Source organism: Mycobacterium sp. IS-2888, from assembly GCF_001954215.1.
Lineage (GTDB): Bacteria > Actinomycetota > Actinomycetes > Mycobacteriales > Mycobacteriaceae > Mycobacterium.
On the sequence record NZ_MBET01000010.1, the window covers coordinates 1 to 56,168 of the forward strand.

Sequence of the window (56,168 nt, forward strand, 5' to 3'; positions counted from 1 at the left end):
GCCGTCGGTCGGGTTGTCGGGCCGCGTCGTCATGAGGACACCTTTTCGAGCATCCCGCCGCCGTGCGGAGCAGCGTAACCGCCGTGCGGCGTGTAGTTACCGCCCCAGCCACCGCCGTGCGGCGTGTAGTTACCGCCCCAGCCACCGCCGTGCGGGGTGTAGTTACCGCCCCAGCCACCGCCACGCGGCGCCCCGTAGTTGTAGTTACCGCCCCAGCCGCCGCCACGGGGCGCGCCGTAATAACCTCCGTAGGCACCTCCCGTCGCAGGCGCCACCGCTGCCGGCGCAGCTGGGGCAACGCGTGTGGGCGCGGCAGGTACCCGACCAGGCGCAGCGGGAACCGTGCGGGCGGGTGCGGCCGGCCCAGCGGGCATACGTGCGGGCGCGACGCGGGCGGGGCCGGTCGGCACGCGTGCGGGCGTTGCGGGAACCATGCGTGCCGGCGCCCCGGTGACCGCATGGCCACCCGCGACCTGCATCGCGTTGATCGCGTCGGTGTCCGCGTACGCGTTGGCGCTGACTCCCAAGGTCTGGACGAACTGTTCGTGGATCACGCCGGCCTGCGCGCCGATTGCCTGATACATCTGGCCGTAACCGGCGAAGCGTGCCGCGGTCATCGCCGACACCGCGTCGGCTGCGGCGGGCACCACTCCGGTGGTCGGAAACGCCGCGGCCGCATTGGCCGCGCTGACGGCCGCGCCAATCGCCTGTAGCCGACCCGCGGCAGCGCTCAGCTGCTCCGGCAGTGTGATCACAAACGACATGGGGCTTTCTCCTTCTGGCGGGAACCGGTGGTGCGTTTTGTGGACGAACTGGGGACACTTTTTCATAAAACTGGAATAAATGTCTAGTTCTGGACTACAAATTCTTTTTTCCGGTCCCGACATCCCAGGTCAGGATCGTTTGACCGGCTTTCGGCATCTGGTTACGCTTGTCGGATGCCACGGACGAACGCTGACGGCTGGGAGTTGAGGCGCCTCCTCGAGGCGACGCTGAACCGCGACATCACGGTCGAGCAGTTGCGCGACGCCTGCGGCGTCACCAAGGGGCGGTGGTACGGCGAGGCGGGACGGGCAAACGCCGACGACTTCCCGGACGCCGAGGAGGCCAGGCGCGCGGCCCACGCGTTCGGACTGAGCGCCACCTGGCTACAGGTCGAACTCGGCCTCGTCACGCTGGAAGACGTGCGCGGGGCCTTAGCCGACCCGAGCTCCGTGGGCCCGTTTCAGGACACCACTCGACGCCGGGTGTTGCAGTTTCCGACGCCGGACGCTCCCCGCGAGTAGGTAACGAGCTCTAACCGCCCACGGGCGATTGCGCCATCACGGTCGGCTTGAATCCGTATCGGGGCGGCGCAAGGTGGGCCAGGCCCCGCCCTCCCCCGGCGCCCACCACGGGCAACCCGCCCAACGTGTTCGTGGCCGGTTCGGCGGCCGCGGCGGCTCCGAGGCCGTTGAGGCCTACCGTCACGGGGTTCGCCGCCGGGGCCGCACCGGCCCAGGACGCCGGAACCGACAGTCCCCCTATCGACGCAGCCTTGCCCACCGCTGCCGCAGCACCGCCCACGGCGCCCGAAACCGCACGCGGCAACGTCTCGACGGCCTTCGCGGCGCCCTCCGCCGCCTTCGCGGCCTGAGGCATCATGGCCTGGGCGAGGCCCTGGATGTCCTTGAACGCGGTGGTGAAAAGCCTTGTGGGAGAAATCAATCGGATAAACGTGTCGAACGGCGTGCTGGCATCCAGCGTCGCCGATCCGGTCAACCCCTCCAGCACATCGCCGAGCACGCCGCCGACGACGATCCCGTCGCCGTTGGGGGTTGGGGTGAACTCGACAAGCGACGTCGGTGAAAACCCGGCGAGGCCCCGCAGCGCGGTGGGGATCGCCTGGGCCCCGTCGGCGCCGGTGGCGCCCGCGACCGCTTGGGCGACCGCGGCGGCTTGGCTGGCCGGCCCGGCCGGGTTGGTCGTGGGCGCCGCGGGGTTGAACGGCGGCAACGTCGACGCCGCCGCCGACGCACCGGCATAGCCGTACATCGCGGCCGCATCCTGAGCCCACATCTCGGCGTAGTGCGCCTCGGTGGCCGCGATCGCCGCGGTGTTCTGGCCGAGGAAGTTGGTCGCGAGCAAGGCCATCAACAGCGCCCGGTTGGCCGCGATCACCGGTGGAGGCACCGTTTGGGCGAATGCCGCCTCGTAGGCGGCGGCCGCCATAACGGCCTGGGCCCCGGCCCGTTCCGCCCGTCCGGCGGTGCCGTGCAGCCACGCGACGTGGGGCGCGGCCGCGGCGGCCATGGACGCCGCTGCCGGACCGTGCCACGGTCCGTCGGTCAGGCCGGCGATCAGCGACCCGTAGGCGGACGCGGTGGCCTGCAGGTCGGTGGCGAGTCCGTCCCAGGCCGTCGCGGCCGCCAGCAGCGGCGTCGAGCCGGGCCCGGAATACATCAGCGCCGAATTGATCTCCGGCGGCAGCTGCGCGAAATCCAGCATGAGTCCCCCTCGGTCACGCCACCGTGGCGGTGTTGGCCGCCTCGGTCGCCGCATACGAACCGGCGCTGATGCCGAGCGTGCTGGCCAACTGCTCGCGCAGCGTCGCGGCCTGGGCGCTGATCTCCTGATAGAGCCGTCCGTGCGAGGCGAACTGCGCAGCGGTCAGCATCGACACCACATCGGCCGCGGCGGGAGACACCCCGATGGTCGGGGCTGCCGCGGCCGCGTTTCCGGCCCGCACCGCGGCATTGATCGTGTGCAGTTCCGCGGCGGCCGCGGCCATTACGTCGGAATGCGCGACGACAAAAGACATGCTTTCTCCTCAAAAACGCTTCGGTTCAACGGCTTTCAGGACGCTAAGTCATCCGCGCCCGGATACGACAGCTCCAGCGGTGCCAATTCATTGCGGAGTCGATGACTGTTCACTTAGCTGCGTGAATGTGCTGGAACATTGGCTTCTTATGTGAAAGATGTTGTGAACCAATATGATTGGAGTTACATATGAATTTCTACGCAGTTGCCGCGGTACAGGCTATCCTTTGCCCCGATCGCCTGCGCTAGTGTCCACACATGTCGATCGCAAGAAGCGCCCCGAGGTTTGTCCGCCGGTCCATCGCTGTGCTTGCCGCCGGATTGGCCGTCACCACTCTGTCGGCGTGCGACAAGCACAATTCGGCGCCCGCGCCGGGCGCAAATCCGCGTCAAGTAACCGTTTTGGGATCGGGGCAAGTTCAAGGCGTCCCGGACACCTTGACGGCCGACGTCGGCATCGAATTCACCGCGACCGACGTCACCGCCGCGATGAACCAGACCAACGACCGTCAGCAAGCGGTCATCAACGCGCTGGTAGGCGCCGGGCTCGACCGCAAGGACATCAGCACCACGACGGTGAACCTCGAGCCCCAATACGGCAGTGGCACCGCGACCATCACCGGCTACCGCGCCACCAACGCGATCCGGGTCAAGATCCACCCGACCGACGCCGCGTCCCGAATGCTCGCGTTGATCGTGAACACCGGCGGCGACGCGACGCGGATCAGCTCGGTGAGTTACTCCATCGCTGACGACTCGCAACTGGTAAAGGACGCTCGCGCACGGGCTTTCAACGACGCCAAGAACCGCGCCGACCAGTACGCGCAATTGTCGGGGCTGCGGCTGGGCAGGGTGCTGTCGATTTCGGAGGCGACGGGCGGCGCACCCACGCCGGGCGGACCGCCGGCGCCACCTCGCAGCATGGCCGCGGTCCCGCTAGAGCCCGGCCAGCAGACCGTCAGCTTCTCGGTGACCGCGGTGTGGGAGCTCGACTAAGGCGCTACTGGTAGACGCGGGGATCCAGCGTCCCGATATACGACAGGTCGCGGTAGCGCTCGTCGTAATCCAGGCCGTAGCCCACCACGAACTCGTTGGGAATGTCGAAGCCGACGTAGGCGATGTCGACGTTGGCGTGCATCGCGTCGGGCTTACGCAGCAGCGTGCACACCCGAAGCGAGCGCGGATGCCGGGTGGTGAGGTTCCGCGAGAGCCACGACAAGGTCAGACCGGAGTCGACGACGTCCTCCACGATCAGCACGTCGCGATCGTTGATGTCGCGGTCCAAGTCCTTGAGGATCCGCACGACCCCCGACGACGAAGTCGAGGAGCCGTAGGAGCTGACGGCCATGAATTCGAACTGCGTCGGCACCGGAATAGCGCGGGCCAAATCGGTGACGAAGATCACCGCGCCCTTGAGTACGGTGATCAACAGCAGATCCTGGCCGGTCTGCGCGGCGACGTCGCGGTAGTCGCTGCCGATTTGCTCGCCCAGTTCGCCGATGCGGGCCTGAATCTGCTCGGCGGTGAGCAGCACAGACTTGATATCCCCCGGATACAGGTCTACCGGCTGAGCGGGGGTGATCGCCGAGGAGATCTGGGCCACGCCCACAGCGTGCCACGCCGACGGGCGAACAACCAACGCCAGTGCCGATTTACACAGGCTCGCGTCGCAGCGTCAGGACGCCGTCGTGCCGTCCGGCGATCAACCGCTCACCGCGCAACGGCGACCCGACGGCCACCCCGCCCTGCCCCCGCCAGGCGGTGACCAGCGTGTCCACGCCCCTGATCTGCTTGTCCGTCAACCCCGTTGCTCCGCCACTCAGCAGCCAGCCGCGGATCACCCGCCGTCGAACCGGATCGGGCAGCGCGGCCAGGGCCGGGGCGTGCAACCCGGCGCCCGCCGTGACACCTGGCAACGCCTGCGCGGCAAGGGCATCGATCAACTCGGTGTCCGCGCGCAAAGCCGTCGCGGTGCGGGCCAGCGCCTCGGCCACCCCGCCGCCCAGCACCTCCTCCAGCAGTGGCAGCACCTCGAGGCGCAGCCGGGTTCGGGTGAAGCGGCGGTCGGTGTTGTGCGGGTCCTGCCACGCGGTCAGGCCCAGCTCCTGGCAGGCGGCGTGCGTCACGGCCCGCCGCACCCCCAGCAGCGGCCGGCCCCACGGCGGATCGTAGGCACGCATACCGGCGATCGAGCGCGGCCCGGAACCGCGACCCAGGCCCAGCAGCACCGTTTCGGCTTGATCGTCGAGCGTGTGCGCCAGTAGCACCGGCCCGTCGCGGTAGGCCGCCAACGCGGCGTAGCGGGCAGCGCGCGCGGCCGCCTCCGGACCGCCGTCGTTCCCCACCGTCACGCAAAGCACCTGTGCGTCAACACATCCCAGCGAAACCGCTTGCGCCCGTGCGGTTTCGGCGACGGCTGCCGACTCGGACTGCAGGCCGTGATCCACGATCAGCGCCGTCGTGGGTCGCAACTGGGCCGCCACGGCGGTGAGCGCCAGCGAGTCCGGACCGCCGGACAGCGCGACCCCCCATTGGGTGACCGGATGGGCCCTGACGAAATCCTCGACAGCCGCGCGCAGCTGCCCTACAGCACCCTGTCGATCCATCGCTGGGGATCTTCGATCTCGGCGGGCAACGGCAGCGTGTCGGCGCCCGACCAGATGGTGTTGAACCGCTCCATCCCGACCTTGCCCACCACATGGTCGACGAACGCCTTGCCGCGGGTGTATTGGCTGAGTTTGGCGTCGAGGCCCAGCAGGGCGCGCAGCAGCCGCTGCAACGGTGGTTGCTTGCGGTGGCGACGCTCGTCGAATCGACGGCGGATGGTTGCCACCGACGGCACCACCATCGGTCCGACGGCATCCATCACGTGGTCGGCGTGGCCTTCCAGCAGCGTGCCGAGGACCAGCAGTTGATCCAGGGCCTGGCGCTGGGGCTCGGACTGGACGGCGCGCACCAGCCCGAGGATCCCCGACGAGTTGGCGTCCGGTTCCGCGGCGCCGCGGTTGCGCACGAAGTCGGCGAGCCGATTGATCACCTGCCCGACGTCTTCGCCGGCGTCGCGGGTCAGCAACCCCAGCGCCTGCGACATGTATTCGGACAGCCAGGGATTGGCGGTGAACTGAACCCGGTGGGTCACCTCGTGCAGGCACACCCACAACCGGAAGTCGGTGGGCTCGACCCGCAGCTGACGCTCGACGGCGATGACGTTCGGATACACCAGCAGCAGGCAGCCCTCTTTGGCCCCGTTATTAGTGGCGAATGGGTCGTACTGGCCGAGGATCCCGGACGACACGAACGCCAGCACGGCTCCCGTCTGCGCCCCGGTGATCCGGCCGGTGAGGAATCCGCGCGGCTTTTCGCTCCCATTCGTCATCACGCGCATCGACTCTGCGGCCGCTCGAACCCACTCGGGCCGGTCGACGATCCGCGCCGCGGGCACCGCGCCGTTGGTCACCAGGCCGGTGACGTCGCGCACCGGCGGCTCGGCTTTCGCGGCCGCGACCGTGAGCTCGTCGATGGCCTGACGGCGGGTGTAGTCGCTGGACGGCGGACCCGGGCGGGCCAGCCGAACTCCGACGGTGGCCGCGAAGCGCCAATCGACGGCGGTGCCGAGGGTCAGATCGGACGGCGGGCTCATGTGCACCCGCATGTCCACAGCTTGCTCGCCAGCGCATCCATCACGTTGCGGCCGTTGGGGCCGGCGGCATTGGACAGAAACGCGAAAGTCAGTACCCGGCCGCTGCGGTCGGTGAGGACGCCGACCAACGCGTTGATGGCGGTCAACGAACCGGTCTTGGCCCGCAGCCAGCCGGCCGGCCCCTGGTTGGTGGCCGTGTCGAGGAAGCGGTCGGCCAACGTCCCGCTGCCGCCGGCGATCGGAAGCAAATCCAGCAGCGCCCGCAACGCCGGCTGATCCGGACCCGCGGCCGCCTGCACCGTGCCGTCGAGCGTCTTGGCCGTCAACCGGTCGTCGACCGATAGCCCGCTGGAATCCATCAGCGCTGCCCCGGTGGTGTCGATGTGCCCGGTGCTCAACCGGTTGGTGATCGCGTCGACCGCGCCGGCAAAGCTGCGCGGCCGGTTGATCGCGGCGGCCACCTCGCGGCCGATGCATTCGGCCAGCACGTTGTCGGAGTGGTCCATCATCTCCGACAGGCGCTGGACCAACGGCGCGGACTGCACCACGGCCAGCTGCCGCGCGCCGGACGGCGCCGTGCCGATCGTCACCGCGCCCGGATCCAGGCCGAGGGCCTTGGCCAGCTCCCGTCCGGCATCGAGCGCGGGGGTTCGCGACCGCCGCGAATTGACCGTGCTGGGCTGGATGCGCCCGGCGTCGATCATCACCGATTCGATCGGCGCGATGTCACCGTTGTCGACATCCGAGGGATCCCAGCCCTGCGCCATCGTCGGCCCGGTGAACGCCGAGGTGTCCACCTGCACGGCCGTCGGTGTCACCCCGCTGCGGCGGATCTGCTCGACCAGGTCGCTGAGGCGTGGCGAGCCCCGGTACCAGGTGGGGACGTCCGGCGGCGCCGCCGACAGCGTCGGATCCCCGGCACCGACGAGCACGATGGGCCCCTGGGCGTTCGGGCCGCCGGCGACCACCCGGGTGCTGATCCGGGCCTGCCGATCCAGCGTCAGCAACGCGGCGGCCGCGGTCAGCACCTTGTTCGTGGACGCCGGGACGAACGGCACGTCGTCGGCCACCTGCCATAGCTCTTTGCCGGTCATCGCGTCGGTGATGCGGCCGCCCAACCTGCCCAGGTTCGGATCGCCCGCCACCGGCGCCAGCGCGGCCGCCACCCCGGGGACGGTGGGTGTTTCGGCCGAGTCGCTGACCGGGACCATGCCCGGCTTGACGACGGGCGGCCGCGGCGGCGGTACCGCAACCCGCGCGCCGCTGCCGCCGTGCCCACCCGTGGTGAAGAACGTCGCCGCCGCCACCACCGCGGCGACAAACGCCAGCACGGCCAACCCGATTAACACAGGGGTGGATTTCCGCCAGCGAGTAGGACCCATCACTCTCCTGACTGTCTGGTCCCATTCTGCCGAATCGGCCGCATTCCGCTCGACTAGGGTAGATCCGCAACGCACTGACCTACCCAGACTCAAGGAGCCGAGACGGTGCAATTCGACGTGATCATCGAGATCCCGAAAGGCCAGCGGAACAAATACGAGGTCGATCACGAGACGGGACGGGTCCGTCTGGACCGCTACCTCTACACGTCGATGGTCTACCCGACCGACTACGGCTTCATCGAGGACACCCTCGGCGAGGACGGCGACCCGCTGGACGCGCTGGTGCTGCTGCCCGAGCCGCTGTTCCCAGGCGTGACGGTCGAGGCGCGGCCGGTCGGAATGTTCCAGATGACCGACGAGGCCGGCGGTGACGACAAGGTGCTGTGCGTTCCGGCCGGCGACCACCGGTGGGACCAGATCCAAGACATCGCGGACGTTCCGTCATTCGAACTGGACGTGATCAAGCACTTCTTCTCCCAATACAAGGCGCTGGAGCCGGGCAAATACGTCAAGACGGCCAACTGGGTCGGGCGGGCCGAGGCGGAAGCTGAGGTGCAGCGCTCGGTGGAGCGGTTCAAGGCCGAAGGGCACTAACGCTGCGGGCGTAACCGCGCACCGATTCTCGGTGGCATCCTGGCGATGTGACGCCCGTTCTGCATTTCGCCGCGAATTTCTGGTGGTTGGTCTTTCCACTGGGCGGCGCGATCGGTGGGGGCCTGCGAGCTCTCGCCGCCGCCAGCGAGCGCCGGGCCGATCGACGGCTGGAACGGTATCGGCTCAAGCAGCAGGCCAAGATCGCCGTGGCCCAGGCGTCCGGCCGCGCGCGGGACGACGGGGAAAGCGACCGCCGTGCGCTCGCGAAAGTCCTTGCGGCACATGACCGCACGGATGCCCGGTGGCTGGACTACGAGGTCGACATCGCCAAACTTCTCGACTTCCCGATGATGACCGACATGCGCGCGCCGCTGACCATCGCGTTTCACAAGGCCAAGCGGCACGCCGACCTGCTGCGGCCTGAGCGGCCCGACGACCTGCTCGGCGACCGCGACGCGCAACTGGAATACCGCAACGCCGTCCACGAATACATCAGCGCGTTCGAGATCGCCGAGGCCGAGGCGATTCGGCGACGGCGCAGCGACTTCTCCGAGGACGAACAGCAGCGGCTGGCGCGCGCCCAGCACCTGCTGGACCTGGCGCAGGACGAGGCGGCCACGCGTGAGGAACGGCAGAGCGCCTACGCGCGGGCGAGCAAGGAACTCGACGGCCTGATCGTGCTGCCGGCCCCGGCGCGCGCCGCCATCGAACGCCGCATCGCCGGGCAGATCGAGGCCTAAGCCGTCGCCGCGGCGGCCCTGGCGATCCGCCGATTGCGCAACACGCTCCAGCCCAACGCCGCCCCGATGAAGACGACGCCCACCGACGCGGTGATGACTTCGTGGATCTGGAAGCGCGGCTCGATGGAAAACAGCATGATCACCGCCAGCACACCGATCGCCCAATGCGCGCCGTGTTCCAGGTAGACGTAACGGTCCAGCGTTTCCTGGTGGACCAGGTAAATGGTGATCGACCGGACGAACATCGAGCCCACCAGCCCGAGGCCGAGCGCGATCACGATCGGGTCCGAGGTGATCGCGAACGCGCCGGTGACGCCGTCGAACGAGAACGCGGCGTCGAGCATCTCGAGATACAGGAACAGCATCAGTCCGGCCCTGCCGGTCGCGCCGGCCGCGTTGGCGTCCGTAGTCTCGACGCTCGACGGCCGAAACGCCCGGCTCAGGCCGTTGACGACCAGATACGTGACCAGGCCCAGCATCCCGGCCGTCAGCACCGTCGCACGCTCCTCGCCCGAGTGCGTCAACAGCGTGCCGGCGAGGACCAGCGCAACGCCGGCCACCACCACCGACACCTGCCCGAGCCGCCCGATGCGGGCGAACGGGATCTCAATCCACTTGAGCCACTTGATGTCCCGGTCGTGAAACACGAAATCGAGAAACAGCATCAACAGGAATATCCCGCCGAAAGCCGCGATCTGCGGGTGGGCCGAGATGATCAACTTTTCGTAGCTGGGCGAGCCGTCGGGAAATTCCAGCGCCCCGTGCGGCGGCGGATTGAGCGCCAGCTTCATCGCGCGCACCGGGTCGAGTCCGGCGGTCGCCCACACGATCAGCAACGGAAAGACCAGACGCATCCCGAAAACCGCGATCAAGATGCCGAGCGTCAGAAACATCTGGCGCCAAAACGAGCTCATCCGCTTCAGGATCCCGGCGTTGATGATGGCGTTGTCGAACGACAGCGACACCTCCAGTACGGCCAGGGCCAGCAACAGAAACAGGGCGTCAAGGCCGCCGTGCGCATACCCGAGCGCGAGGGCCGCCACGGTGAGTAACAGCGAGAAACCGAAGATGCGAAAGGCGGCCATGGGTCCTTCCTGACAGCCGCCCACACTAGCGAAGCCGATTGCCGCCGCCAGCCGCCGGCACCGGCGCACTTACTATTTTCAAATTGTGGCGATGCCCGAGGTCGGCGGTACCCAAGCCTCCACTGGAGCAGGGCCGATCGCGCGCGGCAGCATGGCCCGGGTCGGCACCGCAACCGCGCTCACCGCGCTGTGCGGCTATGCGGTGATCTACCTGGCCGCCCGCGACCTGGCGCCGAGCGGCTTCTCCGTTTTCGGGGTGTTCTGGGGGGCGTTCGGGCTGGTCTCCGGCGCCGCCAACGGCCTGCTGCAGGAAACCACCCGCGAAGTCCGCTCGACGCGCTACATCGACGTGCTGCCCGACCCGGGCGGAGCGCGCACCCATCCGCTCCGCGTCGCCGCGATGGTCGGCGTGGCCGCCGCCGTCGTGATCGCCGGGAGCTCGCTGCTGTGGAGCGGCCGGGTCTTCGTCGAGGCGCGCTGGCTGTCGGTCGTGCTGCTCAGCGTCGGCCTCGCCGGTTTTTGCCTGCACGCCACCCTGCTGGGCATGCTCGCCGGCACCGACCAGTGGACCCACTACGGGGCGCTGATGGTGACCGACGCGGTCATCCGCGTCACGGTCGCGGCGGCGACGTTCGTCATCGGCTGGGGCCTGGGCGGATTCCTATGGGCCACCGTCGCCGGCTCGGTGGCGTGGCTGATCATGCTGGTGGCTTCGCCCGCCGCACGCGCGACGGCCCGCATGCTGACGCCGGGCAGCACCGCGACGTTCCTGCGGGGCGCCGCCCATTCCATCACCGCGGCCGGTGCCAGCGCGATTCTGGTGATGGGGTTCCCGGTGTTGCTGAAGCTGACGTCGAATGAGCTTGGGGCACAAGGCGGAGTGATCATTCTGGCGGTGACGCTGACCCGGGCGCCGCTGCTGGTGCCGCTGACCGCCATGCAAGGCAACCTGATCGCTCATTTCGTCGACGAGCGCACCGAGCGGCTTCGGGCGCTCGTCGTGCCGGCGGCGATCATCGGCGGCATCGGCGCGATCGGGGTACTGGCCGCGGGCGTGCTGGGGCCGTGGCTGCTGCGGGTCGCGTTCGGCCCGCAGTACGACGCCGGCAGCGCGCTACTGGCGTGGCTGACGGGAGCCGCGGCGGCGATCGCGATGCTGACGCTGACCGGAGCCGCCACCGTGGCGGCCGCGCTGCACCGGGCGTACTCGCTGGGGTGGGTCGGTGCCACGGCGGCGGCGGGACTGCTGCTGCTGTTGCCGCTGCCGCTGGAGACCCGCACCGTGGTCGGCTTGCTATGTGGCCCGTTGGCGGGAATCGGCGTCCATCTGGTGGCGTTGGGGCGCGCCGGGCGCCTAGCCGGCTGATCCTGGCTAACCTGATGAGCATCGAAACGGATTACTCCGGCGTCTGGATCGTCATTCCCGCCTTCAACGAAGCCGCTGTCATCGGTGAGGTGATAGCCGATGTGCGCTCGGTTTTTGACAACGTCGTGTGCGTGGACGACGGCAGCGCCGACGACACCGGCGAAATCGCCAGGCGGGCCGGGGCGCATTTGGTGCGCCACCCGATCAACCTGGGGCAGGGGGCGGCCATCCAGACCGGCGTCGAGTACGCCCGCGCTCAGCCGGGCGCAGGGGTCTTCGCCACCTTCGACGCCGACGGCCAGCACCGTGTCAAGGACGTGGCGGCGATGGTCGAGCGGCTGCGCGCGGGTGACGTCGACGTCGTCATCGGAACGCGTTTCGCCGCGCCCCAGGGCAGCCGGCCGCCATTCGTCAAGCGCATCGTGCTGCGGACCGCGGCGCGGCTGAGCAGGCGCGGGCGCCGGCTGGGCTTGACCGACACCAACAATGGGCTGCGGGTGTTCAACAAGACGGTGGCCGACGGGCTGAACCTCACCATGAGTGGCATGAGCCATGCCAACGAGTTCGTCATGTTGATCGCCGAAAACCATTGGCGCGTAGCCGAATTGCCGGTCGAGGTGCTCTACACCGAGTACTCGAAGTCGAAGGGACAGCCGCTGCTCAACGGCGTCAACATCATCTTCGACGGGTTTCTGCGAGGGAGGATTCCGAGATGAACTGGATTCAGGTGCTGCTGATCTCCTCGATCGTCGCGCTGCTGGTCTACCTGCTGCGGTCGCGCCGAAATGCGCGATCCCGGGCCTGGGTGAAGGTCGGCTACATCCTGTTCGTGCTGGGTGGGGTCTACGCGGTGCTGCGGCCCGACGACACCACCGTGGTCGCGCACTGGTTCGGGGTGCGCCGCGGGACCGATCTGATGCTCTACGCGCTGATCATGGCTTTCAGCTTCACCACGCTGAGCACCTACATGCGCTTCAAGGATCTCGAGTTGCGCTATGCGCGGCTCGCGCGCGCGGTAGCGCTGGAGGGCGCCCAGGCGCCCGATGACCCGCGCCGAACGTGAAACCACGGCGAAAAAATCGCCGAAATCCCGCCGTGAGTGCACGCTCGGCGCGAAGTCAGAGCGTCCGCACGCCGCGGAAGTACTCGACAGTGCGGCGCACGCCGTCGTCGAGCCGAACCTGCGGCCGCCAGCCCAAAACCCTTTCGGCCAAACCGATGTCGAGGCAGGACCGCTTCAGGTCGCCCAGCCGCGGTGGATGAAACTCCGGGTCGTCGGGCCCGCCGACGGCCGCGGCCACCGCCGAATGCAGTTGGCGGTCCGAGGTCTCTATGCCCGTGCCGATGTTGAAGCGCTGCCCGCCGCCCGCTTCCCCCGCGGCCTTGACGAACGCGTCCACCACGTCGTCGACGAACACGTAGTCGCGGGTGTTGGTGCCATCGCCGAACACCTTGGTGGTCTCACCCGACAGCAGCGCCTGGGCGAAAATCGCCACCACGCCCGCCTCGCCGTGCGGGTCCTGGCGCGGCCCGTACACGTTGGCGGGCGCGATGTGTGAGCAGTCCAGCCCGTACAGATGCCGAAAGGTGTTCAGATAGATTTCCCCGGCCACCTTGCCCGCGGCGTACGGCGACGCCGGATCGGTGGGCACCGTCTCGGGGGTGGGATAGCGCGGCGGGGTGCCGTAGATGGATCCACCCGACGACGTGTGCACGATCTTGCGCACCCCGCTGCGGCGTGCGGCTTCGGCCAGCCGCACGGTGCCGATGACGTTGACCGAGGCGTCGAACTGCGGGTCGGCCACCGAGTGCCGCACGTCGATCTGCGCCGCCAGGTGGAACACCACCTCGGGCCGGTGCTCGTCGAGGATGGCGTTCAGGTCGGCCGTCACGATGTCCGCCTCGACGAAGACGTGCGAAGGATTGTCGGCCAGGTGCTCGAGGTTGGTCGCGCGGCCGCTGGCGAAGTTGTCCAGCCCCAACACCGTGTGGCCGTCGGCCAGCAGACGGTCGACTAGCGTCGACCCGATGAATCCGGCTGCCCCGGTGACCAGTGCGCGCACCGGCCCACCATACAGAGTGGCCTCCGCGGCGGCCGCGCTGATCGCGGTGCAGCTGGTGATCCGCGCCGTGCTGGCCTTCGGCGGCTATTTCTACTGGGACGACCTGATTCTCATCGGCAAGGCCGGCACCCACGGCCTGCTGTCGCCCTCGTATCTGTTCGATGACCACGACGGCCATGTGATGCCGGCGGCCTTCCTGCTCGGCGGCGCGATCACCCGGCTGGCTCCCCTTGACTGGACCTGGCCGGCGATCAGCCTGGTGGTGCTGCAGCTACTGGCCTCCCTGGCCCTGTTGCGCGCCCTCTACGTCATCCTGGGCTGGCGCTGGGTGCTGCTCCTCCCGCTGACGTTCGCACTGTTCACCCCGTTGGGCGTGCCCGGGTTCGCGTGGTGGGCGGCGGCGCTGAACTCGCTGCCGATGCTGGCGGCGCTGGCGTGGGTGTGCGCCGACGCGATTCTGTTGGTCCGCACCGGCAACCAGCGCTACGCGGTCACCGGGGTGCTGGTCTACTTCGGCGGCCTGCTGTTCTTCGAAAAGGCGGCCGTGATCCCGTTCGTGGCGTTCGCGGTGGCCGCCCTGCTGTGCCACGTGCGGGGCGAGCGGGCCGCGCTGCGCACGGTGTGGCGGGCGGGGCTGCGGTTGTGGATCGCGTCGCTGATCTTGACCGCCGCCTGGGTGGCGCTGTATCTGGCCGTGGTCAACCAGCAGCGCTGGAGTTCCGACCTGGCGATGACGTGGGATCTGCTCTTTCGATCGGTCACGCACGGGATCGTGCCGGGGCTGGCCGGCGGGCCGTGGCACTGGGACCGCTGGGCGCCCGCGTCGCCGTGGGCCACTCCCCCGCCGGCCGCGATGGCGCTCGGCTGGCTGGTGCTGGCCGCGGTGCTCGCGCTGTCGCTGGCGCGCAAGCAGCGCGTAGGGGCGGTATGGCTGACGGCGGCCGGTTACACCGTCGCGTGCCAGGTGCCGATCTATCTGATGCGGTCGTCGAAGCAGACCGCGCTCGAGCTCGCGCAGACCCTGCGGTATCTGCCGGACCTCGTCGTGGTGCTGGCGCTGCTGGCCGCCGTCGCGCTGTGCGCACCCAACCGGCCTCCCTCGGCGCGGTGGCTGGACGCGTCGCGGTGGCGCGCGGTCGCGGTGACGGGTTTGGCGGGGTTGTTCGTGGCCAGCAGCCTGTACTCGACGGCGACGTTTCTGACCAGCTGGCGCGACAATCCGGCCCAGCCGTATCTGCAAAACGCCCGGGCCGGTTTGGCCGCCGCGCGCAGGGCCTCGAATGCGCCGATGCTCGACCAGGAGGTCGATCCCCTGGTGTTGCAACGAGTGGCCGCGCCGGAGAACCTGGCCAGCCACATGTTCGCGCTACTGCGGGATAGGCCCGAATTCGCCGTGGCGACGACGCAATTGCGCATGCTCGACAGTTCCGGGCGGGTGATCCCCGCGAGAGTCACCTGGATTCGGACCATCGCGCCGGGGCCCATGCCGCACTGCGGCTATTTCGCGCAACCGGATAATCCCGCCCGCCTGGTCCTCGACGGGCCGTTGCTGCCCGCCGACTGGACCGTCGAACTGAACTACCTGGCCAACAGCGACGGTTCGATGACGCTGTCGTTGACGCAGGGACCCGACGTCAAGGTTCCGGTGCGTCCCGGACTCAACCGCGTCTTCGTCCGGTTGCCGGGCGCCGGCGACGCGATCACCGTCCGGGCCAACACCGCGGCGCTCTCGTTGTGCCTCGCGTCCGGGCCGGTGGGTTTCGTCGCGCCGGCCTAGCGCGCGGTGAGCTCGGCCAGCATCTGCGAGCGCGCGGTGACCGCCTTGACCGAGGCGACGGCGCCGTCGGCGACGTGGGCGATCCCGGCGATATGCAGCGTGGCCGGCTTTCCGACGAATTGTTCTGCGCCCGCGCCCAATCCATCCCGGTACGGGCCGCGGATCGTGGCGTGGAACGGGACGTCGTCGCCCGCGGAAAAGAGGTCGTTGACCACGACGTCGCGGGGATCGAGCAATGGTTCGTACGCCGCGCCGGTGCGCTCGTCGTCGATCTCGTGGGTGGGAGCGTCGGCGAGATCGCCGTTTTCCAACCACGCGCGCACGGTCTTTTCAGCGTCGGGGTCGGCGGGTATCGCCTCGGTCGACGTCCAGGGATCGATGTGGGGCGGAATCAGCGGATGGGGTTGACCGCTGGCGATCTGCGCCCGCATCGCGAAATAGTCCTGCTCGACGTAGTTCTCCGTCAGCCGGGTGCCGTTCCACTTGTACAGGCCGATGCCGCGCCAGCAGGTGAGTGCCCGCGACTGCCCGGCCGGCATGGCCGCGTGCTCACTGAAGTGCATGCACAGCCGATCGCCGTTGAGCACGAACTCGTGCACGGTGATGCCCAAACCCGGTGCGGCGTCGAAGATCTGACGGACAGCCTCGGCATACGTGGTCGACCGGACGAGCGCCAAGCCGTTGATGTGCACGACGTAGTCGGACTCCATGAGCTGCGGGCAGAGCGATTGATCGTGCGAATTCGTGTAGTCGATGCAGTACTTGCGCATCAGTGCGACGAAGGGATGCATGTCACTCCCCGGCGAAGGGGCCCAGAAGCTCTGGTACTCGGAGGGATTCGGGCACGCGCTCGACGCCGATGGCCCGGTCGATGGCCTCGTGCAGGTAGTAGATGCGCCGCTCGTGATAGCCGAGCCGCACGGACTCGAGGGTGCCCGCATCCAGCGACCGCTGCGTGCCGGGCAGGACGTCGAGGTCTTCGAACAGCACCTGGGATAGGGCCGCGATGACGGCGTCGTTGGTCTGCGCGTCGGCGTCGAGTGACGAGCACCAGTGGACGCTGTAGGTCGACGTGGCCGGCCCGGTCGGCCAGTTGGTGATCAAGAAGACGAACCCGGTGCCGTTGAACACGATGCTCAGGTTCGGGAAGACATGGTAGGAGAACGTGCCCCGGAACGGCAGATCACCGAGGCCGGGAAACACGCACGGGAACGGCGAGAGGGACTCCCCGTCGATCCCGTCGCGATAGGAGACGAGCATGCGGGAATGGCCGTTGCGCAGCAGCTGGATGCCGGTTGCCGACTGTTGCAGAGCCCGGGCCGCCGAGGCGCGGTGTACGTAGTTGACGTGGTAAGTCTCGAGATTGGCGTCGACCGGCAGCTTCCAGTTGACGGGAACGTCCCGCACCGTGCGATTCACCAGGTGTAGCCGGCCGTCGAGCGTGCCGAAGTCGCTGAGATCCTCACCGACGGAGGCGAGATACCCCGACAGCGGCGACGCTCCCGCGTCGAGGTTGACGAAGACGAGAGGACCCCACGACTCGCACCGGACCTCGGCCAGGCCGTGGCACGCGGGGTCGAGCCCGGCGAAGTTCGACGCCTCGGGATAGCCGACAAGCTTTCCCTCGAGCGAGTACGTCCATGCGTGGAAGGGGCACGTGAGCCTGCGGCCGATGTTTCCCTGCGGCTCCTCGACGAGCGCGGCGCCCCGATGCCGGCAGGTGTTGTAGAAGGCGCGAACGAGGTTGTCGCGCCCGCGGATCAGCATGACCGGCTGGTCGAGCTGGTCGAGCAGCAGGTAGTCGCCTGGGTTGCGCAGCTGGTCTGCGTGGGCCACGAACAACCAGGAGCGCGAAAAGACCGCGGCGGCTTCGAGTTTGGCGAAGCCGGCATCGGAATAACGTCCGGCGGGAACCGGCGGCAGCACGGGGAACTCCGGGGGGTATGCCCGTCGCTCCGCTTCGGCTCGGGCGTCCCGCTTGACCCCGTCGATCAGCTGGGAGCTCATCACCACCACCCGAGTATATGAATGGTGACTCATTTATCAAGACATCGCGGGCCAATTCCCGCAAGAATGGCCCCATGCCGAATACGAAGGCTCCCGCGCGTCGCCCCCGGGGCCGCCCGCGCAAGTCGGACGCACAGGCCACCGCCCTGCGGCTCCTCGACGCGGCCGCGGCGGTGTGCGTCGAAAGGGGATTCGAGGGCAGCACCCTGCCGCGCATCGCGGAGCGCGCGGGCGTCTCGCCGACCGCCGTTTACAACCACTTTCACAGCCGTGAGGAGTTGCTATACGCGGCCGCGGTGCGTGCCCTCGACCAGATCACCTCCGCCGCGCCGCGCACGGCTGGCGGCGAGCAGACCGTGCGAGCCATCGCAACCGCCTACCTACGCCCGGAAATGACACAGCACCGGCGGCTGATCGCCGAGTTGCATCTGGCCAGCCGGCGCGACGAGCGGTTGGCATCCTTGATCGCGCAGTGGCACCGCGATTACGGCGACCGGTTCGTCGGGGCCCTATCGGGCAGCGATCCAAACCCGCGAGCCACGACGAAAGTCGTGTTCCTGCTGCTGCTCGGGCTTTGCCATTTCGATGACGTCTCGGCGATCAGGGCGTCGCGCGCCGCGGTCACCGAGCGGGTCGAGCGCATGATCGAGATGCTGGTGCCGGGGCGGTCCATTCTCGTTGAGCCGCAATAACTTACACGGGCGTCGACTCAAGGGGCGAGCTGGACATGGCCCCTCGGCGGGGGCTGGGCAGAGGGCGGCGGAGGAGGAGGCGCCTCGGGCGCGGGCGCGGGTGCCTCGGGTTGTGGCGCGGGCGCTTCCGGTTGTCGCGGGGACAGCGGCTGTTGTACACGGGGTGGCGGTGCCGGGGCTGGCGGCGCGAGCTGCGCTGCCGTCGGCGCCGGGATCTGTGGATCGGGCGTGATGTCCCCCACCGGGGCTGGCCCGAATGTCGTTGCCAGCGGCGGTAAATCGTTCGCCGCGGCAGGAGCCCACCAGGCGGTGCATATCAAGGCGGCGATCACCGCGTACTTACCTGCCCGTCGCGCCGCGGCCCGAAAGTCCAGTGGTGATGCACCCCTACAACCAGTTACGATCTCCATCATTGCAGGCGCCCGCCGCCGCCACTGTTAAAGAAATGGAAATCCTGCCGTGCGCACCGGGATCATCCGCCTCGCAGCCGCTCTGGTTGGCGTCTCGGTGTTGCTGGCGGGGGCAAGTGTTTGCGCTGGTGGGGCAGGCGCGGACACTCAGCAGGATCAGTTCCTGGCGAGGCTCCAACAACTGCAGATTCCCGCCCTCGATGGCGTGCCGGGGCTCGTCTACCACGCCCATGAAATTTGCGGCCAACTCGACAGCGGCACCCCGGGCGAGGACGTAGTGACCAATGTGATGAACAAGGCGTATGACGACAATCCGTCCTTACGCGCAATGTCCGCTCGCGCCAGAAGGACGGCGGTCAGGTTCGTCACGGCGTCCGTGGACGTCTACTGCCCCAGCCATCAAGGCGAGATTCCGCCCGCCTGAGGTGCGGAGCGTCGGAGCCACCTAGGAGAATCGAACTCCTGACCTGCTCATTACGAGTGAGCCGCTCTACCGACTGAGCTAAGGTGGCGTGCCCTGCCGGGCGGCACGAGTCTACGGCAGGCAGACAAGCGCACCCAACTCGCCGGAACTCAATCGCGCAGTTCCTGGCCGATGGTCGCGACCATGGCGTCGACCGCGAACTTGGGTTTGACGTTGATCGCCAGCGCTTCACGGCATTCGAGGACGGCCTCGATGCAGCGCAGCAACCGCTCGGGCGTGGCGTGGGCGGCCAGCGCCCCCACCCGCGCGGCCATGTCCGGGTGGTTGGCCCGCACGGCGCCCGCGTTCGCCGAGACCACCAGCGCGTCGCGGAAGTAGGTCGCCAGGTCGATCAGCGCCCGGTCCAGCGCGTCGCGCGACGCGCGCGTCTGCCGCGACTTCTGCCGTCGCTCCAGGTCCTTGAGAGCGCCTGTGGCCCCGCGCATCGCCGATGCGGTGCCCTTCCCCGAGCCACCGGCGCCGAGCGCCGTTCGCAGCTCTTCGGTCTCGGCCTCGGCGCGATCGGCGGTCAGCACGACGGCCTCGGTTTCGGCCGCGGCCACCAGCTCCTCGGCGGCCTCGTAGGCGCGCGAGGGGGTCGCGGCGTCGCGCACCAGTCCCAGCGCCCGCTCGCGCCGCTGCCGGGCCTCGGGGTCGGTGGCCAGCCTGCGCGCCCGCCCCACGTGACCGCCGCTGACCGACGCGGCCCAGTTCGCGGTGTCGGCGTCCAGGCCGTCGCGCTCGATCAGCACGCGCGCGATGGCCTCGGTCGACGGGGTCACCAGCGCGACGTGCCGGCAGCGCGACCGCAGCGTGACCGCGATGTCCTCGGGGTCCACCGACGGCGCGCACAGCAGGAACACCGTCGACGGCGGCGGTTCCTCGACGACCTTCAGCAGGGCGTTGGCCGCGCCTTCGGTGAGCCGGTCGGCGTCCTCGATGACCACGATCTGTCGATGCCCGGTGGTGGGGCGGCGCGACGCGATCTGCACGATCGCCCGCATCTCGTCGACACCGATGGACAGGCCCTCGGGGATCACCCGCCGCACGTCGGCGTGGGTGCCGGCCATCGTCGTCGTGCAGGCCCGGCAGCTGCCGCAACCCGGCTCGCCGTCGGAGGTGCACTGCAACGCCGCGGCGAAGCACAGCGCCGCGACCGACCGCCCGGAACCCGGCGGGCCGGTGATCAGCCACGCGTGTGTCATAGTCCCGTCGCTGGCGGGGCTGTGGTCCAGGTCACCGCGTGCGGCCCGGGCGGCGGCGAGCAGCGCGGCCTCCACCGCCTCCTGGCCCACCAGCCGTGTAAACACTCCGGACATCACCGGCAACACTAATGACGCCGACCGACGGATACCGATCGGCCACCAAACCGCGACAATTCCGTTATGTTTCGCGGCGTTTGGCCAGCACCGGGCGACTGGCCGAGGGGTTTATAGGTTTCCAACAAGTCCGTGCCGACCGATACGGTGGGTTGGTGGCAACCGAGGCAGCACTGCCCGGGCGAATCAGCGCGTTCGTCCGGTGGGTGGTGCGCACCCCGTGGCCGCTGTTCGCGTTGAGCATGTTGCAGGCCGACATCATCGGCTCGCTCTTCGTGTTGGGCTTCCTGCGCTATGGCCTGCCGCCGCAGGACCGCATTCAACTGCAGGATCTGCCGACGGTCAACCTGGCCATCTTCGCCAGCTCGTTGGTCGTGTTGTTCCTCGTCGGTGTCGTGGTCAACCTGCGGCTGCTGGTGCCGGTTTTCCGCTGGCAGCGCCGCGACAACATGCTCGCCGAGGCCGACCCGGCCGCCACCGAGCTGGCGCGCAGCCGCGCGCTACGCATGCCCTACTACCGCACGTTGAGCACCATCGTGTACTGGTGCATCGGCGGCGTGGTGTTCATCGTCGCCAGCTGGTCGGTGGCCCGCTACGCCGCACCCGTAGTCGCCGTCGCGACCGCGCTGGGAGCCGCGGCGACCGCGATCATCGGCTACCTGCAGTCCGAGCGGGTGCTGCGGCCGGTAGCCGTCGCTGCCCTGCGCAGCGGGGTCCCGGAGAATGTCAAGGCTCCCGGCGTCATCCTGCGGCAGATCCTGAGCTGGATGCTGTCCACCGCGGTGCCGCTGCTGGCCATCGTGCTCGCGGTGGTGGCCGACAAGGCGTCGCTGCTGCACGCCGCGCCGGAAAGTCTGTTCAACCCGATCCTGCTGCTGGCGCTGGCGGCCCTGGGCATCGGGCTGGTCAGCACGCTGTTGGTGGCGATGTCGATCGCCGACCCGCTGCGCCAGCTCCGCTGGGCGCTGTCGGAGGTGCAGCGCGGCAACTACAACGCGCACATGCAGATCTACGACGCCAGCGAATTGGGTTTGCTGCAAGCGGGTTTCAACGACATGGTCCGCGACCTGTCCGAGCGGCAGCGGCTGCGCGACCTGTTCGGTCGCTACGTCGGCGAAGACGTCGCCCGCCGGGCACTGGAGCGCGGCACCGAGTTGGGCGGGCAGGAGCGCGACGTCGCGGTGCTGTTCGTGGACCTGGTCGGCTCGACGCAGCTGGCCGCCACGCGCCCGCCTGCCGAGGTGGTCCATCTGCTCAACGAGTTCTTCCGCGTGGTGGTCGACACCGTGGGCCGGCACGGCGGGTTCGTCAACAAGTTCCAGGGCGACGCGGCGCTGGCGATCTTCGGCGCGCCGATCGAGCACCCGGACGCATCCGGCGGCGCGCTGGCGGCCGCGCGTGAGCTGCACGACGAACTCCTGCCGGTGATCGGGTCCGCGGAGTTCGGCATCGGGGTGTCGGCCGGTCGGGCCATCGCGGGTCACATCGGGGCGCAGGCCCGCTTCGAATACACCGTGATCGGCGATCCGGTCAACGAGGCCGCGCGGCTTACCGAGCTGGCCAAGCTCGAGGCCGGGCACGTGCTCGCGTCGGCGATCGCGGTCAGCGGCGCGCTGGACGCGGAAGCCCTGTGCTGGGATGTCGGGGAGGTCGTCGAGCTGCGCGGGCGCGCCGCACCCACTCAGCTGGCCCGGCCGCTGCAGCTCGCCACTCCGGCCGAAGACACACCGGAGCGCGCGTCCGAAGAGGTATCCAGCGAGATCATGTGACCCGCCGGATTAGCTACGCCTGGCGGCCTTCTTCGCCGGCGACTTGCGCGCCCGCGACGCCTTCCTGGCGGGCCGCTTCGCCGGGCCACGGGCCCGCCGGTCGGCCAGCAGTTCGGCGGCGCGCTCGTCGGTGATCGACATGACGTCGTCGCCCTTGCGCAGGCTGGCGTTGGTCTCGCCGTCGGTGACGTAGGGCCCGAATCGGCCGTCCTTGACGACCATCGGCTTGCCCGACGCCGGGTCGGTCCCCAGCTCCCGCAGCGGCGGCGCCGAAGCGCTTTGGCGCCCAGAACGTTTCGGCTCGGAGTAGATCTTCAACGCCTCGTCGAGCGTGATCTCGAAGATCTGGTTCTCGCTCGTCAGCGAGCGAGAATCGCTGCCGCGCTTCAGGTATGGGCCATAGCGCCCGTTCTGCGCGGTGATCTCCTCGCCCGATTCGGGATCCACTCCGACGACGCGGGGCAGCGACAGCAGCTTCAGCGCATCCTCGAGAGTGACCGTCTGCAGATCCATGCTGCGCAACAGCGATCCCGTCCGGGGCTTGGGGCCGGTGGGCTTCTTGCCCTTCTTGGGGGGCTCGCCATTGGTGTCGGCCGGGGGCTCCGGCAGGATCTCGGTCACGTACGGCCCGTAGCGACCGTCCTTGGCGACGATCTCGTGGCCGGTGTCCGGGTCCACCCCGAGCACCCGTCCCTCTTGCGGCGTGGCGAACAGCTCCTCGGCGACCTCCAGCGTCAGCTCGTCGGGCGTCAGGGAGTCGTTGAGATTGGCCCGCTGCGGCGTCGGTTCGCCGTCATCGCCGGTGATCGTGCGCTCCAGGTAGGGGCCATTCTTGCCGACCCGGACGTAGACGGGGCGGCCCTGCGCGTCGTCAAACAGCTTGATGGAGTTGACTTCTCGAGCGTCGATGCCTTCGAGGTTGACGCCGACGAGCTTCTTCAGGCCACCGGAGCGGGCGATCGACTCCGGCACGCCGTGGTCACCGCCGAAGTAGAAGTTGTTCAGCCACGTGGTGCGCTGCTCGTTGCCCGAGGCGATCTCGTCGAGCTCGTCTTCCATCGCCGCGGTGAACCCGTAGTCGACGAGCCGGCCGAAGTGTTGCTCCAGCAGACCGGTGACGGCGAACGCGACCCACGAGGGCACCAGGGCGCTGCCCTTCTTGTGCACGTAGCCGCGGTCCTGGATGGTCTTGATGATCGACGAGTACGTCGACGGGCGCCCGATGCCCAACTCCTCGAGCGCCTTGACCAGCGAGGCCTCGGTGTAGCGCGCCGGCGGGTTGGTGGCGTGACCGTCGGGGGTGAGCTCCAGCGCGTCCAGCCGCTGGCCCTCGGTGAGGTGCGGCAGCCGCCGCTCGGCGTCGTCGGCCTCGCCGCCGGCCAGCTCGTCGACGGTTTCCACGTACGCCTTGAGGAAGCCCGCGAACGTGATGGTGCGGCCGGTCGCGGAGAACACCACCTGCCGCTCGCCCGCGGTGCCGGCGATCCGCAGGCTCAGCGTGGTGCCGCGCGCGTCGGCCATCTGCGAGGCGACCGTGCGCTGCCAGATCAGTTCGTAGAGGCGGAAGTCGTCGCCGTTGAGTTCGTGGCGCACCGCGTCCGGGGTCGCGAACGTCTCCCCGGCCGGACGGATTGCCTCGTGCGCCTCCTGGGCGTTCTTCACCTTGCGGGTGTACTGGCGCGGCGACGGGGAGACATACTCCTCGCCGTAGAGCTGGCGGGCCTGGGTCCGCGCGGCGTTGATCGCCGACTCCGACAGCGTCGTGGAGTCGGTACGCATATAAGTGATGTAGCCGTTTTCGTAGAGCCGCTGGGCGATGCTCATCGTGCGCTCCGCGGAGAAGCGCAACTTGCGGCCGGCCTCCTGCTGCAGCGTCGACGTCATGAACGGCGGATACGGGCGCCGCGTATAGGGCTTCTCCTCGACCGACGCCACGCTCAGCTGCCCGCCGCGCAGCCCGGCGGCCAGCTCGGTCGCCTGAGCCTCGTCGAGCACCACGACCTCGTCGGCCTTGCGCAGCGCGCCCAGCGAGTCGAAATCGCGGCCGGTGGCCACGCGCAGCCCGTCGACGTTGGTCAGCCGGGCGATGAAGGTGGGCTGCTGGGCCTGCGGGTCGGACACGCTGGCGTCCAGCTTGGCGATGACGTCCCAGTAGGCGGCGCTGCGGAACGCCATCCGGTCGCGCTCGCGCACGACGATGATGCGGGTGGCCACCGACTGCACCCGGCCCGCCGACAGCTTCGGCGCGACCTTCTTCCACAGCACGGGGCTGACCTCGTAGCCGTAGAGCCGGTCCAGGATGCGGCGGGTTTCCTGCGCGTCGACGAGGTCGATGTCCAGGTCGCGCGGGTTCTCGGCGGCCTCGAGGATGGCCGGCTCGGTGATCTCGTGGAACACCATCCGCTTGACCGGGATGCGGGGTTTGAGGGTTTCCAGCAGGTGCCAGGCGATGGCTTCGCCTTCGCGGTCGCCATCCGTGGCCAGATAGAGTTCGTCGACGTCCTTGAGCAGGCCCTTCAGCTCGGTGACGGTGCTCTTCTTCTCCGGGCTGATGATGTAGAGCGGTTCGAAGTCGGCGTCGACGTTGACCCCGAGCCGGGCCCACGGCTCGGACTTGAATTTGGCCGGAACGTCGGCGGCGGCGCGGGGCAGGTCGCGGATGTGGCCGCGCGAGGACTCGACGATGTACCTCGAGCCCAGGTAGCTGGCCAGTTTGCGCGCCTTAGTCGGCGACTCGACGATGACAAGTCGCCGCCGGCTCCCATTTCCGCTGGTGCCGCGGTCTTCTTCGTCAGCCAACTGCGCTTACGCTCCATCTCTTGTCCCGGCCCCCCTGCGGGACCGCCCTGCAGGAAGAATGACAGGCCGGCTTCCGAAATTCCGATGAAATTCAGATACGCCAGCGTTCCTTCGCCTGCGGGCACCTGACAATTTCGCACCCTTGGGTGGGCCGATGCAAACCGACTCCCCGAGACGCGGGCCCAATCTAGCCGCTAAATCCGCGGCCACACCGACAACGCGGCGGCGTCATTCGGGGGTTCCCCGACGTTCTCTACCAGTCGCGACAGCCGCCGACGGCCGCTGATCCGAAGCGCGGGCCGGCCGCGGCGGGTGCCGATCAGCGTCGGCGCGATCCCGACCCGCATCAGAGCCGACGCCAGCGGCGAATGGGTGTCCGGCGCGTGCGGGTCGAGCCCGAGAAGATAGTGGTCGCCTTCGGGCGCGCCGGCCGCCAGCGTCCACGCCCGCAGCTCGCGCGGCCCGGGCAGCCAGCGCGGCGGGACGGTCTTGACCGCCCCGCGCGTCCACTCGGCGGCCATCGAGGTCAACGACGGGTTGACGGCCGTCCTTACCAGCGGGGTGTTCTCGTCGGTGCGGCCGATCTCGGGGACCAACCCCGCCTCGCGGATCATCTCGGCCAGCGCGGTAGCGCGCCACAGCTCATCCACGACCACCGAAAGCCGGGCACCCTGGACGTCCGGGGCACCGACCATCACGATCTGCCCGGAGGCTGCCAGCACCCCGGAGAGATCGGCGACCGCGGGCGGCACCGACTCCGCTGTGAAGAAGGAAAGCTGGCTCACGCTAACCGACAGTAGGCCAGGTCGCCCGCCCACGCGTTGAGGTTGGCGGTGAGCCGGGAATCCGCGGGCGCTTTCCGCAGCGATGGAGGCAGAAAGAAAACCCCCCGCCTGGCCCGTAAAACGGGACTGTACGGGGGGTTTCCGTCGTGAATCCGCTCAGTTAGACGGAACGGACTCCGGTGGCCTGGGGGCCCTTAGGGCTGTGGCCGATCTCGAACTCGACCTTCTGGTTTTCTTCGAGGGTGCGGAAGCCCGAACCCTGGATCTCCGTGTAGTGGACAAAAACATCTGCGGATCCGTCTTCGGGTGCAATGAACCCGAAGCCCTTCTCCGCGTTGAACCACTTCACAGTTCCCTGTGGCATCTCTCGATCTTTCCTTTTCTTCTGGATGCGGGGCGCCGCCTTTCGATGCCCCGGGCCGAGTACGACCGCCATACCTCGCGTAGTCGCCGGAACTTCACCCGACCTATAACCTCGCAGGAACCGCGGCCGCAACGTTGTTCCTGCGAAAGTGTGACACGAACACAGAAGCTGCGACCGCAAACAGTCAACCATGTTCATCGCGTCGGCGACAGACTTGTGTCGCGGGCTGATTCTTGGAGGGCATGAGGTGGCGAGTTTCGGTAGTGACCTGCTGGCCGCCGCGCTCGCCGGTACCGCGGCGGGCGAGCATCCGCTGCGCCATGTCGCCGAGCTGCCGGCGCGGGGCGGCCGGCCGCAGGGCTGGCCGGACTGGGCCGAGCCCGACGTGGTGCGCGCATTCGCTGATCGCGGTGTCACGTCCCCCTGGTCGCACCAGGTCCGCGCCGCGGAACTGGCCCACGCGGGGCGTCACGTGGTGGTGAGCACCGGCACCGCGTCGGGCAAGTCGCTGGCCTACCAGCTTCCGGTCCTCAACGCGCTGGCCACGGATCCGCGGGCCCGCGTGCTATACCTGTCGCCGACCAAGGCGCTCGGCCACGATCAGTTGCGCGCCGCGCACGCCCTGACGACGGCCATTCCCCGGCTGCGAGACGTCGCCCCCACGGCCTACGACGGCGACAGCCCCGCCGAGGTGCGTCGCTTCGCCCGCGAGCGCTCGCGCTGGCTGTTTTCCAATCCCGACATGATCCATTTGTCGATACTGCGCAACCACGCGCGCTGGGCCGTCCTGTTGCGCGGCCTTCGCTTCGTCATCGTCGACGAATGCCATTACTACCGTGGGGTTTTCGGCTCGAACGTGGCCATGGTGCTGCGCCGGCTGTTGCGGCTGTGCACACGCTACTCGTCGGCGCCCACGGTGGTGTTCGCCAGCGCGACGACGGACTCGCCGGGCGCGACGGCCGCCGAACTCATCGGCCTTCCGGTGGAGGAGGTCACCGAAGACGGTTCACCCCAGGGCGCCCGCACGGTGGCGTTGTGGGAGCCCGCGCTGCGGGCTGACGTGACCGGCGAGAACGGCGCCCCGGTGCGGCGCTCCGCGGGGGCCGAGGCGGCACGCGTGATGGCCGATCTGATCGCCGAAGGGGCGCAGACCCTGACGTTCGTCCGGTCGCGCCGCGCGGCGGAACTGACGGCGCTGGGCACCCGGGCGCGGCTGGACGACATCGCGCCGGGGCTATCGCCGACGGTGGCGTCGTATCGGGCGGGCTATCTCGCCGAGGACCGCAGCGCGCTGGAGCGCGCCCTGGCCGAGGGCCGGCTGCGCGGCCTGGCCACCACCAACGCGCTGGAGCTGGGCGTCGACATCGCCGGGCTGGACGCGGTGGTGCTCGCCGGATTTCCCGGGACCGTGGCCTCGTTCTGGCAGCAGGCCGGACGGTCGGGCCGGCGCGGGCAGGGCGCGCTGGTGGTGCTGATCGCCCGCGACGACCCGCTGGACACGTATCTGGTCCACAATCCCGCCGCGCTGCTGGACAAGCCGGTCGAGCGGGTGGTGATCGACCCCGCCAACCCCTACATTCTCGGACCCCAACTCCTTTGTGCCGCAACCGAACTGCCGCTTGACGACGCCGAGGTCTCCTCTTTCGGTGCGGTGGAGGTGGCCTCGGGATTGGTCGACGACGGGCTGCTGCGCCGCCGCAACGGCAAGTACTTCCCCGCGCCGGGGCTGGAGCCCCACGGTGCGGTGGATATCCGCGGCTCCGCGGGTGGGCAGATCGTCATCGTGGAGGCCGACACCGGGCGGCTGTTGGGCAGCGTCGGGGTGGGCCAGGCGCCGGCGTCGGTCCACCCGGGGGCGGTGTACCTGCACCAGGGCGACAGCTACGTCGTCGATTCGCTGGACACCGAGGACGCGATCGCGTTCGTGCACGCCGAGGATCCCGGGTATGCCACTTTCGCCCGGGAACTCACCGACATCGTCGTCACGGGCAGCGGGGAGCGGTTGGAGTTCGGGCCCGTCGTCTTGGGTGTGGTGCCGGTCAGGGTCACCCATCGGGTCGTGGGCTACCTGCGTCGCCGGCTTTCCGGAGAAGTCATCGACTTCGTCGAACTGGACATGCCGGAGCACACGCTGGACACCACCGCGGCGATGTACACCATCACGCCGGAAGCGTTGCACCGCAACGGCATCGACGCAGTGCGGATTCCCGGGTCGTTACACGCGGCCGAGCACGCCGCCATCGGCCTATTGCCCCTGGTGGCCAGCTGCGACCGCGGCGACATCGGCGGCATGTCGACCGCGGTCGGTCCCGACGGCCTGCCCAGTGTGTTTGTCTACGACGGCTACCCGGGCGGCGCGGGATTCGCCGAACGCGGCTTCCGCCGGGCGCGCACCTGGTTGGGAGCGACCGCCGCCGCCATCGAGGCCTGTGAATGCGCGACGGGATGCCCGTCGTGCGTGCAGTCCCCCAAATGCGGCAACGGCAACGACCCGCTGGACAAAGCGGGTGCAATCCAGGTGCTGCGCCTCGTGCTGGCGGAGTTGCCCTAAGCGTCACGTGGGCCGATCCGCCGGACGGCGACCGACCCCTCAACGGTCGACCTCCACGGATGGCATCGCGACGGCCGCGCCGAGGGCACATTTCCTTTTTGCTAAAGAAATGCCTGTACGCCAATTACACGCGCGGCGAATGCCAGAAGCTACCAAGGCTGCGCTGGGATTTGCAAATTCGCCGGCCACCCGGCGACCGGCGGTTGCCTTCATAACCGGCGCTGGGAACCAAGGGCCGCCCGCACCGCCGTAAAATCGAGCGCATGGCCCACGACTGGTTGCTCGTGGAGACGCTGGGGGACGAACCCGCTGTGGTGGCGCAGGGGCGCCAACTCAAAAATCTCGTCCCGATCACGACGTTCCTGCGCCGCAGTCCCTCGCTGTCCGCGGTTCGGACGGCGATAACCGAGTCGGTGCAGACCGGTCAGAGCCTCACCAGCATCACCCCCAAGCGCGATCGGGTCATCCGCACCGAGCCGGTGCTGATGTCCGATGGCCGCATGCACGGTGTGCACGTGTGGACCGGCCCCGCCGATATCGAACCCCCCGAGCGGCCGGTGCCGGGCCCGTTGAAGTGGGACCTCACCCTGGGCGTGGCGACCGACACCCGGGAGTCGCTGGCCAACAGCGGCAAGAACCCCGACGTCGAGGTCACCTTCGGCAGAGCTTTCGCGGAAGACCTTCCGTCGCGTGCCCTCAATCCCAACGAAACCAAGGTGCTGGCCATGGCGGTGCGGGCGAAGCCGGGCCAAACGCTGTACAGCACATGGGATCTCACCGATTGGCAGGGAAACCCCGCCCGGATAGGATTCGTCGCGCGCACCGCGCTGGAACCGGGGCCGGACGGCCGGGATCACCTGATCGCGCGAGCGATGAACTGGCGTGCCGACCTCAGGGGTCCGTCGGTATCCGCCGACGATCTGGCGCAGCGGATCCTCAACGGACTGGCGCAGGCCGGTGTCCACCGCGCACTCGTCGACCTACACAACTGGACGCTGCTGAAGTGGCTCGACGAGCCCTGCACCTTCTACGACTGGCGGGGCAGCGACACGGACAGGCCCAGGGTTCACCCCGACGATCAACCCCTGATGTCCGCCATGACAAAGGAATTCGCCGACGGCCCGACCAGCCGCGTGCTTCGGATGCGCGGTCACGACGCCGATTGGGTGCCCGTGCACGTCACTGTCAACCAGGTGGAGCTCGAACCCGATATCTTCGCCGGGCTCGTTTCCCTGCGGTTGCCCACAGACGAGGAAATCGCCGCCGCCGGATTGCCTCCAGCCCAAGCCGACACGACCTAAGGCTCTGACACCGGGCCCGCGCGAGCGGCCGCCCGCGCCGGGCCGCCAAATGCGACGGCGACCTGGACGGTGACGACGACATCGAGATCGTCGGCCCCGCACTGCACACCGTCGATCTGCATTTCGCGGGCCACCGCCGTCGCACGCGCGCACGCGGCCTCCAGTCCGGACGGCATCCGTGCCGCGGCGGCCAGCGCGGCGAGATCCGCGGCCGCCTGCGCGCGGTGGCGCGCCACCACCGCCGAGCCGACGTACGCGCCGGCGCCCGCGACACACAACAGCACCGCAACCATCGCGGCCGCGAGGACGGTCGCCGAGCCCCGATCATCGCCCGGACTCCGCCGCGGCGACGGCTTTCGCAGAAATATCCAACGCGGGCAACAGTTTTGACCGAGCGACCACGGTAGCGACCAGAAAATCGCCGTCTCGGCGCACCTGGATCCGGGCGGCCGCCGGTGCGATGCGGCGAGCGGCGTCGACGGCCGAGCGCTCGTCACCGCGCGCGGCCAGCCGGGCGGCCTCGCGCGCCGCGTCGACGCAGCGCACCTGCATCGACACCGCGGACAGACCTGCCAGACACAGCACCAACACCACGACCAACGCCGCGATCGCCAGCGCCGCTTCCACGGTGCTCGCGCCGTCACACCCGGCTAAACCTTGGTATTGAGGGCTCGACCGATGATGTTGGTCAGCGCCGACACGATGGAATCGCCCGTGACGACGGTGTAAAGAATCGCGCCGAACGCGGCCGCCGCGACTGTCCCGATGGCGTATTCGACCGTGGACATGCCCGATTCGTCGGCCGCCAAGACCGAAATGCGGGCCACGAGCACGCGAAACATGTTGATCACCAATGCATCCTCTCTTCTGCGATGTCACTTTCACAGCAAGCCCGACTGGAAAACATCGCCGGCCAGCCCGGCCACCACCGGCACGATTCCGAGGCACACGAAGGCCGGCAGGAAGCACAGTCCGAGCGGCCCGGCGATCAAGACCCCGGCCCGCTCGGCGGCGGCGGTGGCCGCGTGCGAGGCGTCCTGCCGAGACTGGTCGGCCAAGTCCTCGACGCCGTCGGCCAACGCGGCACCCGAGGCTGCCGAACGCCGCGCCAGCCGCAGCAAGGCATCGGTCTGCGCGTCGACCTCCGCGGCCCGCAGGTCGGGCGGGATCGCCCATGCCACAAAGGGATCCGCGCCCAGTGCCAGAAGATCGGCGGCTCTGCGCAACACTCGGGCCAGCTTCGGTGGCGCGGACGCGGCGGTGGCCGCCGCGGCGGTCGACACCGCCATGCCCGCGCCCAGGCACGCAGCCAACACGTCGAGGCTGGATGCGACCGCCAGCGGGTCCGCTCCTGGTTCGGCCCGCGACCGCGGCCGAGGGGCGGGCGACGGCGTCCCCGCCCGCGCCCGAACCACCGACGGTCCGGGCCCGATGCATAGTGCCAGGGCGAGCAACACCGCCGCGGTGCTCATGCCACGACCCGAGCTGTGATCCGGTCCGACCACAACAGCCCGATGCACGCCAGCGTCACCCCGACCACCAGCAGCCACCCGCCGCCATGCCCGCTGAGCAGAAATTCGACCGGCCGGGCCCCGATCAGCTGACCGAGGAGCACGCCCAGCAGCGGCAACCCCGCCAGTATGGCGGCGGTGGCCCGCGCCCCGGCCATGCCCGATGCCACCCGCGCCGAGAACCGTTGCCGCTCAGCGATATCGCGCTGCGCCGTCCGCATCAGGGTGGCTATCGCCAACCCGTGGTCGTTGGCCAATTGCCAGCACACCGCGAGCCGATTCCAGTGCGTGGGCTGAGCCGATGATCGCGCCGCGGCGCGTAGGCCGGCCGCGACGTCGGCGCCCAATCTGGCCCGCGCCGCCACGGCGCGCAACGACCCGGCGACCGCGCCGGCGGTTTCGTCGGCGGCAACGCGGAACGCATGCACCGGATGCGAGCCCACCCGCAATTCGCCGACCAACACATCGAGGGCGGCCTCCATCGTGCGACCTTCGTCCGTCGCGAGCCGCACGCGGCGCCGCCAGCGGTAACGCAGGCCCGCCGTCGCGCCGGCCGCCGCGACGGCGAGGACCGTCGTCAGCGGCAGCAGGACGGCGGCGGCTACCGCGGCACACGCCATCGCGACGCCGGCCCCGCCCCTACCGACCCTCACTCGCCGGCCGGGCGGCGGCGCGGTGGCGAGCCGGCGCCGCGGGGACGCCGGAAAGACCAAGAGCGCGAACGACATCAGCAGCGCGGGCGCGACCGGACTATTCATTCGCGCCGCTCCTCCTCATCGCTTCGTCCCCCGCAAGCGGCAGGTGCCCCCACTGCATCGTCGCCGGCGCGTCATGCCGGCGTCCGGGCGCGCAGCATGCGGTGCAGGTCCTCGGCGTCGTCGGTCATTCCCCGGTCCGCGTGCCACACCGTGACCGCCCGAACCCGGCCGTCGACGTGGCGCAGCGTGGCGATCTCGGCGAGCCTGCGCTTGCCGGCGCGATCCCGGGCGACATGCAGCAACACCTGAACCGCCGCGGCCAGTTGGCTGTGCAGAGCGGCCCGGTCCAGACCACCGAGCGCCCCCAACGCCTCCAGCCGGGCGGGAACCTCGCCCGGGTTGTTGGCATGCACCGTGCCGGCCCCGCCGTCGTGGCCGGTGTTCAGCGCGGCCAGCAGGTCCACCACTTCGGCGCCCCGCACCTCCCCGACCACGATGCGATCGGGCCGCATTCGCAGCGCCTGCCGGACGAGTTGGCGTAGCGGAACCTCGCCGACGCCCTCGACGTTGGCGCACCGCGCGACCAGCTTGACCAGATGCGGATGTCGGGGCGCCAGCTCGGCGGCATCCTCCACGCACACGATCCGCTCGGCCGGCGACACGGCGCTCAGCATCGCCGCCAGCAGGGTCGTCTTCCCCGCTCCCGTCCCGCCGCACACGAGGAAGGCCAACCGGGCGGCGATGATGTCGGCGACCAGCGCGGCGGCCCGGGGCTCGATCGCGCCCGCCGCGGCAAGCGCCGCCAAATCCTGTGTGGCCGGCCGCAATACCCGCAGCGACAAGCAGGTCCCTCCGGCGGCCACGGGCGGCAGCACCGCGTGAAGCCGCACCGCGAAGCCGCCGGCACCGATGCCGGTCAGCTGCCCGTCCACCCAGGGCTGCGCGTCGTCGAGCCGCCGGCCGGCGGCCAGGGCCAGCCGCTGCGCCAGCCGCCGCACCGCCGCCTCGTCGGCGAACCGGATCTGGCTGCGCCGCAAGCCGTTTCCGTCGTCGACCCATACCGCGTCGGGCGCGGTGACCAAGACGTCGGTCGTGCCGTCCGCGCACAACAACGGTTCGAGGATGCCGGCACCGGTGAGCTCGGTCTGCAGCACACGAAGATTGGCGAGAACCTCGGTATCACCGAGCACCCCGTTGGATTCGGCCCGAATCGCGGCGGCCACCACGTTGGGCCGCAGCGGGGCGGACTCCGCCGCCAACCGCTCGCGCACCCGGTCGATCAGCGAGCCGCTCACGCCGCCCTGCCCTGAGCACCCGAGCCCGCACGCGGCAGCACGGCAAGCACCCGGCGAGCCGCGACCGCGAGCGCGGATCGCCGCCCCGGGCGCAGACCGCCTTGCTCAACCCGCCCCGCGAGTTGGGGCTCGGCCCTCATCGACGCCAGCAGCGGCAAGCCGGCAATATCGGCGACCTCGGCCGCGCGCAATCCCCCCGGCGACGGTCCCCGCACGACCAGCCCGACATTGGGATTGATCGCGGCAAGCACCGGGGCGATCGCCGCGGTCGAAGCGCACGCCCGCACGTCGCACGGGCTGACGACGACCACGAGATCGGCGGCGTAGAGCGCCGCTTGGGCCGCATCAGTGAGGCGGCGGGGAAGATCGCACACCACGGTGACTCCCCCGCGGCGACCGGCATCGACGACGGCCTCGACCGGCGCCGCGTCCAATTCGCAGGAGCGCCGCGTTCCCGACAGCATGCTGATTCCGCGATGTCGCGGCAGGGCATCGCGCACGGCCGACCAGTTAAGCCGTCCGCCCTGCAATGCCAGATCGGGCCACCGCAGACCCGGCGCGGTCTCGCCGCCCATCAGCAAATCGATGCCGCCGCCCCAGGGATCGAGGTCCACCAAAAGCGCGTCGCTGGCGGCCAGGGCCACGGCGGCGGCCAGCAAAGACGCACCGGCCCCACCGCACCCGCCGATCACGGCCAAGACCTCGCCGCGCGGCCCGTCCTCACGCACCGATTCGCCGGCCTCGGCGAGGTTGCGGATCAATTCATCTTCCTGCGCAGGCATCCGCAGCACATGCTGGGCGCCGACGGCGATGGCTGCCATCCACGTCGCCGCCGTGGGTTCGGCGGCGGTCAACACGTTGACGTGTGCGCGCCGCGGAAGCGCCGTCTGCGCGCATCGATCGGCCGCCGCCGCGTCGAGCACCACCGCCGCGGCGGCCGACCACGTTTTCCTACTCACTACGGCACCGCCGACATGGACCACCCGAACTCCGACCGCGGCGGCCACCCGGTCGAGTTCTTCGCGCAACTCCGCATCGGTCAGCGCCGCCAGCACGCCGGCCGACCCCGGCGACACGACGCGGGTATTTGCAGTCACCCACTCACCGTGCGCGGCCATGACCTTGGGACACCAGTGCCAAACCCGGATTTGTGGAGAGAGACGCAAGTGTGCACAAAGGCGTTGCACAACGCGCGCTCAGCTTACGGATCACCCGGTCCCCGCAACGCGCACCGGGCCGCGCCAATCGCGCGGAACGACCGAATTTTTTACCCCAGAAAAGGGACGACCCCCGCCAGGGGGGGAGGAGGCGAGGGTCGTCGTGTATCAGCCCCGGGGGGTCGGGCTGATACACCCTCGGCTCAGGCCGAGTACTGCTTACTATACACATGACAGTGCGCATTAACGCAATAGCTTCTTCTATCCGAAAAACACGTTGAGCCGCAAAAACACCGGCGGTCCCGCCCGCCACACGTCGCCGAAGCGCCGATTTGAATGCAGGGCCGCCGCCCGGTCGGAGCGTCGACATATGCTAGGCGGGTGACCGTCTTCGACCCGGCCGCGCACCAGCAAACTTCACGGCAAACGTCGGCGACCGCCGCCACCCACGCCCGCACGGCCGCCTTCTTCGACCTCGACAAGACGATCATCGCCAAGTCCAGCACACTGGCGTTCAGCAAACCGTTCTTCGCGCAGGGACTGCTCAACCGTCGCGCCGTGCTCAAGTCCAGCTACGCCCAGTTCATCTTTCTGCTCTCCGGTGCCGATCATGACCAGATGGACCGGATGCGCACTCACTTAGCCAATATGTGCACCGGCTGGGACGTGGCTCAGGTCAAGTCGATCGTCAACGAAACGCTGCACGACATCGTGACTCCCCTGGTGTTCGCGGAGGCCGCGGACCTGATCGCCGCCCACAAGTTGTGCGGCCGTGACGTCGTGGTGGTCTCGGCCTCCGGGGAGGAAATCGTCGCGCCGATCGCGCGGGCCCTGGGCGCAACGCATGCGATGGCGACCCGGATGGTCGTCGAGGACGGCAAGTACACCGGCGAGGTGGCGTTCTACTGCTACGGCGAGGGCAAGGTACAGGCGATCCGCGAACTCGCCGCCCGCGAGGGCTACCCGCTAGAGCACTGCTACGCCTATTCCGACTCGATCACCGACCTGCCAATGCTCGAGGTCGTCGGCCATCCGAGTGTGGTCAACCCCGACCGCGGGCTGCGCAAAGAGGCCACCGATCGCGGTTGGCCCGTGCTGATGTTTTCCCGGCCGGTGTCCCTGCGGGACCGAATTCCGGCGCCGTCGGGCGCGGCGATCGCAACCACCGCCGCGGTGGGAATCAGCGCGCTGGCCGCCGGGGCAGTTACCTACTCGTTGTTGCGCCGCTTCGCGTTCGAGCGCTGAGTTGCCCCGCTCGCGATGCGCGCCGGCGGGCCCACAGCAAACACCTCGAGCACCCCGTCCGGTGTCACTTCGCAACATTCGCGGAATTGGGCCTTGCTGTGCTAAGGCTCCAGTAGTACAAATGGAACCACGGAAGCCCGGTGAGGCCTAGGTCGATCCGGAAGAGAAGGTTCGATCTCCCGATCCGGGCGCCCAGCACGGTACCCGGCACCCACGCGGAGTCATAGCCGCGATAATGGCAGAAGTGTTGCGGGCCTGCGTAATTGCGAAAAGCGGATGGTGTCGACGGCCCTTTGGGTGGGGTTGCAGCCGGAAGCGTCGCAAGATCGCCGAGGCCACCCACGCAGCCCAGATATGCACGCTTGGTAACCGGGTTCCGTGCTAGCGGGCGGCGGACCGAATATTTCGGGACGTCGCCCGCTCTACATTTATTCGGACGAATTATCCACCGCCGTTTTTGCGGCCCCCTGGCTACCGATTGGAAGCTATCGATTCGGCAGCGATTCGGCGATGGACAGCGCCTCTTGCGCGCCGGCCTGCATCGCCCGGCAACACAGCACCAGCCAAGCGCCCACCCCCTCCGGCGTGCCGTCGGCGAACCGCTGCGCGGCCCCGCGGTAGTCCGCCGGCTGTCGCATCCAACTCACCTCGGGCACACCGAGTCCGTGGGGATCCAGGCCGCTCGCGATCGTCACCAGCCGCGACACCGCCCGGGCCACCACGCCGTCCGCACTGCCGAATGGCTTGAGCGTCAGCAGCTCTCCGTGTGCGACCGCCGCGACCACCGGCGCGGGCGCCCGCGAGCGGCCGGTCACCAAATCCGCCAGCAGCTCCAGCCGGGGGCCAACCTCGCCGTCGGCCCGCGGGCGACCCAGCCGATCGTCGTCGACCAGGTCCGCCGCCGCCAGCATGTGCAACCGGGCCAGCGCCTGCAGCGGCGCTCGTTCCCACACGCCGACCAGGGCACCCCCGCCGCCCTCCAGCGCCTGGGCCACCCGCAGCGCTCCGCCGAACACCGGATCACCGGCCGCCGGCCCGTCTGGTGCAGCCGCCGCCAGGTCCTCCAGCCGCACCGGCCCGCCGTCGAGCACCGACGAGGCGCGCGCGGACCGCAACGCCGCCTCGGCGGCGGTCACCGGCCAGCGCCGCAGATTCGCGGGGTGGCGGTGGGCCCGGCCCAGCGCGTCGCGGGCTCGGTCGCTCGCCTCGGCGACGCCGGGGAGCTCCATGAGCGGGGCCAGCGGGTCAGCCGTCACAGGTTGCCAACCTAGCGCGGCGGCGCCGGCGCGCGCGGAATGGCCTCCAGCAACTGACGGGTGTACTCGTGACCCGGCCGAGCGAATAGCTCCTCGGTGGGTGCTCGCTCCACCACCCGGCCCGCCCTCATCACCAGGACGTCGTCGGCGATCTGCCGGATGACCGCCAGGTCGTGGCTGATGAACAGGTAGGCCAGGCCGAGTTCGGCCTGCAGCTGGGCCAGCAGCTCGAGTATCTGCGCCTGCACCAGGACGTCGAGCGCCGACACTGCCTCGTCGCACACCAGTACCTCGGGCCGCAGCGCCAGCGCCCGCGCGATCGCGACCCGTTGCCGTTGACCGCCGGACAACTCGCGGGGCAGCCGCCCCAGCACCGACGACGGCAGGGCCACCTGGTCGAGGAGCTCGCGGACCGCGCGCCGGCGCTGCCCGCGGTCGCCCACCCGGTGGATCCGCAACGGCTCCTCGATGGTGCGAAACACCGAATACATGGGATCCAGGCTGCTGTATGGGTTTTGGAACACGGGCTGCACTCGCCGGCGAAACGCCATCGCCGCGTCCCGGTCCAGGGTGTCGGCGACGCGGGTGCCGTCGAACACCACCGAGCCCGACGTGGGTTGCAGCAGGCCGAGCACCATCCGCGCCACCGTCGATTTGCCCGAGCCCGACTCCCCGACGATCGCCAGGGTGCTGGCCCGTCGCAGGCGAAACGACACGTCGTCGACGGCGCGGAACTCGCCGCGCCGCCACGGTGCGCCACGCGACTCCCGGTAGACCTTGGTCAGCTCGGAAGCCACCAGGATGTGCTCGCCATCCGCGGGCCGGCTCCGGGGGCTGCGGGCCGTGAGCGACGGGGCCGCGGCCACCAACCGCCGGGTGTACTCGTGCCGCGGGTCCTGCAGGATCGCCTGTGCCGCACCCGATTCCACCACGACGCCGCGATGGACCACGACCACACGCTCGGCCCGTTCGGCGGCCAGCGCGAGGTCGTGGGTGATCAGCAGCAGCGCGGTGCCCAGCTCGTCGGTGAGGCGCTGCAGATGGTCGAGCACCTGCCGCTGCACGGTCACGTCCAGAGCCGACGTCGGCTCGTCGGCGATGAGCAACTGCGGCCGGCCGGCCAAACCGATGGCGATCAGGGCGCGTTGACACATGCCACCGGACAGCTGATGCGGGTAGCGGCCAGCCAGCTTCGCCGGCTCGGGCACGCCGGCCTCGGCGAGCAGTTCCAGCGCGCGCCGCCGCGCCCCACGGTCATTCGTGTTGGCCCGCAACGCTTCCCGGATCTGAAAGCCCACCTTCCAGACCGGGTTGAGGTTGGTCATCGGATCTTGCGGCACGTATCCGATGGAGCGCCCCCGGATCGATTGGAGCAACCGGCGATCGGCCTTCCGATCAAACGACGTGATGTCGCGACCGTCGAACATGATGCGTCCGGCCGTGATTCGCCCGCCCGGCGGAAGCAAGCCGAGGACGGCGGCGGCTGTGGTGGATTTGCCGGATCCGGATTCGCCCACCACCGCGACGGTCTGCCCGCGCGCCACCGTCAGATCGACTCCGCGCACTGCGGCGTGGTCGCCGAACGTGACTTCCAGACCTTCGACGGACAACAACGCTTCGTTCACGCTCGCACCGCCCGCGAGGACGGATCCAGGGCGTCGCGCAGCGCGTCACCCATCATCATGAACGCCAGCACCGTAATCGCCAGGGCGCCGGCCGGATAGAACAGTATCGGCGAGCCGGACCGCAGCCGGCTCTGCGCCAGGTTGATGTCCCCACCCCAGGACACCACCGAGGTCGGCAATCCGACGCCAAGGTAGGACAACGAGGCCTCGGTGACGATGAAGACGCCGAAGGCAAGGGTGGCCACCGCGAAAACGGGGCCCAACGCGTTGGGCAGCGCATGCCGGAGCAGGATCTGGAAGTCGCTCAGCCCCAAGGCCTTCGCCGCGAGAACGTAATCGCTTGACCGCGCCTGCAGCACCGCGCCGCGCGCGATCCTGGCCACCTGCGGCCAGCCGAACACGGCCAGGATGACGATCACCGTCCACACCCGGCGGTGGTGCAAGACGCCCATGAGCACGATGGCGGCCAGCAGCAGGGGCAATCCGAAGAAGATGTCGCTGATCCGCGAGACCACGGCGTCGATCCAGCCGCCGTAGAAGCCGGCCAGCACGCCCAGCGCCCCGCCGACCAGAAAGACGAGCAGGGTGGCCCCCAGTCCCACCATCACCGAGGCCCGCGCCCCGTAGACGGTGCGCGCGTAGATGTCGTGGCCCTGCAAGTCGGTGCCGAACCAGTGCGCGCCCGACGGGGGAAGCAGGCTCTGGCTGGGATCGGCATAGGTGGGATCGATGCCGGTGAACCACTCGGGGAAGATCGCGACGACGACGATGACGACGATCAGCGCGGCGGCGACGACGAACTTCGGGCGCCGGCGCAGCGTGCGCCAGGTGTCGCGCCAGAAACCGTGATGGATCGGTATGTGTTCAGCCATAGCGGATCCGGGGGTCGAGGGCGGCGTAGAGCAGGTCCACCACCAGGTTGGCGACCAAATACACGAGCACCAGCACCGTCACGACGGATACCACCGTCGGCGCCTCCTGTCTGGTGACGGCCTGAAACAACACGCCGCCGACGCCATGGATGTTGAAGATGCCTTCGGTGACGACGGCCCCGCCCATCAGCGACCCCAGGTCGGCGCCGAGGAAAGTCACCACCGGGATCAGCGAGTTGCGCAGGATGTGCACCGTCACGACGCGCGGTCGCGACAGTCCCTTCGCGGTGGCGGTGCGCACGTGATCGGCGTGGGCGTTGGCGGCCACCGCGGATCGGGTCAACCGCACCACATACGCGAACGACACCGAGCCCAAGACGATTCCGGGCAGCAGCAGCCGGGCGAAGGTCGCCCGCTCACCCACCGTCACGGGCGCGATCCCGAGCCGAACGCCGAACACGAATTGCGCGAGGAAGCCGAGGACGAAGATCGGAATCGCGACGATGACGAGGCCGGTGAGCAGGACCGTGGCATCGAAGATGCCGCCCTGACGCAGCCCGGCGACAACGCCGAACCCGACCCCCAGCACCGTTTCCACCGCCACCGCGATCAGCGCCAGTCTGATGGTGATCGGAAACGCATGCGCGAGAACGGCACTGACCGGCAGCCCGGAAAACGACCGGCCCAGATCGCCGTGCAGCACACCGCCCAGATAGCGCAGGTACTGCACGATGAACGGGTCGTCGAGGTGGTAGCGGGCACGAAGCGCCGCCGCGACCGCCGGGGTCAGCGGGCGGTCTCCTGCCATCGCCGCCACCGGATCACCGGGCAGCAGGAAAACCATGCCGTAGATCAACAGCGTGGCGCCGATGAAGACCGGCACCATGATGGCGATGCGGCGTGCGATGTACCAGCCCATCTCAGCCCTTCACGATGTTCTCGTAGTCGGGGAGGCCGTTCCAGGCGACTCCGACGCTTTTGACCTGCGTCGACCAGCCCACCACGCCGACGTTGTCCCACAGCTCCACAACGGGCATGTCGTGGAACAGGATTCGCTGCGCGTCGTTGGTCATGGCATTGGACTGCGGCAATGTAGGGGCGGCCTCGGCGGCCGCGAGCGCCGCATCGAACTCGGGGTTGGAGTAACCCACATCGTTGGACCCCGCCCCGGTGGCGAACAGCGGGGCTAGGAATTCGATCATGGACGGGTAGTCGCCCTGCCAGGCGGCGCGGAACGCGGTCGCGATGCTGTGATTGGTGATCTGCGTGCGGAATCCGGCGAAGGTCGGCTGCGGTGCGCCGGCCACGTCGATGCCCAGCACGTTCTTGATGCTGTTGGCCACCGCGTCCACCCATTCCTGGTTCCCGGCGTCGGCGTTGTACGCGATCACGTACTGTCCACTCCACTGCGAGATCGCGTTGGCCTGTGCCCAAAGTTGGCGCGCGCGACCGGGATCGAAGTTCAGCACCTCGTTGCCCGGGAGGTTGGGATCGAAGCCCGGCAACGATCTGGCGGTGAAATCGCGCGACGGAGTGCGGGTGCCCAGGAAGATCTGCTGGCATATCTGCTGCCGGTTGACTGCGGCCGATAGCGCGAGCCGGCGCAGCCGCCCTTCCTCGCCGCCGAAATGCGGCAGCCGCAGCGGCGTGTCGAGGCTGTGTTTGACCGCGACCGGTCCGCTGGTGACGTTGTTGCCTAGGTCGCGTTTGTAGATCGGGAGTGCGCTCGGCGGAATCGTGTCCAGGACATCGAGATTGCCCGACAGCAGGTCGGCGTACGCGGTGTCCAGGTTGGCGTAGAAGTCGAATCGCAGGCCTTTGTTGCGGGGCTTGCGGTTGCCGTGGTAGTCGGGGTTGGGCCGCAGGTCGATCTTGACGTCGTGCTCCCAGGCGGGCCCGTCCGGGCTGTCGGCGAGCCGGTACGGTCCGTTGCCGATCGGGTTGCGGCCGAACGCCGCCATATCGCGGAATGCCGCGTCGGGCAGCGGGTAAAACGCGCTGTGGCCCAACCGCAAGGTGAAGTCGATGGTCGGCGCCTTGAGGCGCACGCGGAACTCGAGATCGTTGACCACCTGCAGCCCGGACATGGTGGTGCGGCCGGGGGCCGGCTTGCCGTCGCCGGTCGTCCCGGAGACCTCGTCGAACCCGGCGATCGGGCTGAAAAAGCTTTGCTGCAGTTGGGCATTTGTGTTCAGCGCGCCGTAGTTCCACGCGTCGACGAACGAGTGGGCGGTCACCACCGAGCCGTCGGTGAATTTCCATCCCGGTTTGAGGACGACGCGGTAGTTGACGTTGTCCGTCGTCTCGATCGATTGGGCAACCTCGTTCGCGGGGTTTCCGGCGGCGTCGTAGGACACCAGCCCGGCGAAGAGCCGGTCGATGATCCTTCCGCCGTTGCTGTCGTTGGTACTGGTCGGGATCAGCGGGTAGGGCGGCTCCCCGCCGTTCACCACCACCAGATCGGGGCTCAGCATTCCGCCGCCGCAACCCGATGCGACCACCAGCGTCCAGGCGGCCAGCGTCGCCACCGCGGTCCGGTACTTGGCAGCGCTGATCACGATTCCCGCAATCGGATTGGTCGTCTCGCCGAGGGGTCACGACACGATAATCGGTTGGCCGCCGATACGTCAACGCCGCCGGACGACCGCATCAGCGAAATGACTTACGCCACAAGGTGTTTCAAGACGATTGACCGACGGTGATGGGGTGGATCTGCAGCGCGCAGGCGTCGATGCCGGCAGGCACGGTGAACACCTGGACGATGTCGGGAGGGCTGACGGCCAGGTCGGTGTAGGTGGGACAGGGGTTGCCGCCGGCGTCGACCGCCATGCCCTCCAGGATCGCCTGACCCTGTTGGGACAACGACAGGGTGACGGGCTGCGGCGCGTCGATGCCGGCCGGCAATCCGCCCATGTATCCGCGTGGTGTGGGTTCGGCGTGAAGGGGCGGACCGCCATTGCCGGCGTCGACGCCGGGGTAGCCGGTGAGCGTGCACGGCTCCGCGCCGCCCGCGAGGCTGAAGATCAGCGCCAGCGAGCGGTGACCCACGGCGCCCTGGGCCGGCGAGGCGCTGACGGCGACCTGCTCGGACCAGCACGGCGTGGGCTGGTCGCCCGTCTCGACCGGCGCCGCCCACGCGGGCGCCCCCAGCAGCGTGGCGGCCGCGCAGTTCGATGCCACCACGACGATGCTGGGGACTCCTCGGCGACGGCGCCGCCCGGCAGGTCCCGGCACACCGGTGATTATGCGTTACGCGGGCATGCGTTGGGATTGGATTGGAGCGCGGCGGTTCAACTCGCGGGGCTAGGCTCACTGACGGTTGACGAGCCGAAACCATAGGAGAGTAGCCAGTGACCGCGACCCCCACCGAAGGGCCCTCCACGTACCCCCCGCCGCCGGGGTTCGCCGAACAGGCCAACGCCCGCGAGGATCTGTACCACGAAGCGGAGCGAGACCGGCTCGCCTTCTGGGCCGAACAGGCCAACCGCCTGTCCTGGACGACGCCGTTCACCGAGGTGCTGGACTGGTCGGAGGCGCCGTTCGCCAAGTGGTTCGTCGGCGGCAAGCTCAACGTCGCCTACAACTGCGTGGACCGTCACGTCGAGGCCGGCCTCGGGGACCGGGTCGCCATCCACTGGGTCGGCGAGCCCGTCGGCGACGGCCGCAGCCTGACCTACGCCGATCTACAGGCCGAGGTATGCAAAGCCGCCAACGCGCTGAGCGACCTCGGGCTGGTCGCGGGCGACCGGGTCGCCATCTATATGCCGTTGATCCCGGAGGCCGTCGTCGCGATGCTGGCCTGCGCGCGGCTGGGCCTCATGCACAGCGTGGTGTTCGCCGGTTTCACCTCGAAGGCCCTGCGGGCCCGAATCGCCGATGCCCAGGCCAAACTGCTGATCACCACCGACGGGCAGTTTCGCCGCGGCAAGGCCGCGCCGCTCAAGGATGCGGCCGACGAGGCAGTCGGGGATCCGGACAGTCCCGTCGAGAAGGTTCTGGTGGTGCGCCGCACCGGGATTGACGTGTCGTGGAACGCCGACCGCGACGTGTGGTGGCACGACGTCGTCGACACCGCGTCGCCCGAACACACCCCCGAGTCGTTCGATTCCGAGCAGCCGCTGTTCCTGCTGTACACCTCGGGTACCACCGGCAAGCCCAAGGGCATCGTGCACACCAGCGGTGGCTACCTGACGCAATGCTCCTACACGCACTACTACATCTTCGACGTCAAGCCCGAGACCGACGTCTTCTGGTGCACCGCCGACATCGGCTGGGTCACCGGACACACCTACGGCGTCTACGGCCCGCTGTCCAACGGTGTCACCGAGGTACTCTACGAGGGCACGCCGGCCAGCCCGGATCAGCACCGCCATTTCCAGATCATCGAAAAATACGGCGTCACAATCTATTACGCCGCTCCCACCCTGATCCGCACCTTCATGAAGTGGGGACGCGAGATCCCCGACGCCCATGACCTGTCCAGCCTGCGGCTGCTGGGATCTGTCGGCGAACCGATCAACCCGGAAGCCTGGCGCTGGTATCGCGCGGTCTTCGGCGCCGACCAAATCCCGGTCGTGGACACCTGGTGGCAGACCGAAACGGGCGCCGCGATGATCTCGCCGCTGCCCGGAATCGCTGCGGCCAAACCCGGTTCGGCGATGACACCGCTGCCGGGGATCTCGGCCAAGATCGTCGACGACCACGGCGATCCGCTACGGCCCGAGAGCGACAACGCCCAGAACGCCACCGGATACCTGGTCCTGGACCAGCCATGGCCGGGGATGCTGCGCGGCATCTGGGGCGACCCGGATCGGTACCGCGAGACGTACTGGTCGAAATTCGCCGACAAAGGCTTCTATTTCGCCGGCGACGGCGCCCGTTTCGATTCCGACGGCGCGATCTGGGTGCTGGGCCGCATCGACGACGTGATGAACGTGTCGGGGCACCGGATCTCCACCGCCGAGGTGGAATCGGCGGTCGTCGGCCACGACGGCGTCGCGGAGGCGGCGGTGGTCGGGGTCACCGACCAGACCACCGGCCAGGCGATTTGCGCGTTCGTCGTCCTGTGCGACAGCGACGACGCGCACCAGGGCACGCTCGACGAGCTGCGTGCTCACGTCGCACAGGAGATCTCGCCGATCGCCAAGCCGCGCGAGATCCATGTGGTGCCGGAGCTGCCGAAGACTCGCAGCGGCAAGATCATGCGGCGGCTGCTGCGCGACGTCGCCGAAAACCGCGAGCTGGGCGACACGTCGACGCTGCTCGATCCCGGCGTGTTCGACGCGATCAGGGCGGCCAAGTAGGTCAGGCCGGCACCGGCACGAATCCCGCACCGGGCCGATGCCTGGCGTTGATGTCGCCCAGGATCGAGTTGAACGACATCACGATGGCCGGGGTGTGCAGCGGAATGTACTTGATGATGCAGGTCGGCAGGTTGTCGCTGAACGCGCCGTGGATCATGCCGACCAGCAGGTTGTCGACGGTAACCGGCGCCCCCGAGTCACCGGGGTTGCCGCACACCTGCATGACGATGGTGCCCGGGGTCTGGCCCATCCCCCACGTGACACCGCACGAGTTGCCCGTCGTGCGGCCCTGTTTGCACGCGACCTGGCCGAACGTCGGATCCGGGCCGATACCGTTGATCGCGAACCCGTTGTAGACGGCCACCGGAGCCACCTTGGCCGGATCGAATTTGATCACCGCGTAATCGAGGTTGTCGTTCCCTGCGACCATCGTTCCCAGCGTGCCCCTGCCCGCCGCGGCCTCGGCGGCGACCTGCGCGCCGGGGCCCCCGCAGTGCGCGGAGGTGAAGCCGATCAGGTCGCCGGCCGCGTCGTTGCCGATCGCGGTGAGCGTGCACATCGTGTCCCCGTTGATGACGATCCCCGCGCCGCCACCCAACGGAACCCTGTCGTCGGCACCCGCGACGCGGACGGGCAAACCCAGCAGGCCCACCAGCACGGCCACCATCGCCGCCACGAAGCACCGATGTGCCGTCCGCAATCGAAACTCCCGTCAGCCGATCGGAACGTCGGAGACCAGCTGCGCCAGTCTAAATGATCACCGGGGCTCCGCCAGTGCTGCGGCGGTCGTCGGCTGGCCTCGTCTGGCACCGCGGCGCATGGCAACATGAACCGCGACGACAGCGAACCGAGAGGACCGTCTGTGAGTAACGATCGCAAGAACGGTGTGCCGAGCACGCTGACCACGATTCCGCTGGCCGACCCGCACGCCAGGCCAGCCGACCCGTCGATCGGTGATCTGATCAAGGACGCGACCACTCAGGTGTCCACGCTGGTGCGCGCGGAGGTGGAATTGGCCCGCGCCGAGATCACCCGCGACGTCAAGAAGGGCTTGACCGGCAGCGTCTACTTCATCGCCGCGCTGGTGGTGTTGTTCTACTCCACCTTCTTTTTCTTCTTCTTCCTCGCCGAGCTGCTCGACGACTGGCTGTGGCGCTGGGTGGCCTTCCTGATCGTGTTCGCGATCATGGTCGTCGTCGGCGCGGTCCTGGCCCTGCTGGGTTTCCTGAAGGTCCGCCGAATCCGGGGCCCGCGGGAGACCATCGAATCGGTCAGGGAGACCCGCACCGCACTCACGCCGGGCCACGACAAGGCCGCCACACCCAGGCTCCCCGCGTCGGACGGTGGTTCCGACCGAGCTCCGGCAGATCCCTCGGGTTGGTAGATGCCAGCGCCGGATCCGTCGGTGACCCGCATCGACGGGCCATGGCGCCATTTGGACGTGCACGCCAACGGCATCCGATTCCATGTCGTCGAGGCGCTGCCCGCCGACCCGGACGCGGCTAGACCCCCCGCGGAGCCGGCCTCGGCGCGGCCGCTGGTGATGCTGCTGCACGGTTTCGGTTCGTTCTGGTGGTCCTGGCGGCACCAGTTGCGCGGACTGCGCGGCGCCCGGGTCGTCGCGGTCGACCTGCGCGGCTATGGCGGCAGCGACAAGCCACCCCGCGGCTACGACGGCTGGACGCTCGCCGGTGACACGGCCGGACTCATTCGCGCGCTTGGGCATTCGTCGGCGACGCTGATCGGCCACGCCGACGGCGGCCTGGCCTGCTGGACAACCGCCCTGTTGCATTCCCGGCTGGTGCGTGCCATCGCGTTGATCAGCTCGCCGCATCCGAGCGCGCTGCGCCGCTCCACGCTGACGCGTCGCGACCAGAGCTACGCGCTGCTGCATACCTTGCTGCGCTATCAGCTGCCGATCTGGCCCGAGCGCCAGCTGACCCGGGACAACGGCGCGGAGATCGAGCGGCTGGTCCGTAGCCGCAGCTCCGCCAAATGGGTTGCGTCCGAAGACTTCTCGCAAACCGTTGGCTATTTGCGTACGGCGATCCAAATTCCCGGCGCCGCACATTGCGCGTTGGAGTACCAACGCTGGGCGGTGCGCAGCCAGCTGCGGGGCGAAGGCCGGCGATTCATGAGAGCGATGTCGGGCCAGCTCGGCATTCCGCTGCTACACCTGCGCGGCGACGAGGACCCCTACGTGCTGGCCGATCCCGTCGACCACAGCCGGCGCTACGCGCCCCAGGGGCGATACGTATCCATCAGCGGCGCAGGGCATTTCAGCCACGAAGAGGCGCCTGAGGAGATCAACAGGCATCTGATGAGGTTTCTCGAGAACGTGGTCAGCTGACGCAGGAGCCCGTGGCGACCTGGGCGGTGTCCCCGATCCGGGCCAGCTGTCCGGCCACCTCGGTGGCGGTCAACACGAAGCCGGTGTCGGGGTCGTCGACGGCCGCGCCGAACACGACGCCGAGCACATGGCCGTTCAGGTCGATCAACGGTCCACCCGAATTGCCTTGCTCCACATTCGCTCTGATGGTGTACACGTCGCGGGTGACGGGCTGCGGGTCGCGGTAGATGTCGGGCCCGCTGAGTTTGATGTTCTCCCGAATCCTGGCCGGGGTGGCGGTGAAGTTGCCGCCGCCGGGATAACCCATCACCACCACGTCGGTGCCGGTCTTCGCCTCGCCTTCAGCGAAGGCCAGCGGCGGTGGCGGCAGGTTGCGGACGGACAGGATGGCGATGTCGACCGACGGGTCATAGGACACCACGGTGGCATCCAGCGGGTTGCCGCTGGCGTATATCTGCACGCTGCTGGATCCGGCCACCACGTGCGCGTTCGTCATCACCCGGTCGGGCGATATCACGAATCCACTGCCCTCCAACACTTTTTGGCAGCTGGGCGCCAGGCTGCGCACCTTCACGACGCTCGCCGCCGTGGCTTGCACGACCGGATTGTTGGCCAGCGCCGGGTCCGGCGACGCAACCGGAATGACCGGGGTGCGGCTGAACGGCTCCAGCACAGCGGGCAGCCCGGACGTGTTCAGCAGCGCCGAGAGCCGCTTGGGCACGGTCTTGAGCCACGGCGGCGCGACCTCGTTGACCTTGGCCAGCACCCGCGAGCCCCGGACCGCGGCGGCCAGCTCGGGCTGGTCCTTCGACTGCGTCAGCGGCGTCGCCAAAAGCCAGGCCGCGGTCAGCACGACGACGAGCTGGACCCCCACCCCGATGACCGAGTCGACGGATCGGATTGCGCGGCTACGGATCGCGCCGCGCACGGCGCGCCCCAGCACCACACCGGCGACCTCCCCGACCACGACCAGCGCGAGGATCAGAAACAGCGCGGTGAACAATTTCGCGCGCGGGGCGGCGATGTGGCTGACGATGTGCGGCGCCAGCAGGACCCCGGCGATCGCGCCGAGCAGCACGCCGACGAACGACAGCAGCGAGCCCAGCGCGCCCGAACGCCAACCCGAGATGGCCGCGATGAACGCGACCGCCAGGACCGCGATATCCAGCCACTGCGAAGGCGTCATCGAATTCATCGGGCACCGTCCTCGCCACCGACCAGCACCATCGCCTCGTCCAATTCGCGAATGTCGGTGGTATCCCAGGGCAGGGCCCAGCCGGCGACGTCGAGCACCGCGGAGATCACCTGGCCAGTGAATCCCCAAACCAGCATCTGGTTCAACAGAAACGCCGGGCCGGCCCAACGACGGCCGAGGGCGCCGCGGTACACCATCAGCCGGTTCTCCGGATTGATGAAGGCGCGCACCGGAACCCGCGACACGATCGCGGTTTCGGTCTCGTCGACGACGGCCACCGGGCCGGGATCGGGCGAATAGGCCAGCACCGGCACCACGTGGAACCGCGACGGCGCAATGAATGTCCGCTCCATCGTGGCCAGCGGATGCAGCCTGCGCACGTCGATCCCGGTCTCTTCCTGCGCCTCGCGCAGCGCGGTGGCCACCGGACCGTCGTCGGCGGGATCGGATGCGCCGCCGGGGAATGCGGCCTGGCCGGCGTGGTGGCGCAACGTCGAGGCGCGCACGGTCAGCAGCAGATCGGCATCGTCGGGCAGGCCGCCGTCGGGCGGGCCGGACTCCGGACCCGAGAACAGCACCAGCACGGCGGCCTCGCGCCCGTCGCCGCGCAATGTCGCCATCGATGACGCGGCCTTGGCCGCGGTCACCATCGCGAGGACGCCGGCCGGGAGCCGATGCCGATACGCCTCGGGGATCTGACCGACATTGTCGACCAGCGGACGCAACCAGGGCGGGCAGACGTCAGGCGTCAGTGGGACCGCAGCACTCACCGGCGCCTCCTTGCCCTCAGCCCGCGTCGTTTCCGACCGCAGCCGCGATCTCGTCGGCACTCGCGAAAGCCCGCGGCAGCGTCTGCGCAACGCTACCGTCCGACCGCAGCACCACCGTCGCGGGCATCACGTTTGCCACCCGCAGCGCCGCCGCCACCCGGCGGCGACCGTCCTGCAACGTCGGCAGCCGAACGCCCAACTCCGCCAACCGCAGCAGCGCCGCCGTCTCGTTCTCGTCCTGGTGCACGGTCACCACCATCACGCGCGGGCCGGCCCGCCGTTGATACTCGGCCATCGCGGGCAGTTCGGCCGCGCACGGCGCGCACCAATACGCCCACAAGTTGAGGATCACGCGGCGCCCGGCGAGCGCCGCAGCGACGTCGACGGCCGAGCCATCGGCGGCGCATTCCACCGTCACGCCGCGCAGCGCCGCCGGACCGGGGCCGCCCCCGGCCGCGGGACACGGCGGCAGCCCCGCGCGCTCGCGGGGCCCCGCCAGCGCCGCCGGCGTATCGGCGTCGCGATGTTCACGAGCGGCGGTCGGCGGCGAGGTCGCGGTCGTCGAGGGGCGCTCGCGCAGCTGCGCCAGCAGCGCCACGGCCAGCGCCACCACCACCGCCAGGATCGCGATGGTCCAACGCGTCTTACGGGCCACCGGCACCGGCCTTGATTTACAGCCCGGCCAGCGCCAGCAAGTGCTCGGTTTCCGGGCCCTGCACCAGGGGCGCGGCGAGCAGCGGCTCGGTGGGGCCCAGGCCGAAGGAGGGGCAGTCCTTGGCGAGCACGCAGACCCCGCATGCCGGTTTGCGGGCGTGGCACACCCGGCGGCCGTGGAAGATCACCCGGTGGCTCAACATGGTCCACTCGGCGCGCGGGATGAGGTCGCCGACCGCGTGCTCGATCTTGACCGGATCCTTCTCGTCGGTCCAGCGCCACCTGCTGACCAGCCGCGCGAAGTGGGTGTCGACGGTGATTCCGGGGATACCGAAGGCGTTTCCCAGGATGACGTTGGCGGTTTTGCGCCCCACCCCGGGCAACGTCACCAACTCGGCCATGGTCGACGGCACCTCACCGTCGAACCGTTCCACCAGCGCTTGCCCGAGGCCCATCAGCGACGTTGCCTTGTTGCGGAAGAAGCCGGTGGGGCGGATGAGGGCTTCCAGTTCGGTGCGGTCGGCCTGCGCATAATCAAGCGCGGAGCGGTATCGCTTGAACAACGCGGGCGTGGTCAGATTCACCCGTTTGTCGGTGCTCTGCGCCGAGAGGATGGTGGCCACCGTCAACTCGAGCGGCGAGGTGAAATCCAGTTCGCAGTGCGCATCCGGAAACGCTTGCGCCAGTGCACGATTCATCCGGCGGGCGCGTCGCACCAACCCGGTTCGGGTTTCGTCGGACCAGCGCCGGGCCAGGGCTGCGCCGGGGGTGGATTGCGTGGACTTGGAGTGTGCGGACGGCTTTGCCACTGTCACCTACGACAGAGTACTGATTTCGTGATCTCGCTGAGACCTTGGACATGTTTACTCTCCTTGTGTCGTGGTTGCTGGTGGCCTGCGTTCCCGGGCTTTTGATGCTTGCGACGCTCGGTTTGGGGCGGCTGGAAACCGAGGTCGCCCACAACACGGTCACGACCACCGACGTCGACGAGTTTCTCGCGTACGCGGAGGCCGTGGACGTGCACACGCTGGCCCGCGAGGGTATGCCCGAGGCGCTGGATTACCTGCATCGACGCCAGGCCCAGCAGCTCGCCCAGTCTCCGTCCGAGGCATCGCACGTCGGCAGGCATCGGGCCGAGGTGATCTTTGCCAGGGCCGCCGCGACCGTCGGCGAGGCCCGGTTGCCGTCCCAAATACGAACGCATTCGCGCGGCAATCCGCAATTTAGGGGGACTAGACACGTCAATCGTGTGTAGCGTTGGCACGTTGGACACATAGGGCCTACCTCTAGACTCGTCAGACGGGCAAGCGGTCGGCCTGCCGATATCACATCGTTGGAAAGCTGAAGAGGCAACGTGGACGAGATCCTGGCAAGGGCAGGAATCTTCCAAGGGGTTGAGCCTGGCGCGGTCACCGCACTGACCAAGCAACTCCAACCCGTCGACTTCCCCCGTGGGCACACGGTTTTCGCGGAAGGGGAGCCGGGCGATCGGCTGTACATCATCGTCGCGGGGAAGGTCAAGATCGGGCGCCGCTCACCGGACGGCCGGGAGAACCTGCTGACGATCATGGGCCCGTCGGACATGTTCGGCGAATTGTCGATCTTCGACCCGGGGCCACGGACTTCCAGCGCGACGACGATCACCGAGGTGCGCGCGGTGTCGATGGACCGCGACGCGCTGCGGGCCTGGATCGCCGACCGACCGGAGATCGCCGAGCAGCTGTTGCGGGTGCTCGCCCGGCGGCTGCGGCGGACCAACAACAATCTCGCCGACCTCATCTTCACCGACGTGCCCGGCCGGGTGGCCAAGCAGCTGCTGCAGCTTGCGCAGCGTTTCGGCACCCAGGAGGGCGGCGCGATGCGGGTCACCCACGACCTGACGCAGGAGGAGATCGCCCAGCTGGTGGGCGCCTCCCGGGAGACGGTGAACAAGGCGCTCGCCGATTTCGCCCACCGCGGCTGGATCCGGCTGGAGGGCAAGAGCGTGCTGATTTCGGACTCCGAACGGCTGGCCCGCCGCGCCCGCTAGCGCGTTTGCGTCGAGCCTGTAATTTTGCAGGCCTCTACTCGCACTTCTTCCGCAAAATTACAGTCTCGACGTAGGTAGTCAGTCTCGGCGCAGATAGTCCAGTTGCGCCTGAACGGACCATTCGGCCGCGTCCCAGAGCTTTTCGTCGACGTCGACGTAGACGTATTCGACGATCTCGCGCGTCGTGGCCTCCTCGCCGAGGTCCCACAGCGCGGCGCGCACCTGCTCGAGGCGCTCGTGGCGATGCATCAGGTAGCCGGCGGCGACGGTCTCCAGGTCGGCCAGATTCGGTCCGTGCCCGGGTAACACGGCGCGGCGGCCGAGGCCCCGCAGTCGCCGCAGCGATTCAAGGTAGTCGGCCAGGCTGCCGTCTTCCTTGTCGATGACGGTGGTGCCGCGGCCCAGCACGGTGTCCGCGGTCAGCACGGCGTCGTCGAGCAGGAACGACATCGAATCGGCGGTGTGCCCCGGGGTCGCCAGCACCGTGATCTTCAGGCCGGCCGCATCGATCACCTCGCCGTCGGTCAGCTCACCGCCGAGGCCGCGCAGAAACCCGCTGCCCGCCGAGCGCACGGTCGCGCCCGTCCGCTCGACCAGCTTGTCGATGCCGTCGGTGTGGTCGCCGTGGCGATGACTGATCAGCACCAGCGCGACGCGGCCCAGCGCGGCGATGTTGTCGATGTGCGCGTCGTCGTCCGGCCCCGGGTCGACGATCACCAGCTCGTCGCTGCGCGGGCCACGAAGCACCCAGGTATTCGTGCCCTCCAGCGTCAACAAGCCGGGGTTGTCGGCCAGCAGGACCGAGGCCGTGTCGGTGACCGCCCGCAACCTGCCGTATGCGGGATGGCTCAGCGATGCAGCAGCCTCGGTCATGGCCGTTAGCCGACCTCCACGATCAACTCGACTTCCACTGGCGCATCCAAGGGGAGCTCGGCGACGCCGACCGCCGAACGCGCGTGCGCGCCGTTGTCGCCGAACACCTCGCCGAGCAGCTCCGAGGCCCCGTTGATCACGCCGGGCTGGCCGTGGAAACCGGACGCGGACGCGACGAACCCGACGACCTTCACCACCCGGGTCACCGCGTCGATGCCGACCAGCGAGTCCACCGCGGCCAGCGCGTTGAGCGCGCAGAGGCGCGCCAACGCCTTGCCCTCATCGGGGGTGATCTCCGCGCCGACCTTGCCGGTGCGCGCGAGCTTCCCGGCCTCCATCGGCAGCTGGCCCGCCGTATAGACCAGGTTGCCGGTGCGCACCGCCGGAACATAGGCGGCCACCGGCGCAACCACCTGCGGAAGCGTGACGCCGAGCTGGCCGAGCCGGGCCGATGCGGTCATGAACGCGGGCCCGTTACTTGGGGCGCTTCAGGTACGCGACGTGCTGCTCACCGGTGGGCCCCGGCAGCACCGCCACCAACTCCCACCCGTCGTCGCCCCACTGGTCGAGGATCTGTTTGGTGGCGTGCGTCAGCAGCGGAACGGTCACGTACTCCCATGCCTGGCTCATGCCGCGAGCTTATCGGTCGGAGCTGAACGGCTCTGGTCAGCCCGAGCAATGCTCGGGCTAGCATGCGATGGTGGCAACCACACCTGGCAGCGGTAGCTCCGTCGGCTGGCCGGCGCGCCTGTCGAAGGCCCGCTTGCATTTTGTGACCGGCAAGGGCGGCACGGGTAAGTCGACGATCGCGGCCGCGCTGGCACTGACCCTGGCGGCGGGGGGCCGCAAGGTCCTCCTCGTGGAAGTCGAAGGGCGCCAAGGGATTGCGCAACTTTTCGACGTTCCGCCGCTGCCCTACCAGGAGCTGAAGATCGCGAGCGCCGAACGCGGCGGTCAGGTCAACGCGCTGGCCATCGACATCGAGGCCGCGTTCCTGGAATACCTCGACATGTTTTACAACCTCGGCATCGCAGGGCGGGCGATGCGCCGGATCGGTGCGATCGAGTTCGCGACGACGATCGCGCCCGGTCTGCGCGACGTCCTGCTCACCGGAAAGATCAAGGAGGCCGTCGTCCGCCAGGACAAGGGGTCCAAGAATCCGGTCTACGACGCGATCGTCGTCGACGCCCCGCCGACCGGCCGCATCGCCCGTTTCCTCGACGTCACCAAGGCGGTGTCGGACTTGGCCAAGGGCGGGCCGGTGCACTCGCAGAGCGAGGGCGTGGTGCGGTTGCTGCACTCCGACCAAACCGCTATCCACCTGGTCACCCTGCTCGAAGCGCTGCCGGTGCAGGAAACGATGGAGGCCATCGAAGAGCTCGCGGAGATGGGGCTGCCGATCGGCAGCGTGATCGTCAATCGGAACATCCCGTCGTACCTCGAGCCCCGCGACCTGGCGAAGGCCGCCGAGGGTGACGTCGACGCGGACTCGGTGCGGGCCGGGCTCGAGATGGCCGGAATCAAGCTCAGCGACACCGATTTCGCCGGTCTGCTGACCGAGACCATCCAGCATGCGACGCGGATCGCGGCGCGCGCGGAGACCGCGCAACAGCTCGACGCGCTGAACGTGCCCCGGCTGGAACTGCCGGCGATCTCCGACGGCGTCGACCTGGGCAGCCTGTACGAACTTTCGGAATCGCTTGCGCAACAGGGGGTTCGATGAGCGTCACACCCAAAACCCTTGATATGGCGGCCATCCTGGCTGACACTTCCAACCGGGTGGTGGTGTGCTGCGGCGCCGGGGGCGTGGGCAAGACCACCACCGCGGCCGCAATGGCGTTGCGTGCGGCCGAATATGGCCGCACCGTATGCGTTTTGACGATCGACCCGGCCAAGCGGTTGGCGCAGGCGCTGGGTGTGAACGACCTCGGCAACACCCCGCAGCGGGTGGCGCTCGCACCCGAAGTCACCGGTGAGCTGCACGCGATGATGCTGGACATGCGCCGCACCTTCGACGAGATGGTGGTCCAATACTCCGGACCCGATCGGGCGCAGGCGATTCTGGACAACCAGTTCTACCAGACGGTCGCCACGTCGCTCGCCGGGACGCAGGAGTACATGGCGATGGAGAAGCTCGGTCAACTGCTGAGCCAGGACCGCTGGGACCTGGTCGTGGTGGACACTCCCCCGTCGCGCAACGCGCTGGATTTCTTGGATGCGCCCAAACGGCTGGGCAGCTTCATGGACAGCCGGCTGTGGCGACTGCTGCTGGCGCCCGGCCGGGGCATCGGGCGGCTGGTGACCGGCGCGATGAGTTTGGCGATGAAGGCGCTGTCGACCGTGCTCGGTTCGCAAATGCTGGCCGACGCGGCGGCGTTCGTGCAATCGCTGGACGCCACGTTCGGCGGGTTCCGCGAGAAGGCGGACCGCACGTATGCCCTGCTGAAGAGGCGCGGCACGCAGTTCGTCGTGGTTTCCGCGGCGGAACCGGACGCGCTGCGCGAGGCATCCTTCTTCGTCGATCGGCTGTCGCAGGAGGGCATGCCGCTGGCGGGGCTGGTCTTGAACCGCACCCATCCGATGTTGTGCGCTTTGCCGGCCGAGCGGGCGATCGACGGACACGAAACCCTCGAGGCGCAGGCGGACTCCGAGGCCGCTTCGCTGGCCGCGGCCATCCTGCAAATCCACGCCGATCGCGCCCAAACCGCCAAGCGCGAGATCCGGCTGCTGTCCCGTTTCACCGGAGCCAACCCGCACGTGCCGGTCATCGGGGTGCCCTCGCTGCCGTTCGATGTTTCGGATCTGGAGGCCCTGCGGGCGCTCGCCGATCAGATCACCGCGGCCGGCAACGGGCTCGCGGCGGCCCGATAAATAGCGGGTCGCGCAACCCTCGACGCGTGGTTTAGACCCGCTTCCGGCTCAGCCGGACTATTTGACACGGGTCAGTTGTAGCTGGCGAATCCTTATTGCGCACAAGCCACTTCATATTGGACACGCCTCAATAAAACGCGGCGTCCTGCGCTGTAACAGAACCGTAATGATGAACGAGCCTGGCTCGCCGTGAGCTACCCGGGAGCGGCCCCAGTGGCCGGCAACCTAGTTGTCCGCGCCGGAGGGTCAGCCGACGCCGCGGCTGCGGCGCTTGTCGAAGAAATCCGACCAGGAGACGACCTCGGGGTGCTGCTTGAGCAGGGCCCGGCGCTGACGCTCGGTCATGCCGCCCCACACTCCGAACTCGACCTTGTTATCGAGTGCGTCGGCACCGCACTCCTGCATTACCGGGCAGTGACGGCAGATCACTGCGGCCTTGCGCTGGGCGGCGCCGCGGACGAACAGTTCGTCCGGATCGGTTGTCCGGCAGAGTGCCTTGGATACCCAGGCAATCCGCTCTTCCGCGTCAACGCTGCGTAATACCCCCTGTGCAGCCGC

Annotated in this window: 58 protein-coding genes, 1 tRNA gene and 1 pseudogene (1 of these 60 running past the window's edge); 21 read left to right on the forward strand and 39 right to left on the reverse strand. The window is 69.0% G+C overall.

The genetic code is table 11. The features are described 5' to 3' along the window. Positions 1 to 29 precede the first annotated feature (29 nt). Positions 30 to 764: a PE family protein gene (locus tag A5745_RS25210; protein WP_076114830.1), complete on the reverse strand. Its 735-nt coding sequence runs from the start codon at positions 762 to 764 to the stop codon at positions 30 to 32. A gap of 174 nt (positions 765 to 938) precedes the next feature. Between A5745_RS25210 and A5745_RS01270 the strand changes: the two genes are divergently transcribed. Beyond that, entirely contained in the window at positions 939 to 1,286 is a 348-nt protein-coding gene (locus A5745_RS01270; RefSeq protein WP_076114831.1) for a hypothetical protein, read from the forward strand. Between the two features lie 10 nt (positions 1,287 to 1,296). Here A5745_RS01270 and A5745_RS01275 read toward each other — a convergent pair whose 3' ends face one another. Together A5745_RS01275 and A5745_RS01280 are read right to left on the reverse strand one after the other, a co-directional pair. Further along, positions 1,297 to 2,487 carry a PPE family protein gene (locus A5745_RS01275; protein WP_076114832.1) on the reverse strand — a complete coding sequence of 397 codons (1,191 nt, stop codon included), beginning with the start codon at positions 2,485 to 2,487 and terminating at the stop codon, positions 1,297 to 1,299. Positions 2,488 to 2,500: 13 nt separating this feature from the next. After that, complete coding sequence (locus A5745_RS01280; protein ID WP_076114833.1) at positions 2,501 to 2,800, reverse strand: PE family protein; 300 nt, start codon at positions 2,798 to 2,800, stop codon at positions 2,501 to 2,503. A 257-nt stretch (positions 2,801 to 3,057) separates the two neighbouring features. On the opposite strand from A5745_RS01280, the gene A5745_RS01285 reads away from it, so the two are divergent. Beyond that, complete coding sequence (locus A5745_RS01285; RefSeq protein WP_076114834.1) at positions 3,058 to 3,795, forward strand: SIMPL domain-containing protein; 738 nt, start codon at positions 3,058 to 3,060, stop codon at positions 3,793 to 3,795. Positions 3,796 to 3,799: 4 nt separating this feature from the next. Here A5745_RS01285 and hpt read toward each other — a convergent pair whose 3' ends face one another. The 4 genes from hpt to dacB are packed head-to-tail and all read right to left on the reverse strand — an operon-like array spanning position 3,800 to position 7,821. Continuing rightward, positions 3,800 to 4,408: a hypoxanthine phosphoribosyltransferase gene (gene hpt, locus A5745_RS01290; protein WP_076114835.1), complete on the reverse strand. Its 609-nt coding sequence runs from the start codon at positions 4,406 to 4,408 to the stop codon at positions 3,800 to 3,802. Positions 4,409 to 4,451: 43 nt separating this feature from the next. After that, positions 4,452 to 5,405 (reverse strand): tRNA lysidine(34) synthetase TilS, encoded by a 954-nt coding sequence (gene tilS / locus A5745_RS01295; RefSeq protein ID WP_076114836.1) that lies wholly within the window; start codon positions 5,403 to 5,405, stop codon positions 4,452 to 4,454. After that, a complete protein-coding gene (locus A5745_RS01300; protein WP_076114869.1) occupies positions 5,384 to 6,439 on the reverse strand; it encodes a zinc-dependent metalloprotease in 1,056 nt (351 codons plus the stop codon). The genes tilS and A5745_RS01300 overlap by 22 nt, the downstream gene beginning before the upstream one ends. After that, positions 6,436 to 7,821 (reverse strand): D-alanyl-D-alanine carboxypeptidase/D-alanyl-D-alanine-endopeptidase, encoded by a 1,386-nt coding sequence (gene dacB, locus A5745_RS01305; RefSeq protein WP_076059837.1) that lies wholly within the window; start codon positions 7,819 to 7,821, stop codon positions 6,436 to 6,438. Before dacB ends, A5745_RS01300 begins: the two co-directional genes overlap by 4 nt. A 105-nt stretch (positions 7,822 to 7,926) precedes the next feature. On the opposite strand from dacB, the gene A5745_RS01310 reads away from it, so the two are divergent. After that, complete coding sequence (locus A5745_RS01310; protein ID WP_076059835.1) at positions 7,927 to 8,415, forward strand: inorganic diphosphatase; 489 nt, start codon at positions 7,927 to 7,929, stop codon at positions 8,413 to 8,415. A 47-nt stretch (positions 8,416 to 8,462) separates the two neighbouring features. After that, entirely contained in the window at positions 8,463 to 9,155 is a 693-nt protein-coding gene (locus A5745_RS01315; RefSeq protein WP_076059833.1) for a hypothetical protein, read from the forward strand. On the opposite strand, the gene A5745_RS01320 is transcribed toward A5745_RS01315, so the two are convergent. After that, complete coding sequence (locus A5745_RS01320; protein WP_076114837.1) at positions 9,152 to 10,240, reverse strand: DUF475 domain-containing protein; 1,089 nt, start codon at positions 10,238 to 10,240, stop codon at positions 9,152 to 9,154. The two genes, A5745_RS01315 and A5745_RS01320, sit on opposite strands and share 4 nt — an antisense overlap. Before the next feature lie 91 nt (positions 10,241 to 10,331). On the opposite strand from A5745_RS01320, the gene A5745_RS01325 reads away from it, so the two are divergent. From A5745_RS01325 to A5745_RS01335, 3 genes are read left to right on the forward strand one after another with little or no spacing between them, the layout of a single operon-like run. After that, positions 10,332 to 11,606, forward strand: a complete 1,275-nt coding sequence (locus tag A5745_RS01325) for a hypothetical protein (protein ID WP_139329388.1) — start codon at positions 10,332 to 10,334, stop codon at positions 11,604 to 11,606. 14 nt (positions 11,607 to 11,620) lie between these two features. Beyond that, entirely contained in the window at positions 11,621 to 12,322 is a 702-nt protein-coding gene (locus A5745_RS01330) for a glycosyltransferase family 2 protein (RefSeq protein ID WP_076114839.1), read from the forward strand. Then, positions 12,319 to 12,669: a DUF2304 domain-containing protein gene (locus A5745_RS01335; protein ID WP_076114840.1), complete on the forward strand. Its 351-nt coding sequence runs from the start codon at positions 12,319 to 12,321 to the stop codon at positions 12,667 to 12,669. The genes A5745_RS01330 and A5745_RS01335 overlap by 4 nt, the downstream gene beginning before the upstream one ends. Before the next feature lie 55 nt (positions 12,670 to 12,724). On the opposite strand, the gene A5745_RS01340 is transcribed toward A5745_RS01335, so the two are convergent. Next, complete coding sequence (locus A5745_RS01340; protein ID WP_076059825.1) at positions 12,725 to 13,669, reverse strand: NAD-dependent epimerase/dehydratase family protein; 945 nt, start codon at positions 13,667 to 13,669, stop codon at positions 12,725 to 12,727. On the opposite strand from A5745_RS01340, the gene A5745_RS01345 reads away from it, so the two are divergent. Next, complete coding sequence (locus A5745_RS01345) at positions 13,635 to 15,446, forward strand: hypothetical protein (protein WP_254848475.1); 1,812 nt, start codon at positions 13,635 to 13,637, stop codon at positions 15,444 to 15,446. The genes A5745_RS01340 and A5745_RS01345 overlap by 35 nt on opposite strands. On the opposite strand, the gene A5745_RS01350 is transcribed toward A5745_RS01345, so the two are convergent. After that, entirely contained in the window at positions 15,443 to 16,237 is a 795-nt protein-coding gene (locus A5745_RS01350; protein ID WP_076114841.1) for a hypothetical protein, read from the reverse strand. The two genes, A5745_RS01345 and A5745_RS01350, sit on opposite strands and share 4 nt — an antisense overlap. A gap of 1 nt (position 16,238) precedes the next feature. Next, positions 16,239 to 17,453, reverse strand: coding sequence for an aromatic ring-hydroxylating dioxygenase subunit alpha (locus A5745_RS01355; RefSeq protein WP_254848476.1), 1,215 nt, complete (start codon positions 17,451 to 17,453; stop codon positions 16,239 to 16,241). Between the two features lie 74 nt (positions 17,454 to 17,527). On the opposite strand from A5745_RS01355, the gene A5745_RS01360 reads away from it, so the two are divergent. Continuing rightward, on the forward strand, positions 17,528 to 18,145 hold the full coding sequence (locus A5745_RS01360; RefSeq protein WP_175879745.1) for a TetR/AcrR family transcriptional regulator: 618 nt from the start codon (positions 17,528 to 17,530) through the stop codon (positions 18,143 to 18,145). Between the two features lie 459 nt (positions 18,146 to 18,604). Beyond that, positions 18,605 to 18,979 (forward strand): DUF732 domain-containing protein, encoded by a 375-nt coding sequence (locus A5745_RS01365; protein ID WP_076114844.1) that lies wholly within the window; start codon positions 18,605 to 18,607, stop codon positions 18,977 to 18,979. A gap of 15 nt (positions 18,980 to 18,994) precedes the next feature. Here A5745_RS01365 and A5745_RS01370 read toward each other — a convergent pair. Together A5745_RS01370 and A5745_RS01375 are read right to left on the reverse strand one after the other, a co-directional pair. Then, positions 18,995 to 19,067: transfer RNA gene (locus A5745_RS01370), tRNA-Thr, on the reverse strand. 61 nt (positions 19,068 to 19,128) lie between these two features. Next, the gene (locus A5745_RS01375) at positions 19,129 to 20,337 is read right to left on the reverse strand and encodes a DNA polymerase III subunit delta' (protein WP_076114871.1); all 1,209 of its coding nucleotides are present in this window, start codon (positions 20,335 to 20,337) and stop codon (positions 19,129 to 19,131) included. Between the two features lie 98 nt (positions 20,338 to 20,435). Between A5745_RS01375 and A5745_RS01380 the strand changes: the two genes are divergently transcribed. Beyond that, the gene (locus A5745_RS01380; RefSeq protein WP_139329389.1) at positions 20,436 to 22,106 is read left to right on the forward strand and encodes an adenylate/guanylate cyclase domain-containing protein; all 1,671 of its coding nucleotides are present in this window, start codon (positions 20,436 to 20,438) and stop codon (positions 22,104 to 22,106) included. Positions 22,107 to 22,115: 9 nt separating this feature from the next. Here the strand turns inward: A5745_RS01380 and topA are convergent, their stop codons facing one another. The 3 genes from topA to cspA form a co-directional block, all read right to left on the reverse strand. Next, positions 22,116 to 24,905, reverse strand: a complete 2,790-nt coding sequence (gene topA / locus A5745_RS01385; RefSeq protein WP_076114845.1) for a type I DNA topoisomerase — start codon at positions 24,903 to 24,905, stop codon at positions 22,116 to 22,118. Positions 24,906 to 25,099: 194 nt separating this feature from the next. After that, positions 25,100 to 25,690, reverse strand: coding sequence for a hypothetical protein (locus A5745_RS01390; RefSeq protein WP_076059813.1), 591 nt, complete (start codon positions 25,688 to 25,690; stop codon positions 25,100 to 25,102). 160 nt (positions 25,691 to 25,850) lie between these two features. Continuing rightward, positions 25,851 to 26,054 (reverse strand): cold shock protein CspA, encoded by a 204-nt coding sequence (gene cspA, locus A5745_RS01395; protein ID WP_007166602.1) that lies wholly within the window; start codon positions 26,052 to 26,054, stop codon positions 25,851 to 25,853. A gap of 247 nt (positions 26,055 to 26,301) precedes the next feature. Between cspA and A5745_RS01400 the strand changes: the two genes are divergently transcribed. After that, positions 26,302 to 28,605 carry a DEAD/DEAH box helicase gene (locus A5745_RS01400; RefSeq protein WP_076114872.1) on the forward strand — a complete coding sequence of 768 codons (2,304 nt, stop codon included), beginning with the start codon at positions 26,302 to 26,304 and terminating at the stop codon, positions 28,603 to 28,605. A 263-nt stretch (positions 28,606 to 28,868) separates the two neighbouring features. Continuing rightward, positions 28,869 to 29,906 carry a PAS domain-containing protein gene (locus A5745_RS01405; RefSeq protein WP_076059812.1) on the forward strand — a complete coding sequence of 346 codons (1,038 nt, stop codon included), beginning with the start codon at positions 28,869 to 28,871 and terminating at the stop codon, positions 29,904 to 29,906. On the opposite strand, the gene A5745_RS01410 is transcribed toward A5745_RS01405, so the two are convergent. The 8 genes and pseudogenes from A5745_RS01410 to ssd all read right to left on the reverse strand — a co-directional run bounded on the left by A5745_RS01410 (position 29,903) and on the right by ssd (position 34,453). After that, positions 29,903 to 30,199, reverse strand: coding sequence for an Rv3654c family TadE-like protein (locus A5745_RS01410; RefSeq protein WP_083662639.1), 297 nt, complete (start codon positions 30,197 to 30,199; stop codon positions 29,903 to 29,905). The genes A5745_RS01405 and A5745_RS01410 overlap by 4 nt on opposite strands. A gap of 31 nt (positions 30,200 to 30,230) precedes the next feature. Further along, positions 30,231 to 30,533 (reverse strand): TadE family type IV pilus minor pilin, encoded by a 303-nt coding sequence (locus A5745_RS01415; RefSeq protein WP_076059810.1) that lies wholly within the window; start codon positions 30,531 to 30,533, stop codon positions 30,231 to 30,233. A gap of 23 nt (positions 30,534 to 30,556) precedes the next feature. Further along, positions 30,557 to 30,748, reverse strand: a complete 192-nt coding sequence (locus A5745_RS01420) for a DUF4244 domain-containing protein (RefSeq protein ID WP_076059867.1) — start codon at positions 30,746 to 30,748, stop codon at positions 30,557 to 30,559. Between the two features lie 39 nt (positions 30,749 to 30,787). Beyond that, complete coding sequence (locus A5745_RS01425) at positions 30,788 to 31,378, reverse strand: type II secretion system F family protein (protein WP_205866295.1); 591 nt, start codon at positions 31,376 to 31,378, stop codon at positions 30,788 to 30,790. Then, entirely contained in the window at positions 31,375 to 32,175 is an 801-nt protein-coding gene (locus A5745_RS01430) for a type II secretion system F family protein (RefSeq protein ID WP_076114846.1), read from the reverse strand. Before A5745_RS01430 ends, A5745_RS01425 begins: the two co-directional genes overlap by 4 nt. Next, a pseudogene (locus A5745_RS24155) lies at positions 32,172 to 32,246 on the reverse strand (16S rRNA (guanine(966)-N(2))-methyltransferase RsmD); the annotation flags it as partial. The gene A5745_RS01430 and the pseudogene A5745_RS24155, both read right to left, overlap by 4 nt. Further along, on the reverse strand, positions 32,247 to 33,410 hold the full coding sequence (locus tag A5745_RS01435; protein ID WP_076114847.1) for a TadA family conjugal transfer-associated ATPase: 1,164 nt from the start codon (positions 33,408 to 33,410) through the stop codon (positions 32,247 to 32,249). Then, positions 33,407 to 34,453, reverse strand: coding sequence for a septum site-determining protein Ssd (gene ssd, locus A5745_RS01440; RefSeq protein WP_254848477.1), 1,047 nt, complete (start codon positions 34,451 to 34,453; stop codon positions 33,407 to 33,409). Before ssd ends, A5745_RS01435 begins: the two co-directional genes overlap by 4 nt. A 495-nt stretch (positions 34,454 to 34,948) precedes the next feature. Here ssd and A5745_RS01450 point away from each other — a divergent pair, with 495 nt between their 5' ends. After that, positions 34,949 to 35,812 (forward strand): HAD-IB family hydrolase, encoded by an 864-nt coding sequence (locus tag A5745_RS01450; RefSeq protein WP_076059804.1) that lies wholly within the window; start codon positions 34,949 to 34,951, stop codon positions 35,810 to 35,812. A gap of 485 nt (positions 35,813 to 36,297) precedes the next feature. On the opposite strand, the gene A5745_RS01460 is transcribed toward A5745_RS01450, so the two are convergent. The 6 genes from A5745_RS01460 to A5745_RS01485 all read right to left on the reverse strand — a co-directional run bounded on the left by A5745_RS01460 (position 36,298) and on the right by A5745_RS01485 (position 42,799). After that, a complete protein-coding gene (locus A5745_RS01460; protein WP_076059802.1) occupies positions 36,298 to 37,068 on the reverse strand; it encodes an oxidoreductase in 771 nt (256 codons plus the stop codon). Between the two features lie 11 nt (positions 37,069 to 37,079). Continuing rightward, entirely contained in the window at positions 37,080 to 38,693 is a 1,614-nt protein-coding gene (locus A5745_RS01465; RefSeq protein WP_076114849.1) for an ABC transporter ATP-binding protein, read from the reverse strand. Beyond that, positions 38,690 to 39,565, reverse strand: a complete 876-nt coding sequence (locus A5745_RS01470) for an ABC transporter permease (protein WP_076114850.1) — start codon at positions 39,563 to 39,565, stop codon at positions 38,690 to 38,692. Before A5745_RS01470 ends, A5745_RS01465 begins: the two co-directional genes overlap by 4 nt. Then, positions 39,558 to 40,484, reverse strand: a complete 927-nt coding sequence (locus tag A5745_RS01475) for an ABC transporter permease (protein ID WP_076114851.1) — start codon at positions 40,482 to 40,484, stop codon at positions 39,558 to 39,560. Before A5745_RS01475 ends, A5745_RS01470 begins: the two co-directional genes overlap by 8 nt. A gap of 1 nt (position 40,485) precedes the next feature. After that, a complete protein-coding gene (locus tag A5745_RS01480) occupies positions 40,486 to 42,120 on the reverse strand; it encodes an ABC transporter substrate-binding protein (RefSeq protein WP_076114875.1) in 1,635 nt (544 codons plus the stop codon). 124 nt (positions 42,121 to 42,244) lie between these two features. Continuing rightward, entirely contained in the window at positions 42,245 to 42,799 is a 555-nt protein-coding gene (locus A5745_RS01485) for a DUF4232 domain-containing protein (protein WP_083662641.1), read from the reverse strand. A 116-nt stretch (positions 42,800 to 42,915) separates the two neighbouring features. Here A5745_RS01485 and acs point away from each other — a divergent pair, with 116 nt between their 5' ends. After that, a complete protein-coding gene (acs, locus tag A5745_RS01490) occupies positions 42,916 to 44,868 on the forward strand; it encodes an acetate--CoA ligase (RefSeq protein ID WP_076114852.1) in 1,953 nt (650 codons plus the stop codon). Position 44,869: 1 nt separating this feature from the next. On the opposite strand, the gene A5745_RS01495 is transcribed toward acs, so the two are convergent. Next, positions 44,870 to 45,568: a serine protease gene (locus tag A5745_RS01495; RefSeq protein ID WP_139329386.1), complete on the reverse strand. Its 699-nt coding sequence runs from the start codon at positions 45,566 to 45,568 to the stop codon at positions 44,870 to 44,872. A 126-nt stretch (positions 45,569 to 45,694) separates the two neighbouring features. On the opposite strand from A5745_RS01495, the gene A5745_RS01500 reads away from it, so the two are divergent. Both A5745_RS01500 and A5745_RS01505 read left to right on the forward strand, forming a co-directional pair. Continuing rightward, positions 45,695 to 46,252 carry a phage holin family protein gene (locus tag A5745_RS01500; RefSeq protein ID WP_076114853.1) on the forward strand — a complete coding sequence of 186 codons (558 nt, stop codon included), beginning with the start codon at positions 45,695 to 45,697 and terminating at the stop codon, positions 46,250 to 46,252. Next, positions 46,253 to 47,218: an alpha/beta fold hydrolase gene (locus A5745_RS01505; protein ID WP_076059790.1), complete on the forward strand. Its 966-nt coding sequence runs from the start codon at positions 46,253 to 46,255 to the stop codon at positions 47,216 to 47,218. On the opposite strand, the gene marP is transcribed toward A5745_RS01505, so the two are convergent. Genes marP through nth form a run of 4 tightly spaced genes read right to left on the reverse strand, consistent with a single transcriptional unit; the run spans position 47,211 to position 50,592 of the window. Beyond that, complete coding sequence (gene marP / locus A5745_RS01510; RefSeq protein WP_139329391.1) at positions 47,211 to 48,404, reverse strand: acid resistance serine protease MarP; 1,194 nt, start codon at positions 48,402 to 48,404, stop codon at positions 47,211 to 47,213. The genes A5745_RS01505 and marP overlap by 8 nt on opposite strands. Positions 48,405 to 48,409: 5 nt before the next feature. Further along, the gene (locus A5745_RS01515; RefSeq protein ID WP_139329392.1) at positions 48,410 to 49,225 is read right to left on the reverse strand and encodes a CoA pyrophosphatase; all 816 of its coding nucleotides are present in this window, start codon (positions 49,223 to 49,225) and stop codon (positions 48,410 to 48,412) included. Beyond that, positions 49,200 to 49,838 carry a TlpA disulfide reductase family protein gene (locus A5745_RS01520; protein WP_076059857.1) on the reverse strand — a complete coding sequence of 213 codons (639 nt, stop codon included), beginning with the start codon at positions 49,836 to 49,838 and terminating at the stop codon, positions 49,200 to 49,202. Before A5745_RS01520 ends, A5745_RS01515 begins: the two co-directional genes overlap by 26 nt. Before the next feature lie 16 nt (positions 49,839 to 49,854). Next, positions 49,855 to 50,592 carry an endonuclease III gene (gene nth / locus A5745_RS01525; protein WP_170874446.1) on the reverse strand — a complete coding sequence of 246 codons (738 nt, stop codon included), beginning with the start codon at positions 50,590 to 50,592 and terminating at the stop codon, positions 49,855 to 49,857. A gap of 104 nt (positions 50,593 to 50,696) precedes the next feature. On the opposite strand from nth, the gene A5745_RS01530 reads away from it, so the two are divergent. Further along, complete coding sequence (locus A5745_RS01530) at positions 50,697 to 51,092, forward strand: hypothetical protein (protein ID WP_076059785.1); 396 nt, start codon at positions 50,697 to 50,699, stop codon at positions 51,090 to 51,092. A gap of 99 nt (positions 51,093 to 51,191) precedes the next feature. After that, a complete protein-coding gene (gene crp / locus A5745_RS01535) occupies positions 51,192 to 51,866 on the forward strand; it encodes a cAMP-activated global transcriptional regulator CRP (protein ID WP_007772229.1) in 675 nt (224 codons plus the stop codon). Between the two features lie 78 nt (positions 51,867 to 51,944). Here the strand turns inward: crp and A5745_RS01540 are convergent, their stop codons facing one another. From A5745_RS01540 to A5745_RS24160, 3 genes are read right to left on the reverse strand one after another with little or no spacing between them, the layout of a single operon-like run. Beyond that, positions 51,945 to 52,739, reverse strand: a complete 795-nt coding sequence (locus tag A5745_RS01540; RefSeq protein WP_076059784.1) for an MBL fold metallo-hydrolase — start codon at positions 52,737 to 52,739, stop codon at positions 51,945 to 51,947. Positions 52,740 to 52,744: 5 nt separating this feature from the next. Beyond that, on the reverse strand, positions 52,745 to 53,200 hold the full coding sequence (locus tag A5745_RS01545; RefSeq protein ID WP_076114856.1) for a RidA family protein: 456 nt from the start codon (positions 53,198 to 53,200) through the stop codon (positions 52,745 to 52,747). A 13-nt stretch (positions 53,201 to 53,213) separates the two neighbouring features. Then, the gene (locus A5745_RS24160) at positions 53,214 to 53,369 is read right to left on the reverse strand and encodes a hypothetical protein (protein ID WP_139329387.1); all 156 of its coding nucleotides are present in this window, start codon (positions 53,367 to 53,369) and stop codon (positions 53,214 to 53,216) included. Positions 53,370 to 53,436: 67 nt separating this feature from the next. Between A5745_RS24160 and A5745_RS01550 the strand changes: the two genes are divergently transcribed. Next, a complete protein-coding gene (locus A5745_RS01550; protein ID WP_076059781.1) occupies positions 53,437 to 54,462 on the forward strand; it encodes an ArsA-related P-loop ATPase in 1,026 nt (341 codons plus the stop codon). Continuing rightward, entirely contained in the window at positions 54,459 to 55,610 is a 1,152-nt protein-coding gene (locus A5745_RS01555; protein WP_076114857.1) for an ArsA family ATPase, read from the forward strand. The genes A5745_RS01550 and A5745_RS01555 overlap by 4 nt, the downstream gene beginning before the upstream one ends. A gap of 246 nt (positions 55,611 to 55,856) precedes the next feature. Here A5745_RS01555 and A5745_RS01560 read toward each other — a convergent pair whose 3' ends face one another. Next, positions 55,857 to 56,168 carry the 3' portion of a WhiB family transcriptional regulator gene (locus A5745_RS01560; protein WP_076114858.1) on the reverse strand. The gene runs 39 nt beyond the window's last position, so only the last 312 of its 351 coding nucleotides appear in the window; its start codon lies off the right edge, out of view — the gene reads right to left on this strand; its stop codon occupies positions 55,857 to 55,859.

Bases quoted from the DNA above. Each gene is read 5' to 3' on its own strand.
- A5745_RS25210 (WP_076114830.1), bottom strand. From the start codon at position 764: ATGTCGTTTGTGATCACACTGCCGGAGCAGCTGAGCGCTGCCGCGGGT.
- A5745_RS01270 (WP_076114831.1), top strand. From the start codon at position 939: ATGCCACGGACGAACGCTGACGGCTGGGAGTTGAGGCGCCTCCTCGAG.
- A5745_RS01275 (WP_076114832.1), bottom strand. From the start codon at position 2,487: ATGCTGGATTTCGCGCAGCTGCCGCCGGAGATCAATTCGGCGCTGATG.
- A5745_RS01280 (WP_076114833.1), bottom strand. From the start codon at position 2,800: ATGTCTTTTGTCGTCGCGCATTCCGACGTAATGGCCGCGGCCGCCGCG.
- A5745_RS01285 (WP_076114834.1), top strand. From the start codon at position 3,058: ATGTCGATCGCAAGAAGCGCCCCGAGGTTTGTCCGCCGGTCCATCGCT.
- tilS (WP_076114836.1), bottom strand. From the start codon at position 5,405: ATGGATCGACAGGGTGCTGTAGGGCAGCTGCGCGCGGCTGTCGAGGAT.
- A5745_RS01300 (WP_076114869.1), bottom strand. From the start codon at position 6,439: ATGAGCCCGCCGTCCGATCTGACCCTCGGCACCGCCGTCGATTGGCGC.
- dacB (WP_076059837.1), bottom strand. From the start codon at position 7,821: ATGGGTCCTACTCGCTGGCGGAAATCCACCCCTGTGTTAATCGGGTTG.
- A5745_RS01320 (WP_076114837.1), bottom strand. From the start codon at position 10,240: ATGGCCGCCTTTCGCATCTTCGGTTTCTCGCTGTTACTCACCGTGGCG.
- A5745_RS01325 (WP_139329388.1), top strand. From the start codon at position 10,332: ATGCCCGAGGTCGGCGGTACCCAAGCCTCCACTGGAGCAGGGCCGATC.
- A5745_RS01330 (WP_076114839.1), top strand. From the start codon at position 11,621: ATGAGCATCGAAACGGATTACTCCGGCGTCTGGATCGTCATTCCCGCC.
- A5745_RS01335 (WP_076114840.1), top strand. From the start codon at position 12,319: ATGAACTGGATTCAGGTGCTGCTGATCTCCTCGATCGTCGCGCTGCTG.
- A5745_RS01345 (WP_254848475.1), top strand. From the start codon at position 13,635: ATGAATCCGGCTGCCCCGGTGACCAGTGCGCGCACCGGCCCACCATAC.
- A5745_RS01350 (WP_076114841.1), bottom strand. From the start codon at position 16,237: ATGCATCCCTTCGTCGCACTGATGCGCAAGTACTGCATCGACTACACG.
- A5745_RS01355 (WP_254848476.1), bottom strand. From the start codon at position 17,453: ATGAGCTCCCAGCTGATCGACGGGGTCAAGCGGGACGCCCGAGCCGAA.
- A5745_RS01360 (WP_175879745.1), top strand. From the start codon at position 17,528: ATGCCGAATACGAAGGCTCCCGCGCGTCGCCCCCGGGGCCGCCCGCGC.
- A5745_RS01375 (WP_076114871.1), bottom strand. From the start codon at position 20,337: ATGTCCGGAGTGTTTACACGGCTGGTGGGCCAGGAGGCGGTGGAGGCC.
- cspA (WP_007166602.1), bottom strand. From the start codon at position 26,054: ATGCCACAGGGAACTGTGAAGTGGTTCAACGCGGAGAAGGGCTTCGGG.
- A5745_RS01405 (WP_076059812.1), top strand. From the start codon at position 28,869: ATGGCCCACGACTGGTTGCTCGTGGAGACGCTGGGGGACGAACCCGCT.
- A5745_RS01410 (WP_083662639.1), bottom strand. From the start codon at position 30,199: ATGGTTGCGGTGCTGTTGTGTGTCGCGGGCGCCGGCGCGTACGTCGGC.
- A5745_RS01420 (WP_076059867.1), bottom strand. From the start codon at position 30,748: ATGTTTCGCGTGCTCGTGGCCCGCATTTCGGTCTTGGCGGCCGACGAA.
- A5745_RS01425 (WP_205866295.1), bottom strand. From the start codon at position 31,378: ATGAGCACCGCGGCGGTGTTGCTCGCCCTGGCACTATGCATCGGGCCC.
- A5745_RS01430 (WP_076114846.1), bottom strand. From the start codon at position 32,175: ATGAATAGTCCGGTCGCGCCCGCGCTGCTGATGTCGTTCGCGCTCTTG.
- A5745_RS01470 (WP_076114850.1), bottom strand. From the start codon at position 39,565: ATGGCTGAACACATACCGATCCATCACGGTTTCTGGCGCGACACCTGG.
- A5745_RS01475 (WP_076114851.1), bottom strand. From the start codon at position 40,484: ATGGGCTGGTACATCGCACGCCGCATCGCCATCATGGTGCCGGTCTTC.
- A5745_RS01500 (WP_076114853.1), top strand. From the start codon at position 45,695: ATGAACCGCGACGACAGCGAACCGAGAGGACCGTCTGTGAGTAACGAT.
- A5745_RS01505 (WP_076059790.1), top strand. From the start codon at position 46,253: ATGCCAGCGCCGGATCCGTCGGTGACCCGCATCGACGGGCCATGGCGC.
- marP (WP_139329391.1), bottom strand. From the start codon at position 48,404: ATGACGCCTTCGCAGTGGCTGGATATCGCGGTCCTGGCGGTCGCGTTC.
- A5745_RS01530 (WP_076059785.1), top strand. From the start codon at position 50,697: ATGTTTACTCTCCTTGTGTCGTGGTTGCTGGTGGCCTGCGTTCCCGGG.
- A5745_RS01540 (WP_076059784.1), bottom strand. From the start codon at position 52,739: ATGACCGAGGCTGCTGCATCGCTGAGCCATCCCGCATACGGCAGGTTG.
- A5745_RS01545 (WP_076114856.1), bottom strand. From the start codon at position 53,200: ATGACCGCATCGGCCCGGCTCGGCCAGCTCGGCGTCACGCTTCCGCAG.
- A5745_RS24160 (WP_139329387.1), bottom strand. From the start codon at position 53,369: ATGAGCCAGGCATGGGAGTACGTGACCGTTCCGCTGCTGACGCACGCC.
- A5745_RS01550 (WP_076059781.1), top strand. From the start codon at position 53,437: ATGGTGGCAACCACACCTGGCAGCGGTAGCTCCGTCGGCTGGCCGGCG.
- A5745_RS01555 (WP_076114857.1), top strand. From the start codon at position 54,459: ATGAGCGTCACACCCAAAACCCTTGATATGGCGGCCATCCTGGCTGAC.